At 73.3% G+C, this 57671-nt stretch carries 35 protein-coding genes and 1 pseudogene (1 of these 36 running past the window's edge); 13 read left to right on the plus strand and 23 right to left on the minus strand.

Annotated features, from left to right (window positions below):
• The 4 genes from BM085_RS46735 to BM085_RS06825 form a co-directional block, all read right to left on the minus strand.
• Positions 1-113, minus strand: a 113-nt coding sequence (locus tag BM085_RS46735; RefSeq protein ID WP_143120844.1) for a biotin carboxylase N-terminal domain-containing protein, incomplete at its 3' end; no start/stop codon positions are given.
• Positions 114-327: 214 nt separating this feature from the next.
• The gene (locus tag BM085_RS06815) at positions 328-3105 is read right to left on the minus strand and encodes a helix-turn-helix transcriptional regulator (RefSeq protein ID WP_093886170.1); all 2778 of its coding nucleotides are present in this window, start codon (positions 3103-3105) and stop codon (positions 328-330) included.
• A gap of 260 nt (positions 3106-3365) precedes the next feature.
• Entirely contained in the window at positions 3366-5105 is a 1740-nt protein-coding gene (leuA, locus tag BM085_RS06820) for a 2-isopropylmalate synthase (protein WP_093886171.1), read from the minus strand.
• 34 nt (positions 5106-5139) lie between these two features.
• Positions 5140-5478, minus strand: a complete 339-nt coding sequence (locus tag BM085_RS06825; RefSeq protein ID WP_093886172.1) for a hydroxyisourate hydrolase — start codon at positions 5476-5478, stop codon at positions 5140-5142.
• A 529-nt stretch (positions 5479-6007) separates the two neighbouring features.
• On the opposite strand from BM085_RS06825, the gene BM085_RS06830 reads away from it, so the two are divergent.
• A complete protein-coding gene (locus tag BM085_RS06830; RefSeq protein ID WP_093886173.1) occupies positions 6008-6226 on the plus strand; it encodes a hypothetical protein in 219 nt (72 codons plus the stop codon).
• Positions 6227-6627: 401 nt separating this feature from the next.
• Positions 6628-9702: an AfsR/SARP family transcriptional regulator gene (locus BM085_RS06835; protein ID WP_245789169.1), complete on the plus strand. Its 3075-nt coding sequence runs from the start codon at positions 6628-6630 to the stop codon at positions 9700-9702.
• A 180-nt stretch (positions 9703-9882) separates the two neighbouring features.
• On the opposite strand, the gene BM085_RS06840 is transcribed toward BM085_RS06835, so the two are convergent.
• Entirely contained in the window at positions 9883-11700 is a 1818-nt protein-coding gene (locus tag BM085_RS06840) for a hypothetical protein (RefSeq protein ID WP_093886174.1), read from the minus strand.
• A gap of 489 nt (positions 11701-12189) precedes the next feature.
• Between BM085_RS06840 and BM085_RS06845 the strand changes: the two genes are divergently transcribed.
• Positions 12190-15600, plus strand: a complete 3411-nt coding sequence (locus BM085_RS06845) for a M28 family peptidase (protein WP_093886175.1) — start codon at positions 12190-12192, stop codon at positions 15598-15600.
• Between the two features lie 75 nt (positions 15601-15675).
• Here BM085_RS06845 and BM085_RS06850 read toward each other — a convergent pair whose 3' ends face one another.
• The 5 genes from BM085_RS06850 to pdxH all read right to left on the minus strand — a co-directional run bounded on the left by BM085_RS06850 (position 15676) and on the right by pdxH (position 22884).
• On the minus strand, positions 15676-18489 hold the full coding sequence (locus BM085_RS06850; RefSeq protein WP_093886176.1) for an ATP-binding protein: 2814 nt from the start codon (positions 18487-18489) through the stop codon (positions 15676-15678).
• Positions 18490-18728: 239 nt separating this feature from the next.
• Entirely contained in the window at positions 18729-19361 is a 633-nt protein-coding gene (locus BM085_RS06855) for a DUF2461 domain-containing protein (RefSeq protein ID WP_093886177.1), read from the minus strand.
• Between the two features lie 81 nt (positions 19362-19442).
• The gene (locus BM085_RS06860) at positions 19443-20609 is read right to left on the minus strand and encodes a 3-deoxy-7-phosphoheptulonate synthase (protein ID WP_093886178.1); all 1167 of its coding nucleotides are present in this window, start codon (positions 20607-20609) and stop codon (positions 19443-19445) included.
• Positions 20606-22219 (minus strand): (2,3-dihydroxybenzoyl)adenylate synthase, encoded by a 1614-nt coding sequence (locus BM085_RS06865; protein ID WP_093886179.1) that lies wholly within the window; start codon positions 22217-22219, stop codon positions 20606-20608. Before BM085_RS06865 ends, BM085_RS06860 begins: the two co-directional genes overlap by 4 nt.
• A 14-nt stretch (positions 22220-22233) precedes the next feature.
• Positions 22234-22884: a pyridoxamine 5'-phosphate oxidase gene (gene pdxH / locus BM085_RS06870; RefSeq protein WP_093886465.1), complete on the minus strand. Its 651-nt coding sequence runs from the start codon at positions 22882-22884 to the stop codon at positions 22234-22236.
• A 113-nt stretch (positions 22885-22997) separates the two neighbouring features.
• Between pdxH and BM085_RS06875 the strand changes: the two genes are divergently transcribed.
• A complete protein-coding gene (locus BM085_RS06875; RefSeq protein ID WP_093886180.1) occupies positions 22998-23681 on the plus strand; it encodes a methyltransferase domain-containing protein in 684 nt (227 codons plus the stop codon).
• Positions 23682-23896: 215 nt separating this feature from the next.
• On the opposite strand, the gene BM085_RS06880 is transcribed toward BM085_RS06875, so the two are convergent.
• From BM085_RS06880 to BM085_RS06905, 6 genes are read right to left on the minus strand one after another with little or no spacing between them, the layout of a single operon-like run.
• The gene (locus BM085_RS06880; RefSeq protein WP_031170289.1) at positions 23897-24277 is read right to left on the minus strand and encodes a nuclear transport factor 2 family protein; all 381 of its coding nucleotides are present in this window, start codon (positions 24275-24277) and stop codon (positions 23897-23899) included.
• A gap of 22 nt (positions 24278-24299) precedes the next feature.
• Positions 24300-25079 (minus strand): thioesterase II family protein, encoded by a 780-nt coding sequence (locus tag BM085_RS06885; RefSeq protein ID WP_093886181.1) that lies wholly within the window; start codon positions 25077-25079, stop codon positions 24300-24302.
• A complete protein-coding gene (locus BM085_RS06890) occupies positions 25076-26203 on the minus strand; it encodes a Gfo/Idh/MocA family oxidoreductase (RefSeq protein ID WP_093886182.1) in 1128 nt (375 codons plus the stop codon). Before BM085_RS06890 ends, BM085_RS06885 begins: the two co-directional genes overlap by 4 nt.
• Entirely contained in the window at positions 26200-27558 is a 1359-nt protein-coding gene (locus BM085_RS45760) for a saccharopine dehydrogenase NADP-binding domain-containing protein (protein WP_245789170.1), read from the minus strand. The genes BM085_RS06890 and BM085_RS45760 overlap by 4 nt, the downstream gene beginning before the upstream one ends.
• Complete coding sequence (locus BM085_RS06900; protein WP_245789171.1) at positions 27555-33200, minus strand: non-ribosomal peptide synthetase; 5646 nt, start codon at positions 33198-33200, stop codon at positions 27555-27557. The genes BM085_RS45760 and BM085_RS06900 overlap by 4 nt, the downstream gene beginning before the upstream one ends.
• On the minus strand, positions 33197-40255 hold the full coding sequence (locus tag BM085_RS06905) for a non-ribosomal peptide synthetase (RefSeq protein WP_245789172.1): 7059 nt from the start codon (positions 40253-40255) through the stop codon (positions 33197-33199). Before BM085_RS06905 ends, BM085_RS06900 begins: the two co-directional genes overlap by 4 nt.
• 296 nt (positions 40256-40551) lie before the next feature.
• Here BM085_RS06905 and BM085_RS06910 point away from each other — a divergent pair, with 296 nt between their 5' ends.
• Genes BM085_RS06910 through pabB form a run of 5 tightly spaced genes read left to right on the plus strand, consistent with a single transcriptional unit; the run spans position 40552 to position 46435 of the window.
• Entirely contained in the window at positions 40552-41280 is a 729-nt protein-coding gene (locus BM085_RS06910) for a Phenylacetic acid catabolic protein (protein WP_177244989.1), read from the plus strand.
• Entirely contained in the window at positions 41259-41837 is a 579-nt protein-coding gene (locus tag BM085_RS06915) for a hypothetical protein (protein WP_093886183.1), read from the plus strand. Before BM085_RS06910 ends, BM085_RS06915 begins: the two co-directional genes overlap by 22 nt.
• Positions 41830-43398, plus strand: coding sequence for an AMP-binding protein (locus BM085_RS06920; RefSeq protein ID WP_218158638.1), 1569 nt, complete (start codon positions 41830-41832; stop codon positions 43396-43398). Before BM085_RS06915 ends, BM085_RS06920 begins: the two co-directional genes overlap by 8 nt.
• Positions 43399-43455: 57 nt before the next feature.
• Complete coding sequence (locus BM085_RS06925; RefSeq protein WP_093886184.1) at positions 43456-44313, plus strand: aminotransferase class IV; 858 nt, start codon at positions 43456-43458, stop codon at positions 44311-44313.
• A gap of 19 nt (positions 44314-44332) precedes the next feature.
• Complete coding sequence (pabB, locus tag BM085_RS06930) at positions 44333-46435, plus strand: aminodeoxychorismate synthase component I (protein WP_093886185.1); 2103 nt, start codon at positions 44333-44335, stop codon at positions 46433-46435.
• Here pabB and BM085_RS06935 read toward each other — a convergent pair.
• The 5 genes from BM085_RS06935 to BM085_RS06955 form a co-directional block, all read right to left on the minus strand.
• Positions 46389-47063: a response regulator transcription factor gene (locus BM085_RS06935; RefSeq protein ID WP_177244990.1), complete on the minus strand. Its 675-nt coding sequence runs from the start codon at positions 47061-47063 to the stop codon at positions 46389-46391. The genes pabB and BM085_RS06935 overlap by 47 nt on opposite strands.
• Positions 47064-47222: 159 nt before the next feature.
• Positions 47223-48800, minus strand: a complete 1578-nt coding sequence (locus BM085_RS06940) for an ABC transporter ATP-binding protein (protein ID WP_093886187.1) — start codon at positions 48798-48800, stop codon at positions 47223-47225.
• Positions 48801-48805: 5 nt separating this feature from the next.
• Positions 48806-49606 carry an ABC transporter permease gene (locus BM085_RS06945; RefSeq protein ID WP_093886188.1) on the minus strand — a complete coding sequence of 267 codons (801 nt, stop codon included), beginning with the start codon at positions 49604-49606 and terminating at the stop codon, positions 48806-48808.
• Positions 49603-50727, minus strand: coding sequence for an ABC transporter permease (locus BM085_RS46740; RefSeq protein ID WP_093886189.1), 1125 nt, complete (start codon positions 50725-50727; stop codon positions 49603-49605). The genes BM085_RS06945 and BM085_RS46740 overlap by 4 nt, the downstream gene beginning before the upstream one ends.
• Positions 50712-52208 (minus strand): ABC transporter substrate-binding protein, encoded by a 1497-nt coding sequence (locus BM085_RS06955; protein WP_245789173.1) that lies wholly within the window; start codon positions 52206-52208, stop codon positions 50712-50714. The genes BM085_RS46740 and BM085_RS06955 overlap by 16 nt, the downstream gene beginning before the upstream one ends.
• 299 nt (positions 52209-52507) lie before the next feature.
• On the opposite strand from BM085_RS06955, the gene BM085_RS06960 reads away from it, so the two are divergent.
• Genes BM085_RS06960 through BM085_RS06975 form a run of 4 tightly spaced genes read left to right on the plus strand, consistent with a single transcriptional unit; the run spans position 52508 to position 56781 of the window.
• Positions 52508-53479, plus strand: a complete 972-nt coding sequence (locus BM085_RS06960; protein WP_093886191.1) for a TauD/TfdA family dioxygenase — start codon at positions 52508-52510, stop codon at positions 53477-53479.
• Complete coding sequence (locus tag BM085_RS06965; protein ID WP_093886192.1) at positions 53479-54423, plus strand: ornithine cyclodeaminase; 945 nt, start codon at positions 53479-53481, stop codon at positions 54421-54423. Before BM085_RS06960 ends, BM085_RS06965 begins: the two co-directional genes overlap by 1 nt.
• The gene (locus tag BM085_RS06970) at positions 54414-55712 is read left to right on the plus strand and encodes a type III PLP-dependent enzyme domain-containing protein (RefSeq protein WP_093886193.1); all 1299 of its coding nucleotides are present in this window, start codon (positions 54414-54416) and stop codon (positions 55710-55712) included. Before BM085_RS06965 ends, BM085_RS06970 begins: the two co-directional genes overlap by 10 nt.
• Before the next feature lie 40 nt (positions 55713-55752).
• Positions 55753-56781, plus strand: a complete 1029-nt coding sequence (locus BM085_RS06975; protein ID WP_245789174.1) for a cysteine synthase family protein — start codon at positions 55753-55755, stop codon at positions 56779-56781.
• Between the two features lie 209 nt (positions 56782-56990).
• Here the strand turns inward: BM085_RS06975 and BM085_RS47340 are convergent.
• Both BM085_RS47340 and BM085_RS06985 read right to left on the minus strand, forming a co-directional pair.
• A pseudogene (locus tag BM085_RS47340) lies at positions 56991-57164 on the minus strand (IS5/IS1182 family transposase); the annotation flags it as partial.
• 65 nt (positions 57165-57229) lie between these two features.
• A protein-coding gene (locus tag BM085_RS06985) for a glycerophosphodiester phosphodiesterase (RefSeq protein ID WP_093886195.1) crosses the window boundary here: on the minus strand, positions 57230-57671 show its end. The gene runs 731 nt beyond the window's last position; the window shows 442 of its 1173 coding nt (coding positions 732-1173); its start codon lies off the right edge, out of view; the stop codon is at positions 57230-57232.

Raw genomic sequence — 57671 nt, forward strand, 5'->3', positions numbered from 1 at the left:
TGGTCGGCGTAGACGGCGACGCTGGCCAGCCCGGCGTCCTTGCATGCGCGGGCGATCCGCACGGCGATCTCACCACGATTGGCGATCAAGACCTTGCGGAAACGACGGTTCATTGCGGCCTTCGCAGCGGGGGGGACGGTCACGCGATCTCCTCACCGGATTTCCTGGTACACCACTCCAGAGCTATGAAATACACCGATTCCGCAAGGGTAATCAGGTATGTCCTTTTCTCGACACCCCTACAAAATCGGTCCCGGAAGCGCCCGCGCGGACCGTGCCGGCGGCCGGGCGCGGCAGGACCCGCGCGACTCCGCCCGCCGGCACGGTTCAGGCGGTGACCGGACTGCCGAATTCGAGGCTGGACGGCAGATCCGCGCGCCGGGTGATGTTCAGCTTGCGGTAGGTCCGGGTCAGGTGCTGCTCCACCGTGCTGATCGTGATGTAGAGCTTGCCGGCGATCTCCCGGTTGGTGTATCCGGCGGCCGCCAGGACGGCGACCCTGCGCTCGGCGTCGCTCAGGACGGCGCCCGACTCGGCCGGCGGCGTCGCGGCGGCGCCGGCCCCGTCCCGGGGAACCGCCCTGCTCACCGATCCGACGCCGCATTCCCGGGCCACGGCCTGCGCCCGGCCCGCGATCATCCCCGCGCGGCGGTACTCGCCGAGGTCCTGGTAGACCTTGACGAGATCGGACAGGGCCCTGGACAGCTCGTACCTGTCCCCCGCCGACTGCAGCAGCTCGACCGCCTGGCGGAGCAGGGTGGTGCGCTGCCGCGCGTTGCCGGTGGCGGCCGTCAGGCGCATGGCGATGCCGTGCGGCCTGGGCGTCGCGGGACCGCAGCGCCTGAGCTGTTCCTCGGCGAGCTGCCGCGCCTGCTCCGGCCGGCCCAGGCGCAGGCAGGCCTCGGCGGCGTCGGTCCGCCAGGCGACGAGTCCCGGCACGTCGAGCTCCCACCTGCCCATCAGCTCGCCGCAGCGCTGGAAGTCGCGCAGCGCCAGGGCCGGATGGTCGGTGGCCAGGCTGTAGCGGCCTCTGGCGTGCAGGTAGTGCAGGCCGTACCGGGTCCGGAACATGGCGTCGGGCACGGGCTGGTCGAGATACTCGTGCACGGCGTCGTACTTGCCCATCGCCGTCAGGGCCAGGATGAGGCTGCTCAGCGGCCCGCCGACGGCGACGCCCCAGCTGCTCAGCGGGATGATGTCCAGCGCGGCGCGCGCGTGGTGCTCGGCGCCCGGCATGTCGCCCTGGCGGACCGCGATCTCGGCCCGGATGGCGGCGAGCCTCGCCTGGCGGCTCGGGGCCTGCAGTGCGGACGCCTCCGCGCTGAACAGGTCGCACCAGGGTGCGGCCCGGTCGGGCCGCCCGGCGTAGGTGAGGGCCAGGAGCGCGCTCTCCACGGTGTCCATCGACATCTCGTCGAGGCGGCAGCCGCGCAGGATCCGCTCGACCGCGTCCATGACCTCCTCGCGCGGCCCTCTGGTGAGCACGTCGGCGAGCGCGAGCGCGGCGTCCAGCCGGCGGTTCGCCGTCACCGACACGATGGCGGCGCGGTCCTGCTCGCCGGTCGTCTTCTGGAGGTGGGCCAGGAAGGGAGGGTGGGTGGCGCGCAGCCACGGGCGGGCGATGACGAGCTCCGTCACCGTCTCGGAGTCCATGCCGCCCCCCGACTCGTTCAGATGCTCCAGCACGTCCCGCGCGTCCTCGAAGCGGCCGTGCCACAGCAGCGCCCGGGCCAGCACCACGGCGTCGCTCCCCCGGAGATGGCCTCGCTGCATCGCCTCGGCCAGTTCGGCCAGGTGTCCGGCGGGCGCGGCGGGGTTGATCCGCCATTCGGCGCGCACGAGCATCGTGGTGATCTTCATGCGGTGCTGCTCGTCCACGCACTCGCGCCACGCCAGCCGCAGGTAGGCGACCGCCGACTCCACGCGCCCTTCGCGCAGGGCGTTCCTGGCCGCGTCCTCCAGCACGGAGACCCCCCAGGGGGCGTCGACCCGGCCGGCCTGGAGAAGGTGGTCGGCGACCGTCGTGGTGGAGGCGCCGCTCTCGTGGGCCAGCTCCGCCGCGCGCCGGTGGAGATCGGCCCACTCCCCGGAGTCCACCTCGGCCAGTACGGCGGTGCGTGCCGCCTCGTGCCGGAAGCGGCCCAGGGCGAGCAGGCCGGCGACGGTCAGGAAGTGCAGCGCCCGGATCACGGACGCGGGACCGACCCCGAGCAGCTGGGCCAGGGAGTCGGGCCCGCCGAGGATGGCGAGCCCGCGGGCCACCCGGAGCATCTGCGGCTCACCGCGGCGCAGGCACGACAGCACGGCCTGGCCGTACCGGTCGCCGACGACGAGCTCGGCCGGCGTCTCCCCACCGGAGGCGTGCAGGAAGTCCTCGTAGTCGTCCACCAGCGCCCCGGCCAGCAGCGGGTTGCCGCCGCTGACGGCGTACCAGTCCTCGGAGAACCGCTCGGCGGCCTCCTTCCCCACCCGCCTGGCGACCAGGGACATCACCCCCGCCCTGGAGAGCGGGGCGAGCTGGATGCGGCGGCAGTGCGGCTGGCGCAGCAGCTCGGTCTGGAAGAACGTCTCGCTGGACCACCCGTGGTCGGAGTGGCTGAACACCGCGACGATCCGGGCGAACCGGACCCGCCGCGACAGATAGGATAGGCAGAGCAGGGACGCGCGGTCGGCGTGCTGCACGTCGTCCACGACGATCATCAGCGGATACCGCTCCGACAGCTCCAGCAGGAGCGTGCACAGAGCATGGACGATCTGGGCGTCGACATGGTCGAGAGGCTCCGCCTGGGAGCCGGACGGCGTCACGGTGCGGGCGCCCTCGTCCAGCAGGGCCATGGCCCGCTCTCGCTCCTCCGCCACCAGCGGCGAGTCCTGGATCAGCTGGCGCAGCACGCCCAGCGGCAGGTCGCGCTCGACGCGCGACCCCGTCGCCGTGACGGGCAGGGCGCCCAGTTCCAGGGCCTGCTCCGCGAAGCCGTGCAGCAGCTCGCTCTTGCCGGTGGCGACGGTGCCGCTCACCAGCGCGACCCTTCCCTTGCCCATGACGGCGTTGGCAAGAAGCCCCTCAAGGGAGGCCAACGCCTCATCTCTTTCGACCAAGCTCATGATCAGCCTCCCTCTTGGAGAAATGGGTCCGGCGGTTCAGAACCGCAACTTACGGCCGGACGGAGTACGCAGGTCCAGTGAGTCGAGCGCCTTTTCCTTCTGCTTTTTGAGCTGGATTCTCCGCATCGTCGTCGCACCTTTCGATCTCGGCTGTTCTCCGATGGGGTGACGATGAAGACGCTATGCGGGTGCGGTTTCCATCTGTTATCGGCCGGCTATCACCCTCCGGCCGGCTGCCGCCCGCGGGCGGCAGCCGGCCGTCACCTGCCCGCGGCGACCAGCGGCGCGGCGATCCCCGGCTCCGCCACGTCCCTGGCGGGCAGGTGCTTCAGGCGCGCCCTGATGACGGCCGACCGCACCGCCGCGAGGGACGCGGCCTCGACGTCCCGGTCGATGCCCACCCCCCAGGAGACCCGCCCCTCCACCCGGCACTCGGCGTAGACGGCCACGTCCGCGTCCGGGCCGCGATCCTGGCCGGCGATCCCGGTGCGATGGACGGCCCGCACGTCGAAACCCCAGCGGCCGAGCGTCGCCCGGACGGCCTGGACGGTGTCCGCCCTGTCCGCGCCGACGTCGAATCTCTCGCCGTCGACGTGAAGGGAGGTCGTCACCAGCTCGGCGCCGGAGGCGAGGGGGACGGGCAGGTCGGAGCTGGAGAGGTACTCGCGCTCGAAAAGCTGCCCGACCCGGCCGGGCGTGATCTCCCCGCCCTCCGCGTCGGCCTGCGACTGGACCACGTGCGCGAAGTCGATCTGCAGGTCACGCGGCAGGTTCAGACCGTGCCAGGCGCTCATGACGTAGGCCACGCCGCCCTTGCCGGACTGGCTGTTGATCCGGACGACGGCCTCGTACGTCCGGCCCACGTCCTCGGGGTCGAGCGGCAGGTACGGCATCTCCCACGGGAGGTCTCCGACGGCGGCGCCCCGGTGGACGGCCTCGCGCTCCAGGGCGTCGAACCCCTTCTTGATCGCGTCCTGGTGGGAGCCCGAGAAGGAGGTGTAGACGAGGTCGCCCCCGTAGGGGTGCCGCGGATGGACCGACAGCCCGTTGCAGCGTTCGACGGTGCGGCGGATCTCGTTGATGTCGGAGAAGTCGATGCCGGGATCGACCCCGTGGGTGAACATGTTGAGCCCGAGCGTGACCAGGCAGACGTTGCCCGCCCGCTCGCCGTTGCCGAACAGGCAGCCCTCGATCCGTTCGGCGCCCGCCAGGAGGGCCAGCTCGGCGGAGGCCACGGCCGTACCCCGGTCGTTGTGCGGATGGATCGAAAGGCAGACGTGCTCTCTTCTGGAGAGGTTCCGGCTCAGCCATTCGATCTGGTCGGCGAAGACGTTGGGCAGGGAGCGCTCGACGGTCGTGGGGAAGTTGAGGATGATCCCGCGGCCCGGTTCCGGCTGCCATACGTCCATGACGGCCTCGCAGACCTCCAGCGAGAAATCCAGCTCGGTGTCGCTGAAGAGCTCCGGGGAGTACTGGAAACCGAGGTCGCAGTCGCCCAGCGTCTTGTCGGCGTATTTCATCATCAGCCGGGTTCCCTGCACCGCGAGGTCCTTGCACTCGTTCCGGCTCATGCCGAACACGACCCGCCTGAACAGCGGCGACGTCGCGTTGTACAGGTGAATCGTGGCGCGCGGCGCCCCCTCCAGGCTCTCCACGGTCCGCCTGATCAGCTCGTCCCGGGCCTGCACGAGCACCGAGATCCGCACGTCGGCGGGGATCCGCTCCTGCTCGATGAGCACGCGCAGGAAGTCGAAGTCGTCCTGGCTGGCGACCGGGAACCCCACCTCGATCTCCTTGTATCCCATGCTCACCAGGAGTTCGAACATCGCCAGTTTGCGGTCGGGGGACATGGGGTTGGCCAGTGACTGGTTGCCGTCGCGGAGATCGGTCGACAGCCAGCGCGGCGCGGAGGCGATGGTGTTGTTCGGCCAAGTGCGCCCGGGGAGGGATACAGGGGTGAACGCGGCGTAACGCCCGGCCTGTCGTCTCGTGGTCTTCACCGGCGGAGTCCTTTCTATGCCTGCGCGATCGCCGTCAGTTGTTCGACCCGAAATACGTCGAATAGGAATACGGCGAAAGGATCACTTTGATCTGGTGCGCTTCCGTTTCGTCGTTCAGGCGGAAGATGACGGTTATTTCGGGATAAGCCGCACTGAGGCCGAGGCTGACGAAGTAGTAGTCGCTGTCGAACACGATGCGATACAGCCCGCGCTCGAACTTCTGGCCCCACCACTCCGTGATGCAGCCGTCGCCATCGGTCTCGGCGACCGCGACGGCGCACCAGTAGCTGTCCTCGGCCCGCTCCAGACGCGCCCGCACGCCGGCGGCCGAGCGCCCGTAGACGCTGTCCAGCGCCTGTGCACTGATACCCATGTCAGGAACACCTATCTGTCAGGCCCGTCACGGCGGACCGTCTGATCATCTCTGCCATCGCGCACCGGACCGCGGCGGCGGGCCTCCGTGGTCCGGTGGACGCCTTCATGCGTCCCGGCACCTCCGGCTCCCGTCCGACACGCGTCGACCCGGCCGCCGGACAACGGCGGACACCGGCCGGTCCGGTCCTCGGTCCAGGCTCCCCGAGCCCGCTATCGATACGCCTTCGTCCCGCTATCGCCCGTCGGCGTCCCGCTATCGCCCGCGGGCATCGCGCTATCGCCCATCGGGCCGGGCCGGAGGGGCGGATGCCGCGGAGCCGCCGGCGGCCGTCGCGACGGCCCGGCCGCACGATCGGCGACCCTCTCCGCAACCGGCTGCAAAAGGCGTCTTCACCCTCTTGAACTGCACTAATGGCATGTCAGAAGCGATCCGATAAGGACCGGATGGCGGCGGCTGCGAACTTCGAATTGCACAGACCGACCGGCCCGCGACGACAGGCCACCGCGACAGACAAGAGGGCAGAAAAATGAACGACTACATCAACAGCCGCATCTTCCGCACCGCTTTCTCCGCCATCATCGTCACCGCGGGCCTGGCGGCCACGGGCGCCGTCGCCAGTGCGGGTGTGGCGGCCACGGGCACCGCGGGGATCACGGTTGTGAGCGCGTCGGACGTCCAGCCGGTCCCCACCCCCACCCCCACCCCGACCGCCCACCCGAACGGCGACCCGTGGGGCGGCTCCTGAGCACATGAGCTCATGAAGTGAGCGTCGCGGGCCGGCATCAGCCGGCCGAACGGCCGGAGACATTATGTCTCCGGCCGTTTTCCGTTGCCGTATCAAAGGGGTTACGGTCACAAACAGTGGGCGAACTCATCAGAATCCACATAATCCCCCTGGCAGGGAATCACGCGAAGTAGTACACTCCTCGCGAAAGAGACACATTGCACACGGGGTGACTCTGGTCTCGGTAGGATGAGCAGCCGCGGACACCGCGAACATCAACGACAATTACCGACACAGACAGATCTTCCTGGTCTCCCTGGGGACGCACGCCTGACAGTGAGGTTGGATAACTGACGCTTCTCTCGCATCGGGAAGCGTAGGGACTTTCGCATGGGCCGGGGTTGCGGGTTTTCTTCAAGGAGATGCGGGTGGAGTTTCGCGTTCTGGGCCCTCTGGAGGTAGTCACCGGCGACCAACGGCTCGATCTGGGAGGCATCAGGCAGCAGACCGTGCTCGCCGCCCTCCTCCTCGACGCCAACCGAGCGGTCACCACCGGTCGGCTCATGGAGGCGATCTACGGAGACGATCCCCCGACCACCTCACGGGCTCAGGTGCAGATCTGCATCTCCGCGCTCCGACGCCTCTTCGCCGCCCACAGCAGCGCCGACGTCATCTCCACCCAGTCCCAGGGATACGCGATCCAGGCCGACAGCAGCCAGATCGACTCGCACCGCTTCGAGAAACTCATCCTGCAGGCCCGGCGCGCCCGCGAGGCCCGCGACCTCGACGAGGCCATAAAGCACTACCGCAAGGCGCTCGCGCTCTGGCGCGGGCCCGCCCTGGACGGCATCGAGAGCAGGCTCGTGCAGTCGGCGGCGAGCAGGCTCGCCGAACACCGGATCACGGCGAACGAGGACTGCGTCCAGCTCGAACTGGACCTGGGCAGGCACCACGAACTGGTCGGCGAGCTCACCGAGCTCGTGGAGGAGTATCCGCTGCGCGAGCGGCTCCGCGGCCAGCTCATGCTGGCGCTGTACCGCTCGGGCCGCCAGGCCGAGGCGCTGCAGGTCTACCGGCTCGCCCGGCAGACCATGATCGAAGAACTGGGGATCGAGCCCAACGAGCGGCTCCAGCAGCTCGAATACGCCATCCTCACCTCCGACGAGAGCCTCGACCTGCCGGCGCAGCCCGCCAAGGTCGTCGAGGAGCCGGCGCCCCGCGTCCCGAACGCGCCGAGCATGCTCCCCACCGACATCGCCGACTTCACCGGACGCACCAAGCAGATCGACGACATCCGCCAGCGGCTGACGCTCGCCGTCGACGACCGGTCCCGCTTCGCCGTACCGATCATCGCGATCGTCGGGAAGGCGGGGATCGGGAAGACCACCGTCGCGGTGCACTCCGCGCACAGCGTCGCCGAGCACTTCCCCGACGGGCAGCTCTACGCCGACCTGCACGGGGGCGTCTCACGCCCGACCAGCCCGATGCAGGTGCTCGAACGGTTCCTGCGCGTGCTCGGCGTGCCCGGCACCGCACTCCCCGACGGCCTGGAGGAGCGGGCGGAGATGTACCGCGCCCTGCTCGCCGATCGCAGGATGCTGATCGTGCTGGACGACGCGGGCAACGAGAGCCAGGTCCTGCCGCTGCTTCCGGGCAATCCCGCCTCCGCCGTGATCATCACCAGCCGGAGCCGGCTGGCCGGGCTGGCCGGTGCGATACACGTCGACGTGGACATCTTCGATTCGAGCCAGTCGATGGACCTGCTGTCCCGGATAGCGGGTGTGGAGCGGGTGCAGTCCGAGGCGGAGTCCGCCGCGGCGCTGGCCGAGCTCTGCGGACAGCTCCCCCTGGCGCTCCGCATCGCCGGTGCGCGGCTCCTGGCGCGCCCCCATTGGAGCATCGAGCAGCTCGTGGGGCGGCTGGAGGACGAGACCCGCCGGCTGGACGAGCTCAAACACGGCGACATGGGGATCAGGGCCAGCATCTCGCTGACCTATGACAGCGCCGCCGAGGACGCCCGGCGGCTCTTCCGGCGCCTGGCGATCCTGGACTCCCAGATCTTCTCCGCCTGGATCAGCGCGGCCCTCCTCGACATGCCCTTCGCCGACGCGCAGGACCTGCTGGACGACCTGGCCGACGCGCAGCTCGTCGAGACCACCGGAGTCGGGCGCGGCGTGCACACGCAGTACAGGTTCCACGACCTCATCCGGGTGTTCGCCCGGGAGCGCCTCGCCGCGGAGGAGTCCGCAGGCGAGCGCGGCGCGGCGCTGGGCCGCGTGCTCGGCGGCCTGCTCTTCCTCGCGGAGGCGGCCCGCCGGCGGGAGTACGGCCCCGACATCCTGGTCCACAGTGACGCCTCCCTCTGGTCTCTGCCCAGGGATCTGGTCGACCAGCTCATCGCGGTGCCGCTCGCCTGGTTCGAGCGTGAGCGCATGATCCTGGTCTCCGGCATCCGGCAGGCGGCGCAGGCGGGCCTCGTCGAGCTCTGCTGGAGTCTGACGATCAACGCGGTGACGTTCTTCGAGGCGCGGGTCTACCTCGACGACTGGCGGGAGACCCACGACATCGCGCTGGCGGCCACCCGGCACGCCCGGGACAAGCGCGGCCAGGCGGCGGTGCTTCACTCGATGGGCTCGCTGGCCATCACCGAGCAGCGCTTCGACGACGCGCAGCGTGAATTCGAAGCGGCGGTCAGGCTGTTCCGGGAGGTCAGCGACGATCGCGGGGTCGCCATGGCCATCCGCAACATCGGGTTCCTCGACCGGATGAACGGCCGCTTCGACGAGGCGGCGGCGCACTACGAATGGGCGCTGGAGATCTTCCGCACCATCGGGGACCAGGTCGCCGCGGCCTACGCGCTCCACAACCTGGCCCAGCTCAGGCTGGAGTTCGACGACCTCGAAGGCGCCAAGCGGCTGCTGTCGGAGGCGCTGCAGCTCAGCGGGAACGGCGGCAGCCGGAGGGTGCGGGCCCAGGTCCTGCACCGGATGGGGCACGTCCATCTCCAGTCGGACGAGCCCGCCCTCGCCGCGCGCGTCTTCGACGAGGCGCTGACCGTCGTCAGGGACATCGGCGACCCCACCGGAGAGGCGTACGCGCTGCACGGGCTGGGCATCGCGCGGCTGCGGCAGGGCATGCTCGCCGAGGCGGAGGGGGCGCTGCGCCACGCCCTGATGCTGGCCAGCACATCCAGCCAGCGGCTCGCGGAGGCGCGGGTGCTGGTCGGGCTGGGCGAGCTGACCATCGCGACGGGCAACCCGGCACAGGCCGTGCCCTACTTCCAGCAGGCCCTGGCCCTGTTCCGCCGGATACAGGTCCCGTTGCACGAGGCCCGCACCCTCGTCATGCTCGGCGACGCGCACCTGGCCGCCGGAGACAGCGCCGCGGCGCACGACGCGCTGGCCGAGGCCCACGCCCTGGCCGAGAAGCTGGATCCCCCGGCGGCCGAGCAGGTGCGCGAGCAGCTCGCCGAAAGGGCGCGGGGCCGGGCGGAGTGACGCAGGCGCCGCCTCCGCGAAACGTTCCCGGGGCGGCCGAGAGAGGTCTGCCCAGGACGTTCTTCCGAATCGCCGCAGCAGAGCGTCATTCCGAATCACCCGGATCGCACGGATCGCACGGCGCGCTCTGCACGGCCTGGCGGTTCCGTCGCGCCGCGCGTCACGGCCGCGGGCCGTCCGTCAGCGTCCCACCCGCCGCCGTTCCGCGCGGTCGAGCCGCCATCGGCCGTACCGGCTCTGCCAGCGCGCCCGCGCGTGGCGCCAGCCCGCCTGGCCCCGGGAGAGCCCGCTCTCGGAGCGCTCCACCAGCACCCGCGTCACCGCCGCCCTGATCGCCGGGTAGCGCAGCCGCAGCTCGAACCAGAGGGACTCGACCGTCCTGCCGGCCCGGACCAGGACCGAACGCCCCTGGCCCGTGAGCTCCTGCCGCCGCCGCCGGAACTCCTCCCGGCTCTCCTCGGCGAGCTGCCTGCCGGCCTCGTCGGCGCTTGAGGTGAGCAGAAGCACCGACACGATGGCGGCGCGGGTCTCGACCTCCCCGGCGTTGCCCTTCAGGGCTTTCCTGCGCTGCTCCGACCACCAGGTGACCCGCCCGATCGCGGCCCGGCGCAGCGGGTGCAGGCTTTCGGCGCGCAGCCGCCATCGCTGCGCGCGGGCGGCCTGCGGGACCAGGCACAGCTCGACGGCCGCCGCCACGCCGCGTTCCCAGGTCCCGGCGGAGACCGGTCCGACGATGTCGTACAGCCGGTCGAGCACGGCGCGCACCTCGGCCATCACGACGGGGACCTCGGCCTCGACCCCGAGCAGGCGCGCGCATCCGCCCGCCGTACCCTCCGGGCACCGCGGATGCGAGCAGCGGTGGCGGGCGGCGTGGGCGAGCGCGCCGGCCGCCACGGCGTCGGCGACGGCGTGGTGGCCGGACGATCCGCCTCTGGCCAGGTCGAGGAGGCCCTCGGCGTCGATCGCCATTCCCCGGTATCGCGGCCGCAGCCCGGCCGTGAACGCGGCGGCGAAGGCGGCGACGGCCACGGGCTCCGCCTTGTCGAGCCATCCCCGGTCGAAGCGCTCGTCGCGGACCTCGCGATCGAGCCAGGTCGCGAGCCGGTTCCGGCCGCCGTCGCGCAGCCAGGACTCGGCCGCCCCGGGCCGCGCGGTCAGGTCGATCGCCAGGGCGGTGGGGGTGGCATGGCTCCGGCCGGCGAACTCCACGGGAGCGTACCGGCGGACGGCGCCGACGTCCGGCGCGGCGCCCGCCAGCCACGACCGCACCTCCGCCGCGCCCCACCGGGCGGCGGGGTCGACGGTCAGCAGCCCGGCGAGCAGCGGCTCCCAGCCCTCCCGGCCGGCTGCTCCGAGGTCGACGGCCGCGTCACCCGGCTCGAACACCGCGGGACGCCCGGTCAGCAGTTCGTGAGCGACGACCCCCAGCGTCCACCAGGCGGCGGGGGCTCCGCGGACCCCTTCGAGGGTCTCGGGCGCCACGGGCCAGGGAGAGCCGCCGGGGAGGGCCGCCCACTGCGCGGCACGGTGGTGGCCGAGCGCCAGGACCAGCGGATCGGTCTGCCTGACCAGCAGGTCTTCGGGGCCGAAGTCGCCGACCTCGTGTCCCAGGGTGTTCTGCCAGCCGTCGAGGCAGCGGGTGACGGCGGCCACGACCTCACGTGAGCGCTCCTCGTGGAAGGGCCCCCTGTTCATGAAGTTCATGAGGTCGCGCAGGCTCCCCAGCGGGAGGAACTCCTGGACCAGCCAGGTCGCCTTCGCGTGGTCGTAGTCGATCAGCCTCGTCGTGTACGGCTCCACCGTGATGAGACCGGCCACCCGTTCCAGCAGGGCCGGGTCCGCGCTCAGCCCCGGGCGGTAGACCCTGAGCGTCACCGCCGTGGAATCGCCCCCGTGGGGGTAGGCGAGGTAGAGGTCGCACTCGTCGTTCTGGAGCAGGAGGCGCTCGGGCGCGTATCTCCCGCTGAGGGTCCACGGGACGGACGTGCGGGGGATCATGCCTCTCCCGCCGGCAGTCCGAGGAGGGAGAGCAGGCAGGGGGCGTCGCTCTTCACCTTGCGGATTCTAGCCAAAAAGCCGCCGAGCGCTCCGGGACGGAGCGTCAGCTCGGCCGCGGCGCCCCACCGGCCACCTCGCGCCGCGCTCCGTGTCCACACCGGCACCTCCGCCCTCACCAGGCAGGTGGGCCATGGCCCGTGGCGCGCCGTACCGGCCGCCACGGGCCTTCGCGTGCCTCCCGGCGGTCCGGCGACACTTCACCGACTTCCCGGATAAATCGCTTTTTACGTATGTGTACGGATATCGCTACGGATGTTCGGCAGCTGATCGTGGATCTAGCGTCACGGCACGGGTTGCTGCACATCCTTCTTCCTTTTCACCCCCCGATCCCCGTCGTGCCCGCTGCCGGGCGTACGCCCGGCAGCGCGGCCGCCGCCGCTCGCGTACACGGCGAAACGCGGCCGGGGACACCGACCGAAAGGAACACGCGTGAGACGCAGAGCCGTACTCGCGGTCGCCGTCGGCCTGGCCGTGGTGGCCGCGGTGACACCTTCCTCACCCGCGGCCGCGAAACCCTCCCCGGGGCCGGCCGACCATGCTCGCTCCCTCCATGTCCGCTCCTTCGCCGACCCGCCCCAGCTCGCCGTGGCCGCCGCCGACCAGGCCGTCGCGAGCGGTCTGGACGAGCTGCGCAAGGGGCCCGACGAGGCATACCGGCGCACCGCCGTGGTGCCGGGCTCCGAAGGCATGTACTCCGTCGTCTACGAGCGCACCTACAAGGGGCTGCCCGTGGTGGGCGGCGACGCGGTCGTGATCACCGACTCCGCGGGGAAGGTGCGCGACACCGCGGCGGCCTCCGGCGCCACCCCGAAGGTGTCGACCTCGCCGACGGTGACCGCCGCGGACGCCCGCGCGAAGGCGAAGACCCGGCTGTCCCGGACCGACGACAGCGCGGACCCGCGCCTGGTGGTCCTGGCCTGGGGAGACAAGCCGCGCCTCGCCTGGGAGGCGCTGGTCTCCGGCATCGCCGACGGCAAGCCGAGCAAGCAGCACGTGTTCGTCGACGCGCGCACCGGTGAGATCGCCGACTCCTACGACGAGGTGCGGGCGGGCACCGGGACCGGCTACTACTACGGCCAGGTCACCATCAACACGAGCGGCTCCGGCAGTTCGTACTCGATGACCGACACGACCCGCAGCGGCATCCGCTGCGGCGGGCAGAACGGCTCCGCCTACACCGGCACCGACGACGCCTGGGGGAACGGCTCCGGGACGAACCTGGAGACCGCGTGCGTGGACGCGCTCTACTCGGTGCAGAAGGAATGGGACATGCTGCGCGACTGGCTCGGTCGCAGCGGCATCAACGGCAACGGCGGCGGCTTCCCGACCAAGGTCGGGCTCAACGACGTCAACGCCTACTGGGACGGCAGCACCACCAACTTCGGCCACTCGCAGGACAACCAGCGCCAGGCCACGCCGATCGACGTGGTGGGCCACGAGTTCGGCCACGCCATCTTCCAGACCACCCCCGGCAGCGCCGGCTCCGGCAACGAGAACGGCGGCATCAACGAGGCCGTCGGCGACGCCTTCGGCGCGCTCACCGAGGCCTACGCCAACAACCCGAACGACCCGCCGGACTACGAGGTCGGCGAGGAGGTGAACCTCGTCGGCGACGGCCCGATCCGGTACATGTACAACCCGTCCCTGGTGGGCGACCCCAACTGCTGGTCCTCCTCGATCCCGAGCACCGAGGTGCACGCCGCGGCCGGTCCGTTCAACCACTGGTTCTACCTGCTGGCCGAAGGCTCCGCGCCGGGCGGCGGCAAGCCGAACAGCCCGATCTGCTCCGGCGGGCCCTCCTCGGTGACCGGCCTCGGCATCCAGAAGGCCGGGAAGATCCTCATGGGCGCGCTGATGCGCAAGACCTCGACCTGGAAGTACATCAACGCCAGGACGGCGTCGCTGGCCGCGGCGGTGGATCTGTACGGCGCGAGCAGCCCCGAGTGCGCCGCCACCAAGGCGGCCTGGAACGCGGTCAGCGTGCCGGTGCAGACCGGTGAGCCGACCTGTGCCGCGACGGGCAACGACTTCTCCGTGACGCTGAGCCCCGCCGCGGGCTCGGTACAGCCCGGCCAGCAGGTCACCTCGACCGTCGGCACGCAGACCACCTCGGGCAGCGCGCAGACGGTCGCCCTCACCGCCTCCGGCCTGCCGGCGGGCGCCACCGCGAGCTTCAACCCGGCGTCGGTGACCTCCGGCGGCACCTCCACCATGACCGTCGGCACCTCCGGGTCGACGCCGGCCGGGACGTACACCGTCACGGTCACCGGCTCCGCCACGTCCGGCACGCACACGGCGTCCTACATCCTGACGGTCGGCAGCGGGCCCGCCCCGACCGACCCGCCGGACATCAGCCTCGCGAACGTCAAGGCGCACCTGCAGCAGTTCCAGACCATCGCCACCGCCAACGGCGGCACCCGCAGGTCCACGGGCGCCGGCTACACCGCGTCGGTGTCCTACATCGAGCAGAAGCTCACCGCCGCCGGCTACACCGTGGCGCGGCAGCCCTGCACCTCGGGCTGCACCTCCGGGGCCGGGCCGAACCTGATCGCCGACTGGCCCGGCGGCGACGCCAACCAGGTCATCATGGCCGGCGCCCACCTGGACAGCGTCGCGGCCGGTCCGGGCATCAACGACAACGCCTCGGGCTCGTCGGCGCTGCTGGAGGTCGCCCTGACCCTGGCGGCGAAGAACCCGGCCATGGCCAAGCACGTGCGGTTCGGCTGGTGGACCGACGAGGAGCAGGGCCTCAACGGTTCGGAGTTCTACGTCAACTCGCTCAGCTCCACCGAGCGAAGCAAGATCAAGACCTACCACAACTACGACATGGTCGGCTCGACCAACGGCGGCTACTTCATCAACAACATCACCACCTCGGCGGCGACCTACCTCAAGGCCTTCTACGACGGCCTGAACCTCCAGCCGGAGGAGAACACCGAGGGGGCCAACCGGTCCGACGACGCGTCGTTCCGCAACGCGGGAATCGCCACCTCCGGCGTGGCGGCCGGCGCCAGCGCCGTCAAGACATCGGCCCAGGCCGCCAAGTGGGGCGGCACGGCGGGCCAGGCGTACGACCCCTGCTACCACCGCGCGTGCGACACGACCAGCAACATCAGCGACACCGTTCTGGACCGGGCCGCCGACGCCTCGGCGTACGCGATCTGGAAGCTCGCGACGGGCACCGTCACGAGCCGGGACTTCTCCATCTCCGCGAGCCCGTCGTCGGGGACGGTCCAGGCCGGCCAGGCGGTGACCTCCACGATCGCCACCGCCACCACGGCGGGCACCGCGCAGACGGTCAACCTGTCCGCGTCGGGTCTGCCCGGCGGCGCCACGGCCGGTTTCAACCCGGCCTCGGTGACCTCGGGCGGCTCGTCCACGCTGACCGTCGCCACCACGGCCACGACGCCCGCCGGCACCTACCAGGTGACGGTCACCGGCACCGGCGAGACCGCCACCCACACCTCGGTGTACACGCTGACCGTGCAGGGCACCTCGTCCGGCCGCACGTTCCGCAACGACACCGACTACACCATCGACGACCTCGACACCGTCGAGAGCCCGGTCACCTCCACCGCGACCGGGACGGCGACGTCGCCCGTCAGGCTCACCGTCACCATCGACCACACCTGCGCCGAGGACCTGGAGATCTGGCTCCGCGGCCCGAACGGACGGTGGTACCTGCTCGACAGCAGCGGCGGCTCCACCTGCACCTCGTACGGCACCCGGACCTACACGGTCCCGGTCACCCAGCAGGCGGCCGGCCAGTGGCTGCTGGAGGTGAGCGACAACTACTTCCAGGACACCGGCACTCTCGACTGGTGGAGCATCACCGTCTGAGCGGCGGACAAGCGCAGTGAGGGCGCCCCCGGGACCGAGTGGCCGGTCCCGGGGGCTCTTCGTCGTCTCCCGCGTTCAGACGGGCGGGGCGACCTCGGTCCGTGACCGGACACCGAGCTTGCGCAGCACGGTGGCGACGTGGGTCTCGACCGTGCGCGTCGACAGGAACAGGACGCCGGCGATCTCCCGGTTGGTCCGGCCGAGCGCGACGAGCCGGGCCACCTCCCTCTCCCGCTGCGACAGCGCGCCGGCGTTGCCCTTGCGGCCCCGCGGCAGCGGGAACTCCGCGCCGATGTCGCGCAGCGCGCGCCGGCAGCGTGCGGCGTCGTGGGTGGCGCCGAGCGCGCCGAACCGTTCCGCCAGCTCGGCGAGGGCCGAGGTGGCGTGACGATCACCGAGGGCGAGCCTGGCACGCGCCTCGCCCTCACCCGCCCGCGCCGCCGCGTAGGGCTGGGGCAGGGCCGCGTACGCCTCCCGGGAACGGGCGAAGAAGCCGGCGGCGGCGGCCGGCCGCCGATCGGCGGCCAGCGCGCCCCGGGCGTGGTCGAGAGCGGCGTGCGCGGCGGGCGCGGTACGGCCCGCGATCCCGCCGGCGAATTCGGCCAGCAGCTCGGCCCCCTCCCGCACCCGCCCGGCGCGGGCGAACGCGGTGACGGCCGAGGGGATCAGGTCGGCGCCCCAGACCCACACCCCCTTGCGGCGTAGCCGGGCGACCGCCTGCCCGGCCTCCGTGACCGCGCTCTCCAGCGCGCCACGGGCGAGGTGCAGCTCGACCAGGCCACCCGCGGCGGCCACCGCCACCGGGAGGAAGCGCGCGTCCGGCGCGTCCATGCCCGCGCCGCGAAGGTGCCCGGCTGCCTCCTCCCACTCACCGGTGGCCAGGGCGAGCAGCCCCAGCACCAGCCAGACGTCCACCGCGATCCAGGGCGTCTCGGTGGCCAGCTCCGCCAGGGTGGCCGCCCGGTCGCGGAGCCCGTCCCATCGGCCGGTCAGCCAGTGCCTGCGGATCGTCGAGACGTCGACGAGGTAGGCGGGGTAGTGCGCACCGGCCTCCGCGGCCAGCCGCCTGCCCTCCCTGCCGAACTTCTCCGCCGCGTCGTAGTGGCCCAGCATGGTCGCCGAGTCGTGCAGGTTGCAGTAGCCGCGGGCGGCCTCGCGCCGGACCGCCGCGGACGGGTCGGCGACCGGCAGCGTGGCGGCGACGGTGAACGCGTCCGGAGAACCGACCGTCATCTCGAACGAGGCCCGGTTGGCCAGGACCGCCGCCGCCAGCTCCGGGTTGTCGGCGGTCGCGACGAGCGCCTCGGCGCGGGCCATCCACTCCTCCTGCGTCGCCAGTGATTCGGTGCCCCACCCCGGCAGCGCGAGGCTCGCCCAGCCACGGGCGGCCAGCGTCGGCCGGTCGCGCAGCTCGGCGACGGCGGTCATGATCTCAGGACGTCCGGCGGCGCTGTCGCCCTCCTGGTTGCACAGCACCAGGCCGAGATTGAGGCGCGCCTCGCCGCGCGCCTCGCGGGCCAGGAAGTCGTCCCGCAGCAGGCGGCGCAGCAGCCGCACCACCCGCTGGTGCGGCAGCCCGGTCGCCGCCAGGCGGCTCAGTGCCAGCGCGAGGGGACCGCGGTCCGGTTCGGGCAGGTCGGGATCGGCGAGCATGCCCTCCAGCACCTCGACGGCCAGGGCGGTGTCGCCGAGTGCGGCCGCCCGGTCGGCCGCCGCCGTACCGTGGCGCAGCCATGCCTCCAGGTCCCCGGCCTGCCGGGAGTGGAAGGCGAGCTGGACCAGCGGCGGAGGCTCCATCGCCGACAGCGCGATCATCGCGCGCTCGTGCGCCGGCCGCCGGTCCGGGCCCGGGATCGCGTCGTACACGGCCTGCTGGGCCAGGGCGTGGCGGAAGCCGTACCGGCCGCCGGGATGCTCGTGGAGCACGCCGGCGCGCAGCGCCTCGCCCAGCCCGGTGGAGTCCCCGCCGACCGTCGCGATCAGCTGCTCCCCCACGGGAAGCCGCAGCACCGCCGCCGCCCGTACCGCGCTCACCGCCGCCGCGGACAGGCCGGCCATCCGCTCGGCCGTCGCCTCGCGCAGCAGCAGCGGCACCCCGACACGGTCCAGCGCGTCGGGCCCCTCCTCGTCGGGCAGGGACCGGACGACCTCCTCCACCACGAACGGGATGCCCGCCGTACGCTCGTGCAGCCGTGCGACGAACGTGGACGGCAGGTCGGTCCGGTTCAGCAGCGCGCGGGCCAGGCTGCTCACACCCGTCACGTCCAGTGGCCTCAGCGGTATCACCAGGCTCGTCGTGCCGGGCGGGTGCCGGTAGGTGTGTCCCAGCGGCAGTCCGGGCGTGTCCAGGTCCTCCCGCCGGTACGTCGCCACCACCGTCAGGCCCCGGGGCGGCTGGTCGGCCAGGAACCGCAGCAGGTCCCGCGTCCCGTCATCGGCCCAGTGCAGGTCCTCGATCACGAGCAGGGCCGGCCCGACGGCGGCCAGCAGGGCGCGCATCGCGCGAAACAGCCGGTGCCGCTCGGCCCGTGGATCGGTCAGCCGCCGCGGCGACGGCGGCAGCGCGCGCGCCAGCTCGGGGAGGTAGTCGCGGAGCGCGCCGGTGACCGGGTCGAGCGCGTCGATCGGCGGCAGCCGGCCCGCGATCTCCCGCAGCGCCTCCACCACGGGCCCGTACGGAAAGGGTTCACGGATCTGGTGGCAGTAGCCGAGAAGGACGGACCGGTCACCCGACACGAGACGGCTCAGCGCGGCGTGAACGAGCCGGGTCTTCCCTATGCCCGCCTCTCCCTCCACCAGCACCACGGCCGGCGGGCGGGCCATCGCGTCGACGAGAGCCCGCAGCTCGGCGGCGCGTCCAACGAGTGCGGGCGAGGCCAGGCTGCTCATCGGCGGCTCCGAGGGGATACGGGCTGCGGGACCCTCACGGAGGGTACCCACATATGTCCGTTCAAGGTCAACCCTTGGATATAACGGGCTTGTTGCGGCTGCGTGTCAAGATTCACACACGGCGGCGGCGGCCGGACCGTATCCGGCGCTCATCGGGGCCGCGGCGCGGGACGCCCGCCGCCGGTCCAGCCGCGGAACATGTCAAGGCCGGCTGTGAGACCCCGCGCCGGCCTCGGCCCTCACCCCTTGGCGACGTGTTCGAGCAGCCAGTCGACGAGCGGGCGCAGGCGGCGCCAGTCGTCACGGACCACGGTGAGCGCCTTGCGCCCCCGCACCTTCGACTTCGGCACCCGTCGTTCGGCGCCCAGCGATCTGTGGCGGAGCAGCTCGATGCGCGGGTGATCGGCCGGGTAACCGCGCGGCTGGGTCTTGACGCGCTCGCCCACCAGCTCGAACCCGTCCTTGACCAGCCGGTCAGTGATCTTGACGAGTACGCCGCCGGTGCGCCCGTCGTCGGCCGCCGCGCGGTAGCGGGCGGTCTCGGCGGAGTCGAACGCGTGGAAGCCCGCGCCGAGGAACAGACCGGCGGCCTCCAGTTGGAGGTAGTAGCCCACGCTCCCGCCCGCGCCGACCGTCACCCCCTGATAGGTCTTGTAGGGCGACTTGTCCTTGGCGAACCTGGTGTCGCGCTGCGGGCGGAACAGCTTGGCCTCGCCGAACTCGTCCTCGATCTCCCCGAGCAGGGCGAGCAGCGGCTCCCGGACGGAGCTTTCGTAGACCTCCTTGTGGCCATGCCAGTAGTCGCGCGAGTTGTCGGCGGCCAGCCCCTCGTAGAAGGCGAACGCCCTGCTCGGAATCCCCTCGAAACCCATGCCTCTCCTTCCCTCTGCCTGCGCGTCCCTCCCCTTCCCCTCTCCCCGTCCTTCTCACCGCACGTTCCCGGCTCCCTGTCCTCACAGCACGCTCGCGAAGCGGTCGACCACCTCGGCGGCCTGTTCGGCGTTGAGCCGGGGATCGCACGCGCTCCGGTACCGCGGCAGGGGAGGCAGCGCGGAGAAGGGACGCGGGGTCGACACGCATTCGGTCACGTCCTCGGGCGTCATCTCCAGGTGCAGTCCCGCCGGGTGCCGCCGCAGGGAGCGCAGCACCCGGACGAACGCCACGACCTCCTCCAGGATCGCCCCCACGGGCCGGGTCTTCAGGCCCATGCCGATCCGCATGGTGTTGCCGTGCATGGGATCGCACAGCCACAGCACCGGCGTCCCCCGTCTGGCGACCTCGCCCACGATCTCCGGCAGCAGCCGCCGGACCCGCGCGCCGCCCATCCGCACGATGAAGGCCAGCCGTCCGGGGACCGCCTCCGGGTTGAGCAGCCGGCTCAGCCGTACGGCGTCCGCCGGGCGGGTGGTGGGGCCGATCTTCACTCCGATCGGGTTGGCGACCGACGCGGCGAACGCCACGTGCGCCCCCTCCACCGAGCGGGTGCGGTCGCCGATCCAGACGGAGTGCGCCGAGGAGGCGAACCGCGCGCCACCGCCCTGCCTGACGAGGGGGTGCTCGTAGTCGAGCAGCAGCGCCTCATGGGAGACGTGCGCCCGTTCCATGCCCTCCCGGCCGTTCCAGGAGGCCCGTACCGTGGCGAGCACCCGTTCGGCGCACTCGTAGGCCCGCAGCAGCCGCGCCGGATCGGGGAAGCGGGCATCGGGGTCGGCGTCCGGGCTGTTGACCGCGTCGCCCCGGTAGGCCGGCATGACCGTGCCGTCGGGGACCCGTTCCCAGGCGTCGGATCGCGGCTTGCCGTACTGGCCGGCGAGCCGCCCGAGCGGCACGACCGGGGCTCCCGCGGCGGCGCCCAGCCCGCGGGCCAGCCGGTAGAGCTGGTCGAGCTTCCTGCCGACGTCGCACGGGTTGGACTCGCGGAAACGCTCGGCGCAGTCGCCTCCCTGGAGCACCAGCGCCTCGCCGGCGCCGGCGCGCGCCATCGACGCCGACAGCCGCGCGCACTCCTCCTCGGTGACCAGCGGCGGCAGCGCCCCCAGCGTCCGCCTGACCTCGTCGAGCAGGCCGGGGTCGCTCCAGTCGGGCTGCTGGGGCGCGCGCCCCGGCGTCAGCGCCGTCACGGCCGCCTGCCTCCCCGCCGGCGGGCGATGTCCGCGCGCAGGCGGGCCTTGTCGATCTTTCCCACCGGGGTGTACGGCAGGGCGGAGACGTCCTCGATCCAGTCGGGGACCTTGTAGGCGGCCACGCCGCGTTTGCGGAGGAACGCCTCGATCGTCTTCAGGCTCGGGGCGTCCCTGCGCGGGACGATGTAGGCGCAGGTCCGCTCCCCCAGCAACGGGTCGGGCATCGCGACCACCGCCACGGCGTCCACCTCGGGGTGGGCGAGGAGGTGGTCCTCCACCTCGTCGGCGGGCACCTTGTCGCCGCCCCTGTTGATCACGTCCTTGACCCGTCCGACGATGACGAGATGGCCGGTGCCGGTCAGCCGGGCGAGGTCGCCGCTGCGGAAGAACCCGTCCGGGGTGAAGGCGGCGGCGTTGTGCTCGGGCGCGCGGTAGTAGCCGCGGATGGTGTAGGGGCCGCGGACCAGGAGCTCGCCGGCCTCTCCCGGGGGGACCTCACCGCCGTCCTCGCCGACGACGCGCACCTCGTCGGCGGGTGCGAGCGGCTTGCCCTGCGTGGCCACGAGCACCTCTTCGGGGTCGTCGCGGCGGCTCTGGCTGAGCAGGCCCTCGGCCATGCCGAAGGACTGCTGGAGCCGGCCCAGCGCCGTGCCCACCCGGCCGGCCAGCTCGCCCGGGACCGCGGCGCCGCCGACCTGGACCAGGCGGAGGCTGGACAGGTCCTGCCGGGCCCACTGCGCCGCCTCCACCCACAGGTGGGCGAGTGAGGGGACGAGACCGGTGACGGTGACCCGCTCGCGTTCGATCAGCGGGAAGGCGTCGTCGGGACTCGGGGTCGGGGTGAGGACGACCGTCCCGCCCGCCCGCAGCGTGCCGAGCACGCCGGGGCAGCCCAGCGCGTAGTTGTGCGCGATCGGCAGCGCGGCCAGGTAGACCGAGGTCTCGTCCAGGCCGGCGTTCTCCGCGCTGAGCCGGATGTTGCAGGCGTAGTCGTCGTGGGTGCGCGGGATGAGCTTGGAGCGGCCGGTGGTCCCGCCCGACAGCAGGAACAGCGCGACGTCGCCGGGGTCGGGGGAGGCCAGCGGCACGGGGTCGCGTTCGAGGTCGGCCAGGGCCGTGAACTCCTGCGGGTCGCCGGACACGACGACGTGGCGGAGCGACGGCGCCGACGCCCGCACCAGCCGGGCGAGCTCGCGGTGGTCGAAGCCCTGACAGATGTCGGGGACGACGTAGGCGACGGCATCGGTGGCGGCGGCCAGGTCGCCTATCTCGCTGTGCCGGTGGGGCGGCAGGGCGAGGACCGGCGCCGCCCCGAGGCGGAACAGCGCGAAGCAGAGGAACACCAGGTCCGGGGTGTTGGGCAGCTGGACCAGCACGCGGTCGCCGGGGCCTATGCCGAGCCCGCCCAGGCCCGCCGCGAGGCGGTCGGCGCGCTCGTCGAGCTCCCGGTAGCTCCAGCGCGAGTCCCCCGACACCAGGGCGGTCCGGGAGCCGTGGGCCGCGGCCACGCGGCGCAGCAGGTCGCCGAGCGTCTCACCGCGCCAGTAGCCCTCCCTCCGGTAACGCGCGGCCACCTCTTCCGGCCACTCCACACATCCGGGCATCATCGGCTGCTCCCTCCTCAGGGTGCTATCTGCACGCTCCGCCAGCCGTCGCCGACGATCTCGCGGCGGTAGCGGAAGCGGTCCTGTATCTCGTCGGTACGGCGCTGCCAGAACTCGACCTCCTCCGGTGTCAGGCGGTAGCCGCCCCAGTGGGCGGGCCGGGGCACCTCCTGCCCGGAGAAGCGGTCGCCGGCCTGGGCGAGCTGCGCCTGGAGCACGTCCCGGTCGCCGACCACCCGGCGCTGGTCGCTCGCCCAGGAGAGCAGCTGGACGCCGCGGGGCAGGCCCGCGAAGAAGGCGTCGGACTCGACGTCGGTGAGCCGGGCGACGCCGCCTTCGGCGCGCACCTGCCGGCCCACCTCCAGCCAGCCGAAGCAGAGCGCGGCCTGCGGGTTGACAGCCAGGTCGGCGCTCTTGCGGCTGCCGTAGTTGGTGAAGAACACGAATCCGTGGTCCACGTAGGCCAGGTCGACCCACCGCGCCGACGGGCGGCCGTGGATGTCCGCCGTGGCGAGCACGGCGGCCTGGCCCGCGGCCGGGCCGGTGCCCAGCCACTCGTCGTGCCAGTGCCGGAACTGGGCCAGCGGGTCGCTCTCCAGCTTCCCGGGGTCGACTCCGTCCCTTCGGTAGGAGGCGCCCAGCCGGATGAGATCGGTGGTCGTCGACATCAGCCTCTCCATCCGTCATTACATATTTTATAGCTACATGCCGTTCGTGGCATGATTTAAACGCTAATGCCTATAATTATCTAATGCAACGTCCATCGGAGACCGGAGAGACGATGAATACTCGCGCCCGGCAGGCCGCCGGAAATCTTCTCGCCCGCCATCGGGAAATCACGCTGCGGCAGAATTTCCGGCTGCTCGGCCTCGACTGGGATCTCCTTCCCGGCGTCTACGCCCCGCACCTGTCACAGTCCTCGGCGCTGTACGCCGAGTGGATCCCCTACCCGGTGCACGGCTCCTTCTGCGAGATCGGCAGCGGCACCGGCTACGTGGCCGTCACCGCCGCCCTCCGCGGATGCGACGCGGTGACCGCGATCGACATGAGCCGGGCCGCGGCCGACAACACCCGGCTCAACGCCGAACGGCACGGCGTCGCCGACCGCGTCCGCGTGGCCTGCGGGGACATGTTCTCCCCGCTGGGCGCGGACGACCGCTTCGACCTGATCTACTGGAACTCCAACTTCGTCGAGGCCCCCTCGGACGAGGCCGCGGCCGACGACCTGGAGCGCGCGTTCTTCGATCCCGGCTACACCGCGCACGACGCCTTCCTGCGCGACGCCGGGAATCATCTGACCCCCGGCGGGCGGCTGATGCTCGGCTTCACCGACCTCGGCAACGCGGCGCTCGTCGGCGAGATCGCCGCCCGGCACGGCTGGCGGCCGGCCGTTCTCCGGGCGGCCGGCTGCGCCGCCCCGGAAGGGAAAATCGATTATCAGCTCGTCGAATTCCTCCGGGACTGAAAAGTCCCGGAGGAATTCCTCCCCTATGTCGAATCATTTGACGGCGGCGATGGAGGCGCAGGGAAACGGGCGCCGATATCGCCGCCACCACCATCACCCGGGCGGGCGTGAAAGGCACGGAAACAGCTGAGGGACCGCCCTGCGGAAATCCCGCCGGAGCGGCGGATCGGCGCGCGACCGGCGGGCGGAACCCGGGGAACGGCCGGGCAAGCGCCTCAGTCCTCCTGTTTGACCGGTGTCTGCTGGTGGAAGGCGAGCTTCCACGCGCCGTCGCGGCGGACGTAGGCGCTGCTCATGTAGAGCTGGAAGACGAAGCCGGCCTCCTTGAGGTTGACGACCGCCCGGTAGGTGATGACCGCGCTGTCGGCGGTGAGCGGCAGGACCTTGACGTCCTGCAGCTTGTAGTCGTCGAAGGGCGACTTGTTGGCGTCGATGTCGTCGGCGAGCTCCGCTCCGGTCTGCAGGCCGTCGGGCTCGACGCACAGCGTGCGGTCGGTGATCAGCCGCCGGTAGAAGTCGCCGTCTCCCACCGATATCGCCGCCCAGCCCTGCTCTTCGAGGGCGAGCAGCTCGTTCTCGATTGCCTTGGTCTCCAACGCGCTTTCCTTTCGTAACGTGTCACGGGGTCGACGGCCATGGGTCGGACAGGCGGCAGTGGCGCAACACCTCCCTGATCAGCTCGTCCTCGTGGGCGACCAGGTAGAAGTGGTCTCCGGGGAAGGCGCGCAGCCCGAAGCCGCCGGCCGTGTGGTCCGCCCACGCCGCCGCCTCGTCCAGGTCGACCTCGGGGTCGGCGTCTCCGAGGCAGACGCAGATCGGCGTCCGGACAGGCGGGCGGGGCCGCGGCTCGTAGGTCTCTATCAGCCGGTAGTCGGCGCGGAGCGCGGGCAGGACGAGCGCGCGCAGCGCGGGGTCGGCGAGGACCTCCTCGCTGGTGCCGCCGAGCCTGCGCAGGTCGGCCAGGAGGGCCTCGTCGCCGCCGAGATGCACCTCGGCGGGTCTCAGGCGGTCCGGCGCGGGCCGTCCGGAGACGACGAGGCCCGCCAGCGGCACCCTCTCCCGCTCCTCGAGCCGCCGCGCCACCTCGTGCGCCACCGCCGCGCCCATGCTGTGGCCGAACAGCGCGATCGGGACGCCGGGCAGGTCTTCCAGCGCCGCCGCGACCGGCCCGGCGAGCCCGTCCATGTCGGCGGCGAACTCCTCCTCGATGCGGTCCTGGCGGCCGGGGTACTGCACCGCGTACAGCTCGACGCCGTACGGCAGGCGCCCCGCCCAGGTCCGGAAGAAGCCGGCCGCGCCGCCCGCGTGCGGGAAGCACACCAGCCGCAGCCTCGGCGCGGGATCGGCGCGCTGGCAGCGCAGCCACCGGTCACGCATCTCGGTCCTCATGATCGTCATGTGAGCAGCTCCTCGTGCTGCGATCTCATGGCGGAGATCAGCTCGTCGGCGGAGAGCGGACGCGGCGCCGGGCCCAGCAGGCGCTCGGGGAAGCCCAGTGCCCCCGCCATCGCCTGCCACACCTTGCAGACCGCGAGATGATACTGACCATCACGGAGCGGATCAACTCCATCACTCTGCGCCGTCCAGGTGGCGCGCAGGGCCCTCTCGACCCCGGCGGGCCACATCTCGCCGAGGATCTCGCGGTAGCTGGGGGCCCGTGCCGGCCCGATGGGCGTGCTGCTGGGGAAGTCGAGGTGCTCGTCGGCGGCGCCGTCCAGCGTGGCGAGAGTCCTGGCCTGCTCGGGCAGGTGCGGGCGGGGGGACCACAGCACCGGCCCGTGGGTGTTGGCCAGCGTGAGCGTGCCTCCCTCCGTCCCCAGGGTGACGCGGTGCAGGAAGTGCGCGTGGTTGTCGGGGTCGGCCGGGTGGAGCTGGTTCTGCACCCGCAGGGTGAGCGGCACCCCGGCCAGGACTCCGCTGAGGGTGCGGAACGGCGGCTCGGCGCCGGACAGCCGGCGGATCTCCTCCGGCACCTGCGGCGGATCGGCGAAGCCCCACGGCCGCAGCCCGCCCAGGATCCTGCCGAGGATGTCGAAGAGGTGGTAGGAGACCTGGATGCCGCAGACGGCGTCCACGAAGAGGGGGCGCTGGCGGGCCAGCAGCACCCGTGCGGCGGCGGTGAACCGGCGTACCGGCGGCAGGTGGGTGTAGTGCGTGTTGACCTGGTAGAAGACCTTCTCCCGCCGGGCGGTGCGCAGCGAGGCCGCGAGCTCGTCGTGGAGCAGGGGGCCCTCCTGCAGCACGTGCACGCCGCGGGACATGAACCGGGCCGCGACCGCGCTGCCCTGGCCGCCGTTGACCTCCCCCAGGAGCACCACGCAGGCCAGGTCGACGTCGCCGGGCACCTGCTCGACCTCGGTGTACAGCGGGACTCCGGCCCGGTCGGCGCAGAGCCGCGAACGGTCGCTGCCCCTGGCCAGCACCCCGGCCAGCTCGAACGGCACGCCGGGCCTGCCCAGCGCCGCCAGGTGCACCCGGCCGAAGCCGGTGCCGCAGACGATGACGCGTGGCCGCCCGCTCACAGGACCCCCTCCTCCACCTCTACGGCCGGCGCCACGCCGTCGACGACCTCCAGCCGGGTGACCGCCGGGTCGTCCAGGAGGGCCTGGAAGACCGCGCCGGCGTCGAGCACGTCGGCCGCGTCGTGCAGCCCCGGGCGGACGAGGCCCCGCAGGACCGCGCCGGCCGCCAGCACGGCGACCGCCGCGCTCAGCTCGTAGCTGTCGGCGGCCCGCGCGACGAGCGTCCGGGTGACCGGCCGGCCCGCCGCCTCCCCTTCCATCCGGAAGACCATCTGGAAGTACGGCGTGCGCCCGAACGCCTCCAGGCGCGAGGTCCGCACCAGCTCGCCGGCCGCGGTGTCCGCGTCCAGGTCGTGCAGGCGGGCCAGTGCCGCGAGCGTCAGCTCCCCGTCGAAGACGCTCGACCACTCGACCTCGGCGAAGCCCAGCGATCTGGCGAGCCGCTCGGCCTCCGCGCTGAGGTAGGGGTAGGCGTTGACCCGGCCGGGGAAGTGCGGCAGCTCGACGCCCCGGCGGGGCCTGGAGGCGCGGGGGATCACCTGGTGTCCCCGCCAGACCGCCAGCGGCGTCGCGTACCCGTCCGACAGCGAGGCCACGTAGTCGAGCGCGGCGGCGGGGGTGAACCTGTCGACGCCGCCCACGTGAGCGGTCAGCCGGTCCACCCGGTCGAACCCCTGTCCGGCGAGATGCCTCGGCAGCAGAGCCGACAGGCCGGGCATCATCCCCGCCGAGAGCACGACGACCCGCCCGGCGTCGTCCCGCCCGGCGCGACCCCGCCCCGCGGAACCCTGACCGTCGAAACTGCGCCCTGCGGAACCGTGACCGTCGGAACCGTGACCCACGGAACCGTGACCCGCGGAACCCTGGCCCGTTGAGCCCCGGTGGACCGTGGAGCCCGCCGGGAGGCCCGCCGCCGCGAGCCTGTCGCGCACGGCCGCGTCGCCGGCGACGTCGACGTAGTGGGCGCCGGCGGCGAGCGCCGCGCGGGCCACCGTGTCGAGGATCCGGCTGGACGGCCCCGCGCAGTTGACCACCACGTGGCAGCCCTCGCAGAACGCGGCCAGCGCCGCCGCGTCGCGGAGGTCGACTGCCACGGCCTCGTCCGCCCCGGCCCTCGCCTCCATGCCCCCGACGTCCGGCACGGCCGTACCGGTGACGGCTCCGCCCGTCGCGGCCTCCGCCCCGGCCGGCCCGCCGGCCCCGGTTCCGATCAGGGCGCGGACCCGGTCGAGGTCCCTGCCGCCCAGGCGCAGCGGGCCCGCCCCGGCCTCCCTGAGGCGGCGGACGACCGACCCGCCCACGGCCCCGTAGCAGCCCAGGACGGCGATGACGGGCGCTCCGCGGCCGGGCCTCATCGCGCCGCCTGGGACGTGGCCAGGAAGGTCGCCACCTCGTCGACGTTGGGCGGCTGCAGGCAGGTGAAGTGGTCGCCGGGGACGTCGACCACCTCCAGGTCGCCCAGGCACAGCTCGCGCCAGAAGCCCGTCATGTCGTCGCGCAGCCACGGCAGGAAACGGGTGTCGCCGAGCTGACGCAGGAAGGTGATGTCCCCGGCGTACGGCTCCGGGGTGTGCGTGCCGACCGCCAGCAGGCTGTGCCGTACCACCTGGAAGAGGGAGTTCACGTGCCGCTCGACCTCGGGGTCGGACCGGGTCTCGGTGGCGGCGCGGCCGATCGCGGCCAGCCGCTCCCGCTGGGAGAGCCCGGCGAGCCGCCGGAAGTCGGCGGCGGCCGACTCCAGGGCCGGGTCGCCGGTGAGCCCGGCCACGCGGCCGGCGGGGACGCGTTCGGAATCCTCGGCGAGGAGGAGCTCGAACACCCGCGACATGGTGTCCTCGTCTCCCGGGTAGCCCGCGTCGGCGGGGTCGATCCCCATCACGCGGGCGAAGACGTACTCGACGACCAGCTCGTCCTCGATGATCCGGGGCAGGGTGTAGCTGCTGATCACGGTGAGGCTCTCCACGGCGGCGCCCGCCTCGGTGAGGTGGCGGGCGACCTCGGCGGCCAGCAGGCCCCCCATGCAGTAGCCCACGATGTGGAAGCGGGAGGAGCCGGTGTCGAGCAGCGCCCTGGCGTACCGGGCGGCGCGCCTTTCGATGAGCCCCTCGGGCTCCTCGGCGAGATACCGCTCGACCTCGGTGATCGCCAGGCCGACCAGCGGCCCGCCCTTGGCCGCCAGCAGCCGGGCCAGCGCGCGGTAGGGCGCCAGGGTGCCGCTGCCCTCGTGGACGAGCACCCGCAGCGCGCCGTCGCCCCCGTCCTCGTCCCCGCCGAGCGGGACCAGCGGGGAGGCCTCGCCGCGGGGGCCGGACTCCTCCTCGTCCTGTGCCCGCCGGACGTGGTCGGCGAGCGCGGCCACGGTGGGCCGGTGCAGGATCTGGCGGACCAGGTCGTCCCAGAACAGCTCCCGTGTCTCCGCCACCTCCTCGCGCAGCCGGGCCGCCAGCTTCGCGACGACCAGCGAGTCCCCGCCGAGCTCGAAGAAGTCCTCCTCCCTGTCGACCCGGGCCAGCCCCAGGACCTCGGCCCAAACGGCCGCGAGCCGGCGTTCGAGGTCGTCGCGGGGCTCGCCGCCCGCCGCGGCGCGACCGGACGCCGCGCGGGGCAGCCAGGACCGCAGCGTCGCGTGGTCGACCTTGCCGTTGCCGGTGAGCGGCAGGGCGTCCACGACCTGCGTGTGGCTGGGGATCATGTACTCCGGCAGCCGGTCGGCCAGATGCTCGGCGAGACCGGCCACGCCCAGCCGGGCCCGGTCGCTCTTGAACCGGGCGGCGAAGACGTTCTGGCCGAGCGGGCCGGTGACGTCGTCCGGTCCCGGCAGGCAGAGGGTGGTGTCGGCGCCGGCCCCGGTCAGGAGCCCCAGCCACTCCTCGCGGCCCAGGAACGTCTGGTCGCGTCCCTTGCGCAGGTCCTCGTAGTCCCACTTGCGCGGGTCCTTCTCCGGCATCATGAACTCCATCGAGGTCATGATCTGGTAGCTGTCCTTGGTGGTCTCGATGAAGACCAGCCAGCCGCCCGGCCTGAGCATCTCGCGGAGCCCGGCCAGCACCCGGCCCGCGTGCCGCGAGTTGTGCAGCACGTTCGCGCACAGGACGACGTCGAAGTCGTTGGGGGCGTAACCCTGCTCGCGGTAGTCCTCGTTGATGTCGAACAGCCCGTAGCGCACCCAGGGCCGCTCGCCGAACCGCTCGCGGGCCTCGTTGAGGAAGAACGGCGAGACGTCGGTGAACAGGTAGTCGACGTCGAACTCGGCCAGTGCGGGGATCATCTGGGCACTGGTCCCGCCGACGCCCGCGCCGACCTCGATGACGCGCAGGGGCCCGTCGTGCCGGGCGGCGATCCCGCGCAGCACCGCGATGGCGGCGTGGTTGACGTAGCGGCTGATGATGTTCTCCCGGTAGGCGGCCTCGGAGATCTCCAGCCGGCCTTCCGGGAACAGCAGCGGAAGCGGGTCGAGCTCGTCGCGGAGCAGCTCGGGCAGGCGCTCGGTGCTCTCCTTGAAGTAGTCGATGAGCACGGCCTTGTAGCTGTCCTCGCGCTGGAGCTCCTCCACCGCCTGCCAGGCCCGCGCCAGGTCGGCGGCCTCGATCACCCGCAGCGCGTGGAAGCCGTCGCCGTCGCCGTCGATGACGCCCTCCCGCTCCAGCACGCGCAGCCACCGCCGGACGAGCCGGTGGTGCCGGGGCGCCGCCCCGGTCGCGGCCAGGACCTGCTCGGTGGTCGTCCGCCCGGCGGTGGAGCCGAACAGGCCCCGCCGCCGCAGCGCCCACATCATGCCGATCACCGCGGCCCGGTCGAGCCTGCCGATGAACTCCATGAGCTCGGCGCGGTCGATGTGGGTGGTGTGCGGATCGGCCGCGGCGGCGGCCGCCGCGGCCAGCTCCGCGGCCGGATCCTCGCCGGAGGCGGCCCGCCGTACCGGTTCGGCGAAGGCGGCCAGCCTGCGCTCCATGCCGCTGCCGTCGAGCAGGACGTGGACCGCCGCGACCGCCGGGTGCGACTGGATCGCCGCCTCGACCTCGGCGAGCTCGATGCGATGCCCGCGGATCTTGACCTGCCGGTCCTCCCGGCCGAGGAACTCGATCGTGCCGTCGTCGTGGTAGCGGCCCAGGTCACCGGTGCGATAGAGGCGCTCGCCGGTGTCGGGACGGCGGATGAACCGCTGGGCGGTCCTGTCCTCGTCGCCGAGGTAGCCCAGCGCGAGGCCCGCGCCGCCGATGTACAGCTCGCCGGGCACCCAGTCGGGGCAGGGGCGCAGCGCCTCGTCGAGGACGTGGAAGGTCTGGTTGGCCAGCGGCGTGCCGTACGGGATGCTCCGCAGGCCGTCCCGGACCTCGCCGATCGGATGGTATATCGACCAGATCGCCGCCTCGGTGGCGCCGCCGAGACTGATCAGCTCCAGGCCCGGCAGGCGCCCCCGGACGCGGCCGGGCAGTGCGATCGGGATCCAGTCGCCGCTGAGCATCGCCAGCCGCAGGGACGGCAGGGCCGGCTCGGACTGGGAACCCAGGTAGTGGTCGAGCATCTGCAGCTGCGCGGGCACGGAGTTCCAGACCGTGACGCCGTGCCCGGCGATCAGCCGCGCCCAGTGCGCGGGGTCGCCCCGGCCCTCGGCGTCGGGCAGCACGAGGGCGCCGCCCAGGGACAGGGGTCCGAAGATGTCGTACACCGACAGGTCGAAGCCCAGGCCCGCCAGGCCGAGGACGCGGTCCTCCGCCGTCACCGCGAAGCGCCGGTTGACGTCGGCCACCGTGTTGAGGGCCGCGCGGTGGGAGATCATCACTCCCTTGGGGTCGCCGGTGGAGCCCGAGGTGTAGATCACGTACGCCAGGTCGCCGGGGTCGGCCGCCGACCGCGGAGCCGGGAGCGCGGACGGCAGGAGGAGGTCGACGTCGACGAGGTCGGCTCCCTCCGGACGGTCGCGGATCCACGACTGCGTGAGCACGTGCCGGACACCGGCGTCGGCGAGGATCCGCGCCCGCCTGGCCGGCGGCTGGCCGGTGTCGACCGGCAGGTAGGCGCCACCGGCCAGGAGCGTGCCGAGGACGGCGACGACCTGCTCCCAGCCCTTGTCCATCATGACCGCGGCCAGGGCGCCCGGCGCGAACCCCCGGGCCCGCAGCGTCTCGGCCACGCCCGCGGCCCTGGCGAGCAGCTCGCCGTAGGTGAGGGTGCGCTCCCCCGTCACGACGGCCGCCCTGTCCGGCGCGCGCAGCGCCTGGGCGACGACCGCCTCGTGCAGCAGCCCGCGGGGCAGCGGCTCGGCGGTCGCGTTCACCCGGTCGCGCCGGTCGGCCTGTACCGCGGGCAGCGCGACCGGGCAGGCGCGCTCCCACGGCTCGTCCGAGGCGGCCAGGTCGCGCAGCAGCCCCTCCAGCGCGCCGAAGGCGTCCTCGACCAGCCCCGGGGGGAACACCCCGTCGCGCACGTCCCACCTGACCTCCAGCGCGCCGCCCTCGACCACCGCCTGGCAGTCGATCCACACCTGCGGCGTCTGGCTCCTGCCGTACACCACCTCGGCCAGGCCGTTCATGCCCTCGTGACCCGACGCCTCGTCGCTGAGCCCGATCGTGCTGGTGAAGACGACCGGCATCAGCGCGGCGCCCCGGCCGCGGCGGCGGGCGATCTCCCGCATGACCTCCACACCGGAGTAGAGGCGGTGGTCGAGGTCCTCCCAGAGCCGGTCCTGCAGCGCGCGGGCCCGCCCGTGGAAGGCCGCGCCCGCCTCGCCGTCGACGGCCAGCAGGCTGACCGTCGTGAAGTCGCCGACCAGCCCTCCCACCTGGGGGTGGAGCGGCTGCCGGTTGAGCAGGGTCAGGTTCAGCGAGAACCGGGGGCGCCGGCTCCACCTGGCCACCACCTCGGCGAAGGCGGCCAGGACCGCCGTGGAGGGGGTGACGCCGTGGGCGCCCGACCTGGCCCGGAACCGTTCCCACTGCCCGGCGTCGAGGGTGACCTGGTGGCGGGTGAAGCGGCTGCCGGCCTCCGCCGCCGCGTTGTCGCGGACCGGAAGCTCCGGCGGCCCCGGCAGCTCGTCGACCCGTCCCTCCCAGTAGTCGCGGTCGCGCTCGTAGGCGGCGCCCTCGCGCAGCCGGCGGGCCGCGAGCAGGTAGTCGCGGAAGCCGATCTCCAAGGGCGGGAGGGGGTGGCCGGGGTCGAGGTAGAGCCGCTTGAGCTCGGTCAGCAGCAGCTGGATGCTCAGGTAGTCGGCGATCAGGAAGTCGATGGAGACGTGCAGCAGCGCCCGCCCGTCGGTGCGCGTGACGCGCAGCTCGAACAGCGGCCAGGCGTCGGCCTCATAGACCCGGTGGTCCATCGCGGCGCGGACCTCGTCGAGATGGTCGCTCACCCGCCCGGCGGACTCGCCGCGCAGGTCCGTCACCTCGATCCGGTAGTCCGGCACGTCGGCCAGCACCTGCTGGTAGCCGTCGACGTGGACGACCGCCCGCAACATGTCGTGGCGGCGGACCAGCGCCCGCCAGGCGGCCTCCAGCCGGGGCGGGTCCAGCTCGGGGAAGGCCAGCTCGGCGTAGACCTGGCAGGCCGTGCCCCCGTAGTCGAAGGCCTCCCTGCGCCCGAGGACGTAGGCGGCCTGGACGTCGGTCAGCGGGAACGGCTCGTAGCGGTCCTCCGGCTGAGGGGTCACCTCCGGGCCGGGCCGGCTCAGCCGGTCGAGCACGGCCTCCTTGTGCGCGGACAGCAGGGCCCGCCGCTCGTCGGTCAGCACGCCCTGCGGCGCCCGGAAACGGAGCCGCCCGTCCTCCTCCCAGAGCCGGACGCCCTGGCGTTCGAGCTCGGCGACGAGCCGCCCGGCGGCCAAGCGCTCCTCCTCCCCGGCCCTGCCCGATTCTTCCCCGGCCTTGCCCGATCCGGCGGTCACGCCTTCCCCTCCTCCGGCCCTCTCCGGGACGGCCGCACCCGCGGCCCTCTCCGGCCGCACGTCCGCGGCGCTGTCCGTCTCCTCGGTCCGCCCGGTCCACTCGGTCCGCTCGGTCATACGACACCTTCCTCGAAGGCCGCTGTCTCGGTCTCGGTCCGCCGCTGCTCGATCAGGGCCGCGTGCTCGGCGACGGTGGGGCCCGCGAAGATCTCCCGCAGGGCCAGGTCCGCGCCGAACCCGATCCGGATCTCCTCGGCGAGGCGGGCCGCCAGGATGCTGTCGCCGCCGAGGGCCACGAAGCTCTGCTGCCTGCCGACCCGGTCCAGACCCAGCAGCTCGCACCAGATCCGGCCCAGCGCCTCCTCGACGGGGCCGGAGGGCGGCGCGTCCTCGTCGGTCCCCTGCCCGTCCCGTTCGGCGAGCTTCGCGAGCGCGCCGCGGTCCACCTTTCCGTTGGCGCTGAGGGGGAACCGGTCGAGCATCGTGATCGTGGGCGGCACGGCGTAGGGCGGCAGCCGTTCGGCGAGCCAGTCCCGCAGCTCCCGCGGGCCGGTGCCGGCGGCGGCCACCACCAGCGCGGCCAGCCGGCGGGTGGGGTGCCCGACCGTGGTCACCACCGCGTGGTCCACGTCCGGGTGGGCGTGCAGAGCCGACTCGATCTCGCCCAGCTCGATCCGGTGGCCGCGCACCTTGACCTGGTGGTCGGCCCGGCCCAGGAACTCCAGCGTGCCGTCGGGCCAGTAGCGGCCCAGATCGCCGGTCCGGTACCAGCGCCCGCCGTCACGCTCGACGAACTTGGCCGCCGTGACCTCCGGATCGCCCCGATAACCCAGCGCCACCCCGGCCCCGCCGATCCACAGCTCACCCGGCACCCAGTCGGGACAGTCACGCCCCCGCCCGTCCACCACGCGGTAGCACTGGTTGCGCAGCGGGAACCCGTAGGGGATCGACCGCCAGCGCGGGTCCACCTCGGCGACCTCGAACGCGTTGGACCAGATGGCCGCCTCCGTCGCCCCGCCCAGGGCGACCAGGCGGCAGCCCGGTGCCGCCGCGGCCAGGCGGCCGGGCAGGTCCAGCCCGACCCAGTCGCCCGAGACCATCGCCAGCCGCAGGCCCGGCGGGAGCCCCTCGGGCACCGCGACCAGCAGCATGTCCAGCAGCGCCGGGACGGTGTTCCACACCGTCACCCCGTGCGCCGCCATCAGCTCCGCCCACCGGCGCGCCTCCCGCCGGGCCTCCTCCTCCACCAGCACCAGGGCGCCGCCGGCCGACAGCAGCCCGAACACGTCCCACACCGACAGGTCGAAGTCCAGCGCCGACAGCGCCAGCACCCGGTCACCGGGCCCCACCCCGAACCGCTCGTTCACATCCACCACCGTGTTGAGCGCCGCCCGATGCGACACCTCAACCCCCTTCGGCTCCCCCGTCGACCCCGACGTGAAGATCACATACGCCGGCGCATCCGGATCCACCCCGACCGGCCCCGCCAGGGGGACGCCGCCGGCCTCCATCACCGGCACGCGCTCCACGCCGTCCGGGAAACTGTCCGGGGAGCCGTTCGAGCCGCCGACCGGGGAACCAGCCGGGAAGCCGTTCGAGCCGCTGACCGGGGAGACGTCCGGGGAGACGCCGGGCTCGCCCGTCAGCACCAGCCGTACGCCCGCGCGCCGGTAGATCCGGTCCCGGCGGACCGGGGGCTGGTCCACCCCCACGGGGACGTAGGTCGCCCCGGCGGCCAGCACCCCCAGTACCGCCACGAGCTGGTCCGCGCCTCGCGGCACCGTCACCGCGACCGCGTCGCCCGGCTCGACGCCCCGCGACCGCAGCGCCCCCGCCACCCGCAGGGCCCGGCCGGCGAGCTCGCCGTAGGACAGCTCGACGCCGTCGCCGGCCAGCGCGACCCGGCCGGGCTCCCGCTCGGCCAGGGCGAAGAACCCCGAATGCAGGTTTCCCTCGGGCACCGGTCCCGCGGTGCCGTTCGCCTCGGAGCGGACCACGAGCTGGCCGGCCGGGACCGGGCAGGGCGCCGCGGCGTCCCAGTCGTCCCCGGCCAGCCACTCCAGCATCTCGGCGAAGGCGCCGAACATCGCGTCCAGCATGCCCGCGGGGAACAGCTCCTCCACGGCGTCCCAGTTGAACAGCAGCCCGCCCTCGGCCTCGATCACCTGGTGGTCCAGCCATACCTGGGGCGTCTGGGAGACGCCCCAGACCGGCTCGGCGAAGAGCCGCGCGCCGGCGTTCCACGGGTCGTCGCCCGTCACGCCGAGCGTGCTGGTGAACACCACCGGCATGGAGACCTCGGCGGAGCCGGTGCTCCTGGCCAGCTCCCGCATGACCCAGATGGCCGAGGCGTCGCTGTGTTCGAGGTCACGGACCACCTGCTGCTGCAGGCGGCGGGCGCCGTCGAGCCAGCTCTCCCCGGCGACGGGCTCGTAGGCGACGAGCAGCAGGGAGGTGAAGTCGCCCAGGACCTTGTCGATGTCGGGGTGGACCTCCCTGCGGTCGAAGAGGGTGAGGTTGATCGTCAGGTCCTGCCGCGCGCTCCACGCCCCCAGCACTTCGGCGAAGGCCGTGGCGAGCACGGTCGAGGGGGTGAGCGCGTGCCGCCTCGCGGACTCCTTGACCGCCTGCCACTTCTCGGGCGACAGGCGGGCCTGGCGCCGTACGAAGCGGGGGCGGCCGATCTGCGAGGGGTCGGCGGCGAGCGGCAGCTGGGGCGCGGGGGGCAGCTCGGTCACCCGTCCGGACCAGTACTTCCGCGCCTTTTCGAGCGCGGCGGGATCCGGTTGGACACCGAGCACGTAGTCGCGGAAGGACATGCCGACCGGGGGCAGCTCGGCGCCGGGGTCGGTGTAGAGGGTCTCCAGCTCCCGCAGCACGTTCATCGTGCTCAGCGCGTCGAGGATGATGTTGTCGAAGCTGATCCCGATGCGGGTGCGGTCATCGCCGTAGCGCACGGCCCGCACGTCGAACAGGGGCCAGCGCGTCGCGTCGATCAGCTGGTGGGACATGGCGTCCCGCAGGTTCGCCAGGGCACGGTCAGCCGTGCCGTCGTCGGCGCCGGGGACGTCGGTGACCGGGATGGAGAACCTGGGCACCTCGGGCAGGATGCGCTGGCGGCCGTCGGGGAGGAACTCGGCCCGCAGCATCTCGTGGCGCCCGATGAGCAGGTTCCACGCCTCTTCGAGCCGGGCGAGGTCCATCCCGGTGACGTCGTATTCGGTGTAGAAGTGGCAGCCCACGCCGCCGAGGGCGAAGTCGTCGGTCCGCCCGATCCAGTAGGCGCGCTGCACGTCGGTCGGGGGGAACGGGTCGTGCCGGTGCTCGGTGTCGGGGGTCAGCGTCCGCTGCGCGAGGGCGGCGCCGCCGAGTTCGAGGGTGGCCGCGAAGTCGGCGAGCACCGGTGTCTCGAACAGCCGCGACAGCTCCGCCCCGCCGATGCCCGCGGCGCGCAGCCTGGTCATCAGCCGCGTCGCGAGCAGGCTGTCGCCGCCGAGGGTGAAGAAGTTCTGGTCCCGGCCCACGGCGGGCAGTCCGAGCAGCTCGCTCCAGATCTCCGCCACGGCCGTCTCGACCGGGCCGACCGGCGGCACGGACCGTTCGGTGCGGCCGGCGAGCCGGCCTTCGAGGATGTTCCGCACGGCGCCGCGGTCGACTTTGCCGTTGGCACTGAGCGGCAGGTCCGGCAGCGCCGCGAACCACTCGGGAACCATGTACGGCGGCAGCCGTTCGGCGAGCCATTCCCGCAGGCCCTGGGGGGCGGTGCCGCCGGGCGCCGTCACCAGCGCGGCCAGCCGGCGGGCCTTGCCTCCCACCGTGGTCACCACCGCGTGGCCCACGTCCGGGTGGGCGTGCAGGGCCGACTCGATCTCGCCCAGCTCGATCCGGTGGCCGCGCACCTTGACCTGATGGTCGGCCCGGCCCAGAAACTCCAGCGTGCCGTCGGGCCAGTAGCGGCCCAGATCGCCGGTCCGGTACCAGCGCCCGCCGTCACGCTCGACGAACTTGGCCGCCGTGACCTCCGGGTCACCCCGGTAGCCCAGCGCCACCCCGGCCCCGCCGATCCACAGCTCACCCGGCACCCAGTCGGGACAGTCACGCCCCCGCCCGTCCACCACGCGGAACCGCTGGTTGGTGAGTGGCCTGCCGTAGGGGACCGAGGTCCAGTGCGCCGGGACCGGCACCGGCACGTCGGTGAAGTTGGACCAGATGGCCGCCTCCGTCGCCCCGCCCAGGGCGATCAGACGGCAGCCGGCCGCCTGGTCGGCCAGGCGGCCGGGCAGGTCCAGCCCGACCCAGTCGCCCGAGACCATCGCCAGCCGCAGGCCGTCCAGCGCTCCCGGCGCGGTCTCACCGGCGACCAGCAGCATGTCCAGCAGCGCCGGGACGGTGTTCCACACCGTCACCCCGTGCCCGGCCACCGCCTCCACCCAGCGGGCGGCGTCCCTGCGCTCGTCCTCGGTGATCAGCACCAGGGCGCCGCCGGCCGACAGCAGCCCGAACACGTCCCACACCGACAGGTCGAAGTCCAGCGCCGACAGCGCCAGCACCCGGTCACCGGGCCCCACCCCGAACCGCTCGTTCACATCCACCACCGTGTTGAGCGCCGCCCGATGCGACACCTCAACCCCCTTCGGCTCCCCCGTCGACCCCGACGTGAAGATCACATACGCCGGCGCGCCCGGATCCACCCCGACCGGCCCCGCCAGGGGGACGCCGCCGCGGAGGGCGGCCACGTCCTCGACGGACGTCACCGCCCGTGACAGCGCGGCGATCCGGTCCCTGCGGGCCGGCGGCTGGTCCACCCCCACCGGCACGTAGACCCCGCCTGCCGCCAGCACCCCGAGCACGGCGACGACCTGGTCCGCCCCCTTCGGCAGGGAGACGGTCACCGCGTCGCCCGGCTCGACGCCCCGCGACCGCAGCGCCCCCGCCACCCGCAGGGCCCGGCCGGCGAGCTCGCCGTAGGACAGCTCGACGCCGTCGCCGGCCAGCGCGACCCGGCCGGGCTCCCGCTCGGCCAGGGCGAAGAACCCCGAATGCAGCAGTCCCGGCGGGACCGGCCCGCCGGTGTCGTTGACCTGCCCGCGGACCGCGCGCTGGCCGTGGGGCAGGAGATCGGGGACGGGGCCGTCCCACTCCCCCTCCGCCAGCCGGGCGAGCAGTCCGGCGAAGGCGGCGGCCATCGCGTCCAGCACTCCCGCGGGGAACAGCTCCTCCACGGCGTCCCAGTTGAACAGCAGCCCGCCGTCCACCTCGACCACCTGGTGGTCCAGCCACACCTGGGGCGTCTGGGAGAGCATCCAGCCGAGGTCGCCGAGGCTCTTCTGGACCTCGGCGCCCACGAGGTCGCCCATGCCGACGGCGCTGGTGAACACGACGGGGGCGCTCACCTGGCCGGCGCTCCGGCCGCGGTTGAGGTCGCGCAGCACCTCCACCCCCGAGTACGCCGAGTGCGCGACGTCGGCCTGGAAGCGGCTCTGCAGCGTCCTGGCCCGGTCGGCGAAGGACATCTCCTCCGACAGGTCGACCTGGAGCAGGAGCAGGTTGGTGAAGTCGGCGACCATCAGCGGCACGTCGGGGTGGAGCGTCTGCCGGTCGAACAGGGGGAGGTTCAGCAGGAAGCGGGGCCGGCCGCTCCAGGCGCCCAGCACCTCGGCGAGCGCCGTCGCCAGCACCATCGGCAGCGTCAGGCCGTGCTCCCGGGCGCGGTCGGCCAGCCGCCGGCGCCGCTCGGGCGGCATCCAGTGGTCGCGGCGGACCACGCGGACCCGCCCGATCCGCTCGGGCTCGACGGCCAGCGGGAGCTGCGGGCCTCCCGGCAGGTCGGCGACGCGCTCCTGCCAGTACTCCCGGTCCGCGCGGCGGGCCTCCCGCCGCCGGACCTCCTGTTCGGCGAGGTAGGTGGGGAATCCGTAGGTGAGTTCGGGCAGCGGGTCGTCGGGCCGGGAGTAGAGGGCGGCGAGATCCTCAAGGATGATCTGGATGCTGCGCACGTCGGCGACAAGGAGGTCGAAGCCGGTGTGCAGCCGGTAGGCGCCGCCGGGCAGCAGGGAGAGCCGGAGGTCGAACACCTCGCCGCGCTCCACCTCCAGACGCCGGTGGGAGAGCTCGTCCCGTAAGGCGGCGAGCCGTTCGGCGGCCGTCTCGGCGGGCTGCCCGCGGAGGTCGTGGACGGTCAGGCCCGGCCAGGGGGTGCGGTCGAGGATCTGCTGGGTGCCGTCGTCGAGGAAGCGGGTCCGCAGCAGCGCGTGCCGCCGGAACAGCGCGTGGACGGCGTCCTCCAGCCTCGGCACGTCCACGTCGGCGCCGTCGAACTCGACGTAGAAGTGGCAGCCGACGCCGCCGAGCACCTGGCGGTCCTGGCGGCCGATCCAGTAGGCGTACTGCACGGGGGTGAGACCGAACGGCGCGCTCTGGTCCACCTCCGGCGCCGTCTCCCGCGCCGGCCTCTCCCGTCGCGGGCGGGCCGACAGCAGCTCCCACCAGGCGGCGAGCGTGGGCCGGTCGAAGAGGTCGGCGAACTTGACCTCCACCCCCTGGCGCTGCCACTCGCCGGCCAGCTGCATCGTGCGGATGGAGTCGAGCCCGCAGCGGACCAGGTCGTCCTCGTCGCCCAGGTCCGCGGGCTCCATGCCGAGCATGGCGGCGGCGGCCCGGCGGACGGCGTCGAGCGTCAGCGGCCCGGCGTCGGCGGGCCGCCCCCCGGGGGTCTCGCCCGGCCCGGCGTCGGCCGCGGCGGGCCGTCCTCCGGGGCCCCCGCTCCGCCCGGGGGCCTGCCCCGCCCACTCCCCCGTGGCGGGCCGGGGCGCCGGGGAGAGCGAGTCGACGTGCAGCACCTCGATCTCGCCGTGGCGGTAGCGGTTGAGCAGGGCCGAGCGGCCGGGACCGTCCCCGGTGTCCGGGCCGAGCTGCCCGGGGGCGACGAGCGCGACGGTCTCGGCCACCACCTCGTGCTCCCCGGCCACGGCGGCGCGCATCCGGCCGACCAGCTCGGTCAGCCACGCCTGCGGGAGGTCACGATCGATCTCGGCCGCCAGGAGCAGCCCGCCGCCGGAGATCGGCTGCAGCACGCGGCACGGGCGGCCCGTGGCCCCGGCCAGTGTGCGCTCCAGATCCTCTGGGCGGTGAATGCGATCCTGCACGGTCAGGTCGTGTCGCCGCGTCGCCATGTCCCACATAGCGAATCACCCTGACACGGGCCTGGAAGAATAGGCAATCAATGAAATCAATCGACGGCGCCACCGAGATGGACGAGGTAGCCGATCAGTTATCAAGTATGCCTTGCCTAACTTCAGGAAGGTGTTAGCGTGTGCTGCGGGAATGTGCGGAACATATCCATCCGGGCGCTTGCGGCTACCCGCAGGAAATAATTTCCCACCTATTTCGAGGTGCCCGATCGGGCACTTGACCCCCGCTGCGGACCGTCCTAGCTTCGGCAGGGCCGGCTCTGGAGAGGAGACGACAAGTGTCCGACACGCTCGGGGTTCTCATGAATCAGGTGGTTTCCGGCCCAGCGGAGGCTCGCGCTCTCGGAGACGAGTACATCACCGCGGTCGGCAAGATCGTGAATAGTCATGTCCGCAACGAGGCGGCGGGCGCCGCGATATTCGACGAGCCGTCGATCGCGCTCGCCCCGACGCCCCGGGAGAAGTGGCTGGCCTGCAGAATGGCGATGGAGGAATACGGCCATCATCTGAAATTCAACAAACTCGCCGCCGATCTCGGCGTGGAGGATCCCTACGCCCGATCACCTCTTTCCGTATTCGAATACGAGGTGGGCAGCTGGACCGAATACGTCATGACGAAGGCGATCGTCGATCTCGCCGAGGTCGTCCTGATGGAGGATCTCAGCCACTGCTCCTACCTGCCCCTGCGTAAGCTCTGCCGGTCGCTGATGCCCGAGGAGCGCTTCCACGTCGGGTTCGGCACCACGACCGCGCGGCAGCTCGCGGCCGACCCCGCCAAGCGTGACGACGTACGGCGGGCGGCCCACGAGCTGATCACGACGACGCTCCCCTTCTTCGGCCGCAGCGATTCCAGGAACAACGAGGTCTTCCGCCGATGGGGCATCAAGCGGATGACGAACGACGAGTGCCGCGCGGAGTTCGTCCGGCGGACCCGTGCCCTCCTTGAGGACGAGCTGGGCCTCGACCATCCGGAGGTGGACGTGCGATGGCACGGCACTTCGAGCTGAGCGAGCCGCCCGCCGGCCTGGCCGGCGAGCTGGGCCGGGGCGGCGACCGCGTCGAGCGGCTGCTCCACGGTTTCTGCGAGGCCACCCGGCCGAGCGCGGCGCCCGGCTTCACCAGCCCCGCCCCCGCGCGGCCCGCCACCCGCTTCACGGTCGTCCTCGACCGGGGCACCGCCGCCGCGACCATGGATCTCGTCGATCCCGGCTGGCTCGCCGACCTCGACCGGCGGCGGGCGGCGGCACGGTCGCGGTTGCTCGAAGCGGGCCGCGAGGACCAGCTCGAACTGGCCGAGCACGTGGCCATGCTGGTCGCCACCCCCCGGCTCGACCCGGCCGACCCGCAGGACGCCGAGGCCCGCGCGGTCTCCGGCGCCCTGCTGTGGCTCATCGGGACGGTCGTGGCGGGCGCCCTCGCCGGAGGGGACGGCGGAGAGGACGAGGACGGCACGCTCGCCGAGCTCGCCGACCTGCTGGAGAGCGGCTGGTGGCCGATCGGCCGCGTGAACGGCCGGTTCCTGATCACCCCCTACACCGCCGCCCGAGGTGAACCACGTGACTGAGATCCGGACCGGCCGCCGGGCCGGCCTCGCGACCGGCATCCGGATCGGCCGGAGCGAGGCCGGCCCGCCGGCCGGGACACTGATCGGCCAGAGCAACGTCGCGGCCGAGCTCGCCGAGCTCGCGCAGCGGAACGGCTGGGCCGCGTCACCCGCCTTCCACGCCGGTGATCGCGTCTGGAGCCACGGAGAGGTGCACGACCTGGCGGCACGGACCACCTCGGCCCTGGTCGACCTGGGCGTGCGGCCGGGCGACCGGGTGATGGTGGCGCACGGCGACGGCATCGCGTGGGTGGCGGCCTTCCTCGGCGCGGCACGGCTCGGCGCGACGGTCGTGCCGGTCAACCCGGAGCTGACCGCCGCGGACCACGCCTTCATGGCCGAGGACTGCCAGGCCTCCCTCGTGGTCGCCGAGGACGGGACGGCGGATCGATTCGACGGCGTGCCCTGCCTCACCGGTGATCGCCTCCTCGGCCTCGCCGCGGGCGCGGCCCCCGGCCCGGTCGCGCGGGTCACCGGCGCCACCGCCCTGTACGCCCAGTACACCTCCGGCACGACCGGGGCGCCCAAGGCCGCGCTGCACCGCCACGCCGACCTCGCCCTCTACCACCGCGCGGCCGGGCAGGGGGTCGTGGGCATCCGCCACGACGACGTGACGCTGTCGGTGTCGAAGCTGTTCTTCGCCTACGGCCTGGGCAACGCGCTGGTCTTCCCGCTGTTCTCCGGGTCGTCGGCGGTCCTGCTCGGCGACCGGCCCGGCGCCGCGCGGATCGAGGAGACGGTCGGGCGGCACGGCGTCACCGTGCTGTACGCGGTCCCCTCCGCCTACGCCAACGTCGCCGCCGAATGCGACGGCGCCTCCTTCGCCTCGGTGCGGCTCGCCGTCTCCGCGGGCGAGGCGCTCAACGAGACGCTCGCGGCACGGGCGCGGGACCTGCTCGCGGCCCCCGTCCTCGACCAGCTCGGCTCGACCGAGGCCGGGCACGCGTTCTGCTCCAACACCTTCGACTCCGACGAGCCGGGAACGATCGGCCGTCCCCTGACCGGTTACGAATTGCAGATACGCGACGACGACGGCGGTCCCGTCGCCGACGGCGAGGGAGAGCTCTGGGTCCGCGGCGGGTCCGTCATGGCCGGCTACCTCAACCGGCCGGAGCAGACCGCCCGGACCCTGGTGGACGGCTGGCTGCGGACCGGGGACCGCGCCGAGCGCCTCCCCGGCGGGGCCTACGTCCATCGCGGCCGGCGCGACGACCTCGAGATGGTCGGCGGCATCACCATGTCGCCCGTCGAGGTGGAGCGGGTCCTGGCCGAGCATCCGGCCGTCGCCGAGGTGGTGGTCGCCGTCGTCGCCGACGAGCGCGGCGCCAGCAAGCTGCGGGCCTTCGTGGTGCCGGCCGTGCCGGACCCCGATCCGGCGCGGGTGGAGGAGGAGCTGATCGCGCTGGCCCGCCGGCGGCTGGCGCCGTTCAAGGTGCCGCGCAGCGTGGAGCTGTGCCGGGCGCTGCCGCGGACGCACACGGGGAAGCTGCGCCGCTTCGCCGTCCGGAACGGAGATTGGTGATCGCTTGACTCCCTCCCCAGGGCTTCCTCCCCGAGGTCTCCACACTGGAGGTATCCGATGACGACGGCCCGCCCCGACCTCGCCCCGCCGACCGGGCGCCGCCTGTCCTGGTCGCGGGAGGCGTCCTTCCTGCCCGGTCCCGGCGGGTCCGCCGAGCGCCCGGCGGTGGTCGACTCCTGGCTGGTCGCGCGGGGCCGGGTCCGCGGCCTGGCCCTGCACGAGCAGCGCTTCCAGCTCGCCTGTTCCCGGCTCGTCCCCGGCCTGCCCCGGAGCACCGTACGGCGCTTCCTCACCGACGTCCGCCGCGAGCTGCCGGACGAGGGACGCTGGTTCCCCCGGATCGAGGCCTACGGGGGGCCGTCGCCGCGGCTGGCCCTGTGGATGCGCCCGGCGCCCGGCACCGGCGACACGGTCAGCCTCTGGATCCCCCAGCGGCCCGATCCGCGCACCCGGCCCGGCGTGAAGGGGCCCGACCTGCCGGCGCTGGCCGGCCTGCGCGCCGGGGCGCGGGCGGCCGGCGCCGACGACGCGCTGCTGTACGCCGGGGACGGCACGGCGCTGGAGGCGGCCCACTCCTCGATCGTGTGGTGGCGGCGGGACACCCTCTGCGTCCCCGCCCCCGACCTGGCCGTGCTGCCCTCGGTCACCCGCGTCCTGCTGGAACAGCTCGCCTGGGCGTGGCGGTTCCGGGTCCGGGCCGAACGCTGCTCGCCTGACGAGCTCCAGCGGGTGGAGACGTGGACGCTCAACGCCCTGCACGGGATCCGGCCGGTACGCGCGTGGGTGGACTCACACGGCCGGGCCGTCGAGGCGCGCGTCTCGGGGCGGGCCGGAGAGTGGCGGCGGGCGCTCCACGCCCGCGCGCTCCTCTCCCACGCCCTGCCCGCCGGCGGGAAGTCCGCCGCCGCCCTCTGACCTACCCCAGGGAACCGCCGTGCGCACGCTGATCATCGACAACTACGACTCCTACACCTACAACCTGTTCCAGCTCATCGCGGAGACCTACGGGGTCGAGCCGGTCGTCCTGGCCAACGACGACGACAGCTGGCACCGGATGGACCTGGACCGGTTCGACGCGCTGATCATCTCCCCCGGCCCCGGGCGACCGCAGGTGGAGCGGGACATCGGGGCGTCCCTCGACGTGATCCGCGAGTCCGGGCTGCCGGTGCTGGGGGTGTGCCTGGGCCATCAGGCGCTCGGCTGGCTGTCGGGCGCCGACGTGGTGCCGGCCCCCGCCCCGATCCACGGGTACGTCGAGGAGATCCGGCACTGCGGGCGCGACCTGTTCCGCGACCTGCCGCAGGGCTTCAACGCCGTGCGCTACCACTCCCTGTGCGTGGCCACCCCCGCCCCGGACGACCTGGAGATCACGGCGTGGACCGGCGACTCCGTCGTCATGGGGCTGCGGCACCGGACGATGCCGTGGTGGGGCGTGCAGTTCCACCCCGAGTCGATCTCGACGGAGTACGGCCCGGCGCTGCTGCGCAACTTCCGCGAGCTGGCCCTGTCGGCGGGAGGGAGGGGTGGCGGCGGGACCTGCCCGGAGCACGTTCCCCGCTGGTCGCTGGAGGTGGAGCGCGTCCCCGGCGCCGCCGACGCCGAGACGGTGTTCACCGAGCTCTTCGGCGCGCAGCCGTACGCGTTCTGGCTGGACAGCAGCCGTACCGGCCGGGGGCTGGCGCGTTTCTCCTTCCTCGGCGACGCGGGCGGCCCCCACGGGGAGGTGCTGTCCTGCAGCGCCGGCTCGGGAAGCGTGCAGGTCCACGACGCCTCGGGCATCGGCACGGCGATCTACAGCTCGATCTTCGACGTGCTGGACGACCGCGTGCGCTCGCGTGCCGTACCGGCCGACCCCGCGATGCCGTTCGATCTGAACAGCGGCTACGTGGGGCACTTCGGCTACGAGCTGAAGCGCGACTGCGGCGCGGCCTCGCCCCATGTCTCCCCGCTCCCCGACGCGGTCTGGATGTCGGCCACGCGCTTCGTCGCGGTCGACCACGAGACGGAGGAGACGTGGGTGGTGGCGCTCACCGACGGCCGGCCCCGCAGCAGGACCCTGGCCGGGCGCTGGGTGTCCGAGGCCGCCGAGGTGTGCCGGCGACCGGGCGGCGCTCCCGTGGCGGAGGACGGGCCGCCGGCCGGGGAGGAGTTCGATCCGGAGCCGTGGCTGGTGCGGTCGCGCGAGGGCTACCTCGCCGACATCGAGGAGTGCCTGCGGCTGCTGCGGGCCGGGGAGAGCTACGAGATCTGCCTGACCAACGCGGCGGAGATCCCGTTCGACGGCTCGGCGCACGCGCTCTACCTGCGCCAGCGCCGCCTCAACCCCGCCCCGTACGCGGCCTACCTGCGGCTGGGCGACCACGAGGTGCTGTGCTCGTCCCCCGAGCGTTTCCTCAAGGTCGGCAGGGACGGGATCGCGGAGTCCAAACCGATCAAGGGCACCGCGCCGCGCCATCCCGAGCCGCGCAGCGACGACGCGCTCAGGGACGAGCTGGCGTCGTCGGACAAGACCCGCGCGGAGAACCTGATGATAGTCGACCTGCTCCGCAACGATCTCGGCAGGATCTGCGACATCGGCACGGTCGACGTTCCGCGGTTCATGGCCGTGGAGTCCTACACCACGGTCCACCAGCTGGTCTCCACGGTGCGCGGCCGGCTGCACGAGGACATGAGCGCCGTGCTGGCCGCGCGTGCCTGCTTCCCGGGCGGGTCGATGACCGGCGCGCCCAAGCTGCGCACGATGGAGATCATCGACAGGCTGGAGGGCAGGGCGCGGGGTGTCTACTCCGGGACGATCGGCTTCTTCGGGCTCAACGGCACCGCCGACCTCAACATCGTCATACGGACCGCGATCGCCCATTCCGGCAGGCTCACGGTCGGGGCGGGCGGCGCGATCGTGCTGGACTCCGATCCCGCCGAGGAGTACGAGGAGATGCTGCTGAAGGCCAGGGCTCCGCTGCGGGGCCTGGGCGGCCTCGCGGGGGCGCCCGTCAGCCGTGGAACGCCGGCCGCGGTTCGGGCAGCAGACCCCGGTTGAGCGCCACGGCGGTCGCGAGCGTCCTGTTGGAGCAGTTGAGCTTGGCGAGGATGTTGGCGACGTGACGCTTGGCGCCGTGCTCGGAGATGCCGAGGCGGCGGGCGATCTGCTTGTTGCTGAGCCCTTCGGCCATCAGCGAGAGGGTCTCCCGCTCCCGTGCGGTCAGCGGCGAGGAGGCGCGGTCGGCCTCGGGGCAGGGCCGCTCGGGCGGCTTCGCCGCCTCGCCGCTCTCCGCGCGCCTGACGCGGGCCAGGAGTTTGCGCGCCAGCGGGCCGGGCATCGGCATGAGGCCGCTGTCGAGGTCGGCCAGGGCGCTCTTCAGGGAGTCGCGGGTCAGGTCGTTCTCGAGCAGGAACCCGTCGGCCGGCAGCGTCACGGCCTCGACGAGGGCCCCGTCGCTCGCCGCGCGCAGCAGCAGCAGGATCCGCACGTCGTGCTCCACCGCGGTCCGCGCCAGCTTCTCGGCCAGGTGCTGCTCGCCCGGGGTGGGCAGCACCAGGACGTCCGGCCGCCGGGAGCGGAGCAGCTCCATGCCGCGGTCGAAGTCGTCGGTCGCGCAGGTCTCGTCGACCGTGGTGAGATCGTCGAGCATCGTGCACAGTCCGCAGCGGATCACTTCGTTCCCCATGGCGACCAGCACGACCCTGCCGGGGGGGTCATGTTGGTCCGAGAGGTGGTGCTGTGCGGTCATCCTCGTCCCGTCGTCGCAGTCGGCCCCCCGCCCTGAGGGCGCTTACCCGCGACGAAAGGGAGTATTCCCCTGTATCACCGGCGTTGTGGGACGTGATCACCCTCTCTGGAGTACGGCTCCCGCCCGACCCGCCCAGCTGATCCGCCCCCGGTCGATCGAGCAGGCGGTGTCGCAGTGGCGGGCGACCAGGTCGAGGTCGTGGCTGACCAGGACGACCGCCAGGCCCCGCTCCTCACGCAGCCGCATCAGCAGCTCCATCAGGGCCTGGGCGGTGGGCGCGTCCAGCGCCGAGGTGACCTCGTCGCAGACGAGCACGGCGGGATCGGCCGCGAGCGCGCGGGCGAGGGCGACCCGCTGGCGCTGCCCGCCGGACAGCTCGTGCGGCAGGCGGGTGACGGTCTCGGCGGGCAGGGCCACGTCGGCCAGGAGCCGCTCGACCCGGGAGGGGACGTCGGCGGGGTCGACGCGCCGGTGCAGGCGCATCGGCCGGGCGAGGACCGCGCCGACGGTGCGGACGGGGTTGAGGGCCCCGAGGGGATCCTGCGGCACGAGCTGGATCAGCCTGCGCTGCTCCCCGGTACGGCGGGCGAGCCGGAGCGGCAGCGGCTGCCCGTCCAGCTCGACGACGCCTTCGGCGTGCGGGTGCAGGCCGGTGATGGCCCTGGCGAGCGTGGTCTTCCCCGCCCCGGACGGCCCGATCACCGCGTGCGCGGCCCCCGCGCCCAGCTCCAGCTCGACGTCGTGCAGGATGGTCCGGCCGCGCCTGCCCGTGCGGGCGCGCAGCCGCCGCATGATGAGCGCCGGCGTCCTGCGGGCCGCCGCCCGGACCGGCCGCCCGGCCCTCGACGCCGCGCCCCCGGCGGGGGTCGGGGCGGGTGCCGGCGGCGGGACGGCGGCCGCGACCGGCGGGGGCGGCGCCATGATCGTGGGCGGAGCCGGCGCCGGGAGCGGAACCGCGGACGCGGACGGGACCGCGACCGGAGGCGGGGACGGAACCGGGGCCCGGGAGGGGATCCGGAGTTCGATCACCCGGTCGGCGATCCGCCCGACCAGGTCGCCGTCGTGGGAGGCCAGGATCACGGCCATGTCGTGGCGGTCGGCGAGCTCCCGGACGAGCAGGCCGATCTCCGCGCCCAGCGACGGGTCCAGGCCCGCGGTCGGCTCGTCGAGGAGCAGCAGGTCCGGACGGCGGGCGAGGGCGCGGGCCAGGGCCAGGCGGCGCTGCTGGCCGCCGGAGAGCTGGTGGGGGCGGCGGGCGAGCATCTCGTCGTCGGCGGGCAGGCACACGTCCGTGAGCAGCCGCCGGAGCTCTCCGGGACCGGGCCGGGCCGCGAGCTCCGCCAGCAGGTGGCGCACGCGCATGCGGGGGTTGAGCCGCGAGGCCGGGTCCTGGTCCACCAGGGCGATGTGGTGGCGGCGCAGCCGGCGCAGCCGTACCGGGTCAAGGCCCAGGACCTCGTGCTCCAGCACGCGCACCCGCCCCGCGCGGCAGGTCAGGCCGTCCGGCAGCACGCCCAGCATGCTGCGGAGCGCGGTGGACTTGCCGGCCCCCGAGGGCCCGACCAGGGCCACGACGGCGCCCCGCTCACCGCTCACCGCGGGCACGTCCACCACGACGCCGCCCGCCGGGCCGGTCAGGACCAGCTCGTCGATCCGCGCCACCGCCGGCGTCATGGAGCTCACAGCCTTGCCACCACCTGTCGTCCGCTTCTGGGTGCGAGCACCTCGGCGGCCGTCTGCACGCTCAGCGCCAGCACTCCGATGGCCAGGCTGGGGACGACGACCGCCCAGGGGTTGAGCAGGATGCCGGGCGCGTTCTCGCGGACCATCAGGGCCCAGTCGGCGGCCGGCGGCTGCGGCCCGAGCTCCAGGAAGGCCGCGGTGGTGACCACGTAGACGGCCGCCACGAAACGCAGGCCGAGCAGGATCAGCAGCGTGGCGCGGAGGTTGGGCAGCACCTCGCGCCAGACGAGCTGGGGCAGCCGCTCTCCCCCCGCGACGGCCGCCTCGACGTACCCCGACCCGGCTATGGGCGCCGCCGCCGCGCACACCACGCGGATCGCGTACGGCAGCCCGACCGCGACCGCCGCGGTGACCAGCGCGACCCGGCCGCCCCCCTGCCAGGAGAGCACCACCAGCAGCACGGCCAGCACCGCGGGCAGCAGGATCATGACGTCGGCGACCCGTTCGACGATCCGGCCGAGGGCGGGGCGCAGCGCGGCCGCCGTACCCAGCAGCGCGGCGGCGACGGTGACCAGGCAGGCCACCACGAGCGAGGTGAGCAGCAGCTCACGGCCGCCGGCCAGCACCCGGCTGAGGACGTTGCGGCCCAGCTCGTCGGCGCCCAGCGGGACGCCGGGGCCGGGGAGCGCGTAGGGGGCGGCGACCGGGGCGTCGATCGGCGACGGCGCGAGCAGCGGGCCCGCCAGCGCGATCACCGCGATCAGGCCGGCCGGCAGGAGACGGAGCGCGGTCCTCATGGGCGCCGCACCGAGGCCCAGCCCCGCACCAGGTCCGCGGCCAGCAGCACGGCGAGGATGGCCACGCTGGTCACCATCACCACTCCCGCCACCAGGGGGGTGTCCCGGTCGCGGACCGCTCCGGCGAGGACGCTGCCGACGCCCGGATAGTTGAAGATCGTCTCGACGACGACGGCTCCGCCGAGCAGCATCCCGACCGACGTCGCCGCGCCGGCGGCGATGGTGGGCAGGCTGCCGGGCAGCACGTGCCGCAGCAGCACACGCCGGGGCGGGAGCCCGTCCAGGACGGCCGCCTCGACGTGCGGCGCCGTGCACTCGTCGGCCAGCGCGGCACGCGCGACGCGGGCGTTCCACCCGATCTGCGGCACGGCGAGCGAGAGCACCGGCAGCACGAGCATGGCCGCCGAGGCGGGTCCGCCGCCGGCGGCGGTCACGGTGACGGCCGGCAGCAGATCGGCCCAGAGCGCGAAGAGCAGGACCAGGACGCTCGCGACCACGAACTCCGGCAGCGCCGCCACGACCGTCGACGTCCCCGAGATCGCGCGGTCGAGCGCCGAGGAGGGGCGCAGCGCCGCGACGACGGCCAGCGCGAGGGCGGCCACCATGGTCACGGCGAAGGCGAGGCCGCCGAGCAGCAGCGTGCCGGGGAAGTGGCGGCCGATGACCTCGGCGACCTGCTCGCCCCGGGACGTCACGCCCAGGTCGCCGGTCGGCAGGCCGGCCATCCAGCGCAGCAGGCGGTTCCAGAGGGGCTGGTCCAGCCCGAGCTCCACCCTGCGGGCGGCGACGGCGGCGGCCGACGCGCCCCGGTCCAGGCTGGAGCGGGCGGCGTCGCCGGGCAGGAACTCCATCGCCGCGAACACCGCGACGAGCAGGACGGCCAGCAGCACGGCCCGCTGGGCCAGCGCGGCCGCTCCCCGCAGGAGGAGGGAGAGCGGCCGGGACGCGGAGAACCCGGACGGGGAAGGCCCGGACGCGGAAGGCCCGGACGCGGAAGGCCCGGACGCGGAAGGCCCGGACGCGGAAGGCCCGGACGCGGAGGGCCCGGACGCGGAGGACTGCCCCGCCCGCCACGCGGGCGGGGCGGCGGGGCCGCGGGCCGCGGTCAGGCGCTCAGCCATGACCGCTCAAGCTGGACTCTGCCGTAGCCGGGCAGCTTGGGCAGGCCGCCGACCCCGGCGGCTGCCAGGTCGATGCCGTCGGCCATGCCCCACAGCAGGTAGCCCGAGCTCTCGTACTCGACGCGCTGCAGCTCGCGCAGCGCGGTCGCGCGCCCGGTGCCGCGCGTGGCTCCGACGGCCTTGCGGTAGGCCCGGTCGAACTCCTCGTCCTTCCAGGCGGCCTCGTTGTGCGCGGTCCCGGACTGCATGGTCTTGCCGGCGAAGAAGACCACCGAGTCGTTGGTGCCCCAGTAGGTGGTGTAGAGCGGGGCCTTGAGCCAGGTCCTGTCCCAGAAGACGGCCGACTCCTGCTTGACGACCTTGACGTTCACGCCGGCGTCGCGCATCTGGGTGGCGAACAGGGTGGCGGACTCGGCCAGGCCGGGGACGTCCTCGGTGGTGAACAGCTCGTAGGTGCCGCGCCTGTCGAAACCGGCCTCGTCGAGCAGCCGTCCGGCCCGCGCGAGGTCGCGGGCGCGCTGGGTGAGGCCCGTGGCGTAGGCCGGGTCCGCGGTGCCGAGGACGTCGTTGGCGACCGTGCCGTAGCCCGACAGCACCTGCCTGACCATGGCCTCCCGGTCGACCGCCAGGCGCAGCGCCAGCCGTACCCGCTCGTCGGCGAACGGGCCGTCCGCGGTGCGCATCACGATCGGCATGGCCATGTCGTGCGGGCGGCGGATCACCTGGACGCCGTCCCTGCCCTCGGCCGTGCGGGCGGCGACCGGCCCCACGTTGGAGGCCAGGTCGATCTGGCCGGTGAGCAGGGCGCTGGTCATGGCCTGGGGGGACTCGAACATGCGCACCTCGATGGCGTCGAGCGGCGGCTCGCCACCGTACCAGGCGTCGTTGCGGACCAGCCTGGCGTTGCCGTCGCGGAAGGACTCCAGGCGGAACGGCCCGGTGCCCGGCGCCCTCGTCACGTCCGTGGTGTCCTCCTTCAGCGTGAAGGTGGTCAGCCGGGCCAGCAACGGGACCTCGCTGTTGGGGTAGTCGCTGGTCAGGATCACCGCGTTCCGGCCGTCGGCCTTGATCCCGCCGGCGTCGATGCCCGGCAGCCGCGTCGCGCCGGCCGGTGTGGCGCGCAGCCGCCGCAGCGACCAGGCGACGTCGGCGCCGGTCACCGGTGTCCCGTCGTGGAAGGTCGCGCCCTCGGCGAGGGTGAAGCGCCAGCGGCGCAGGTCGTCGGACTCCCAGCGGGCGGCCAGCCGGGGGACCACGTTGGGCCGGTGGCCGGGGACCGTCAGCGGGTCGTGGGCCAGCGCGAGGATGAGGTAGTCGCTGTCGTTGACCTGGACTCCGTGCGGGTCCCGGTTGACCGCGGACGCCTTGCCGACCGCTCCCACCCGCAGGGTGCCCCCGCGCCTGGGCGGGCCGGTCGCGGGCCCGTCGCCCGCCGCGGCCCGCCGCGGTCCGGAACCGCAGGCGGCCAGGAGCAGACCCACTCCCAATCCCCCTCCGGTCGCCAGGATCCGTCTCCTTGTCAGCTCCACCTCCGGCTCCCCTCTTACGACGTCATTAAGGTTTGCCTACCCTAATTTTTGCGCCGCCTCAAGGCCGGAAATGTCCGCTTTTGAAGATATTCGCAGATCACAGGCTTATGACAGAAGAATAATATTTATGTAACTTAGGATAGCCTTGCCTTATCAACTTGGATTGGGCTAGCGTCCCCAGTGCGTCGATCGACACCCATGAACTCCGGAACCGGAACGTCATCTCTCGACGGACCAAGGCGGTAATCCAAGTGGGCCTCAACGTGACCCCTGTCCGGGAAATCAGCCCTGACACCCTCCTGGACCGAGCAAATGCCCTTATATCGACTTATAAAACGGCTTCGAACCCTGAGCTGATCCAGCAGCTCCCGCAGGCGGCCGCCGAGCTGGGCGACCTCTGCCCTCCGCCCGACCCGGCCACCGGCCTGCACGTCCTACGCGGGCTGAACGCCGACGACACCGCTCTCGGCGCGACCCCGCCGAGCTGGTCGGACGTCTCCCCCACCCGCACGGCCGAATGGGACGTCGTCCTGCTGCTGCTGGCCGGCGCCATGGGCCGGCCGTTCGGCTGGGAGGGGCAGCAGGACGGGCGCCTGGTGCACGACATCGTGCCGAGCCGCGGCCACGAGCACGAGCAGACCGGCGCGAGCAGCACCGTCACGCTCTCCGCGCACAACGAGGACGCCTTCCATCACCGGCGCGCCCACCTGATGCTGCTCGGCTGCCTGCGCAACCCCGACCGGGTCGCGACCAGCGCGGCGTCCGTGCGCCACGCCAGCCTCGAGGACGCCGACGTCGAGGCGCTGTCGGCCCCCGTCCTGCCGATCCTCCCCGACGACGCCTACGACGAGGCGCGCGACTCCCCCCTCGAACCCCCCAGGGTCCCGACCCTGTGGCACGGCGAGGACGGCCTGTGCCTGCGCTTCGACCCCGCCTACACGCCGCTGGAGCAGGCGGGCGCGGACTACCGGGCCGCCTACGGACGGCTCTGCCGCGAGCTGGACCGGGTCAAGGTCGGCGTGCGGCTCGAACCCGGCGACGTGCTCGTCATCGACAACGACGCGGTCGTGCACGGCCGTGAGCCGTTCCGCGCCCGCTACGACGGCACCGACCGCTGGCTCAAGCGGGTCAGCGTCCGCCTCCCCGGCCGCGACCGCCCCTCCGCCGAGGCCGCCGAGCACGGGTACGGCCAGCAGCCGATCGACCCTTACGAGGAGGGGTGATGCGGGTCCTGACCCGGAGCGACCTGGCCAAGATCGAGCTCGGCCCGGCCGAGGTGATCGCGGTGGTCGAGGAGGCCTACCGGGCCCTGGCCGCCGGGCTGTCGGCCAACCCGAGCAAGCTGACGCTGCAGCCCCCCGACGGGCACTCGGTCTCCTACGCCATGCTCGGCCGGGACGGCACCCGCGGAGTGGTCGCCTTCAAGACCTCCTACAGGTTCCACACCCGGCGGGAGTGCTACTACACCTCGCTGGCGCTCTACGACGACGCGTCCGGGCTGCCCCTCGCCCTGATGGACTGCGGCGGGATCGGCGCGATGCGCACCCCCGCGGCGTCGGCGCTGCTGGCGCGCGAGTGCGCCGCCCCCGGCAGCCGCACCGCCCTGGTGATCGGCACCGGCGTGCAGGGGCGGCAGGCCCTGCCGTACCTGACGGCCACGATGCCGGAGCTGGAGCGCCTCATGGTCTTCGGCACCCACGCCGACGGGCTGCGCGCCGTACGGGACTCGGTGCCCGGACGCGAGGTGGAGGAGGTCGCGGACCTGCGGTCCGCGGTGGAGCAGGCGGACGTGGTGCTGGGCGTCGCGGGCCCCTCCACCACCGCGGCGGTGCGGGCGGACTGGCTCCGGCCGGACGCGCTGTGCGTGCTGGTCGGGTACGGCCTGGCCCCCTGCACCCTGCACCGGGCCGACCGGGTGCTGGCCACCAGCGCCGCGCAGATGGCCGTGACCGGCACCGACCTGGCCGACGAGCACGGCGTGCTGCGGCCGGTGGACGCCGAGCTGCCCGACGTGCTCGCCGGTCGGGCCGAGGCGCGCTCCGGCGGCGGGCAGCGGATCTTCGCCTACAACAGCGGCCTGGTCGTCACCGACATCGCGCTCGGCCACCACTTCGCGCGGGCCGCCGAGGAGCGCGGCATGGGGCAGGTGATCGACCTGTGGCGCTGAGCCCGCGGCTGCCCGCCAAGCTGTCGGAACCGGCACGCGCCCTGCTCAAAGGGGAGGCCGGGCTGCTCCAGGAGCTCGCGTACGGCCTGCGCGGCCCGTACCACGTGCTCTTCCCCGACGCCTTCGCGGCCAACCTGACCTCCTTCCTGGACGTGCTGGACGAGACCGGCGTGACAGGGCGGGTCCACTACGCCAAGAAGGCCAACAAGGCGGCCTGCTGGGTCGAGACGTGCGCGGATCTCGGCGTGGGAGTGGACGTGGCCAGCGCGCAGGAGCTGCGGGACGCGCTGGGCCACGGGGTGCGCGGCACCCGGATCGTGGTGACGGGCCCGGCCAAGGCGGACGACCTGCTCCGCCTCGCCGTACGGCAGGGCTGCCTGATCACGGTGGACGCGCTCGACGAGCTGGAGCGGGTCGCCGAGCTGGACGGCGCGCGGATCATGTTGCGCGTCACGCCGCCTGACCAGCCGCACAGCCGGTTCGGCATGACGGAGCAGGAGCTGGAGCGGGCGCTCGCCCGGTGCGGGCCGCTGCGCCTGGAGGGGTTCGGCTGCCACCTGTCCGGTTACGCGGTGCAGCCGCGCGCCGAGATGGCCGCCCTGCTGCTGCGCTGGTGCGAGCGGGCCCGCGCTCGGGGCATCGCCGCCGGCGGCGTCGGCATCGGCGGCGGGTTCGCGGTGGACTACCTCGCGGCCGGGGACTGGCGGGAGTTCACCGACGACCCCTCGCACTTCCACGCCGGCAGGCGCTTCGACGGGTTCTACCCCTACCACTCGCCGGTGGCCGGGGCGGCGGCGCTCCGCGCAGTGCTGGCGGCCACCCCCTCCGGCGGGAGCGCGGACGTGGCCGCCCTGCTGCGCGACGCGGGAGTCACACTGATCCTCGAACCGGGCCGCGCCCTGCTCGACCAGGCGGGGTTCACGGTCTTCCGGATCCAGGGCGTCAAGGACAGGGACTACGGGATCGTCACCGTGGACGGCACCAGCCTGAGCCTGTCCGAGCAGTGGTTCGGCAGCGAGTTCCTGCCTGAGCCGATCCCCGTCCCGGCGCGGGAGGGGCCGGCGTTCGAGACCTGCGTGGGCGGGGCGAGCTGCCTGGAGTCCGACATGCTCACCTGGCGCAGGATCGTCCTGCCCGGCCGGCCGCGCCGGGGTGACCTGCTTGTCTATCCCAACACCGCCGGATACCAGATGGACTCCAACGAGTCACCGTTCCACGGGCTGCCGCTGCCGCCCAAGGTCGTGGTGAACGCCGGCGGAAGCTGGCGGCTGGACCGCCCGCCGAACTGACCGGACCAGCCGGACCAGAGGAGTGATCACACTGCGGATCGTGCGGAAAGTCACCGAGCTGATCGGGCGGACGCCACTGCTGTCCCTGTGCCAGGACCGGTCCGGCAGCCGGCTGCTGCTGAAGCTGGAACAGTTCAACCCGCTCGGCACCGCCAAGACCCGGATGGCCCTGGAGATGGTGCGCGACGCCGAGCGCCGGGGCGCGTTGCGTCCCGGCGGCCACATCATCGAGTCCACCTCGGGCAACACCGGCCTGGGGCTCGCGCTGGTGGCCGCCGAGCGCGGCTACCGCTTCACCGCCGTGGTGGACGGGCACGCCTGCCCCGACAAGCTGCGGGCGATGCGGGCGATGGGCGCGGAGCTGGTGTACGTCGACGGCGACGGCGAGCTGGCCACCGCGGCGCGCGAGGAGCTCGCGGCCCGGCTGGCCAAGGACACCGACGGCGCGGTCTTCACCGAGCAGCACAACAACCCCGGCAACGCCGAGGGATACCGGCCGCTGGCCCGGGAGCTGGCGGAGGCGCTGCCGGAGGGCGTCGACTACCTGGTCGGCGCGGTGGGCACCGGGGGGTCGCTCTGCGGGACGGGCCGGGAGCTGCGCCGTACCATGCCCCGCATGCGGATCGTCGGGGTCGAGCCGGTGGGCTCCATCGCCTTCGGCGGCCCCGGCGGCCCCTACCACCAGTCGGGCACCGGCACCCCGCCGGGCGCGCCGGTCGGGGCGCTGGTCGACTTCGACCTGATCGACGAGGGACGCAAGGTCTCCGACCGCCGGGCCTTCGGCGCCGCCCGGGCGCTGGCCCGCCGTACCGGCCTGCTGGTCGGCGGATCGGCCGGCGGGGTGGTCTACGAGGCGCTGCGCCTGATGACCGCCGTGCCGCCGCGCTCCACGGTCGTGGCCGTGCTCAACGACACGGGGGAGAAATACCTCGACACCGTCTTCGACGACGTGTGGATGGCGGGGCACGACCTGCTCGACCCCGCCGTGGAACGCGAGGTGGACACCCTGCTGACCGGCCTGTCACGGGCCCCTGACCAGGACGCGGGCCGCCGCCGGACCTTTTGGTAGGCGACCAGGGCCGGCGGGCCGACCGCGCCTGCGGCCCGCTCTGCGAGCGGCTGCTGCGGCAGGTGCGCCAGCAAAGCGATCGCATCGTCCACCACCGCGCCTCCAGCACGGCCAGGTCCAGCGCCCGCCGCTGCCGGCCTTTCAGCACTCCGGTCGCGGCGACCACCGCGCCGACCGCGGTGAAGATCCGCCGCGGCCGGCACCTGCGGCGGCATGCTGGGGCGTCCGTTCGGGGAGGGGGACAGGTCGGCGAACGCCGCAGCCGGGAACAACTCCTCGCGGTCCTCGGCCAGGAACGCGAACACGCTGCCCGCGGGGATCAACTCCCGGCGGGTGGCCCACACCTCCGGCCCGACCGGCTCCCCAGTCCATCGACCTTGTATAACACCCAGTCTGACCCCGCCACCATTTATGGCGAAGCCAGACCCCCAACATCTTCAGTGATCTTCTAGTCGCGGCCTTCCTCAGCCACTCCGTTCTCCATGGGAGACGGCTGCACCAGGCCGGGCCTGCGCGGACGGTCACGCTCGCTCCTCGCCAGCACGGCGGCGTCCGGGTAGTCGGTCACGAACGCGTCCACCCCGAGGTCGAGGTGCGCCCGGTACTCAGCCAGCGCGTCACCGTGATCGGTCGGTACCGCTCCGCGCCGCAGCCCGAGCGGCAGGTACTGGTTCTCGCTGCGGAAGGTGTACACCCCGATCTTCAACCCGGCCTTGTGCGCGTCGGCGACCAGCGTGGTCGGCGCACCCGCGGAGCCGCCCGGGTTCAGCGGGATGGCCGACGACTTGTCCGGCCCGATCCACTTGGCATACTCCGCGATCTTCGCAAGTCCCTCAGGCTTCATCATGTCGGCATACGTCGTGGGATCCCCGACCGCCTTCAGATCGTAC

The organism is Streptosporangium canum (assembly GCF_900113865.1).
Lineage (GTDB): Bacteria > Actinomycetota > Actinomycetes > Streptosporangiales > Streptosporangiaceae > Streptosporangium > Streptosporangium canum.

Coding starts and splice junctions, on each gene's coding strand:
- BM085_RS06815 (WP_093886170.1), bottom strand. CDS start 3,105: ATGAGCTTGGTCGAAAGAGATGAGGCGTTGGCCTCCCTTGAGGGGCTT.
- BM085_RS06825 (WP_093886172.1), bottom strand. CDS start 5,478: ATGGGTATCAGTGCACAGGCGCTGGACAGCGTCTACGGGCGCTCGGCC.
- BM085_RS06830 (WP_093886173.1), top strand. CDS start 6,008: ATGAACGACTACATCAACAGCCGCATCTTCCGCACCGCTTTCTCCGCC.
- BM085_RS06835 (WP_245789169.1), top strand. CDS start 6,628: ATGCGGGTGGAGTTTCGCGTTCTGGGCCCTCTGGAGGTAGTCACCGGC.
- BM085_RS06840 (WP_093886174.1), bottom strand. CDS start 11,700: ATGATCCCCCGCACGTCCGTCCCGTGGACCCTCAGCGGGAGATACGCG.
- BM085_RS06850 (WP_093886176.1), bottom strand. CDS start 18,489: ATGAGCAGCCTGGCCTCGCCCGCACTCGTTGGACGCGCCGCCGAGCTG.
- BM085_RS06855 (WP_093886177.1), bottom strand. CDS start 19,361: ATGGGTTTCGAGGGGATTCCGAGCAGGGCGTTCGCCTTCTACGAGGGG.
- BM085_RS06865 (WP_093886179.1), bottom strand. CDS start 22,219: ATGATGCCCGGATGTGTGGAGTGGCCGGAAGAGGTGGCCGCGCGTTAC.
- pdxH (WP_093886465.1), bottom strand. CDS start 22,884: ATGTCGACGACCACCGATCTCATCCGGCTGGGCGCCTCCTACCGAAGG.
- BM085_RS06875 (WP_093886180.1), top strand. CDS start 22,998: ATGAATACTCGCGCCCGGCAGGCCGCCGGAAATCTTCTCGCCCGCCAT.
- BM085_RS06885 (WP_093886181.1), bottom strand. CDS start 25,079: ATGACGATCATGAGGACCGAGATGCGTGACCGGTGGCTGCGCTGCCAG.
- BM085_RS45760 (WP_245789170.1), bottom strand. CDS start 27,558: ATGAGGCCCGGCCGCGGAGCGCCCGTCATCGCCGTCCTGGGCTGCTAC.
- BM085_RS06900 (WP_245789171.1), bottom strand. CDS start 33,200: ATGACCGAGCGGACCGAGTGGACCGGGCGGACCGAGGAGACGGACAGC.
- BM085_RS06905 (WP_245789172.1), bottom strand. CDS start 40,255: ATGGCGACGCGGCGACACGACCTGACCGTGCAGGATCGCATTCACCGC.
- BM085_RS06915 (WP_093886183.1), top strand. CDS start 41,259: ATGGCACGGCACTTCGAGCTGAGCGAGCCGCCCGCCGGCCTGGCCGGC.
- BM085_RS06925 (WP_093886184.1), top strand. CDS start 43,456: ATGACGACGGCCCGCCCCGACCTCGCCCCGCCGACCGGGCGCCGCCTG.
- BM085_RS06935 (WP_177244990.1), bottom strand. CDS start 47,063: ATGGGGAACGAAGTGATCCGCTGCGGACTGTGCACGATGCTCGACGAT.
- BM085_RS06940 (WP_093886187.1), bottom strand. CDS start 48,800: ATGACGCCGGCGGTGGCGCGGATCGACGAGCTGGTCCTGACCGGCCCG.
- BM085_RS06945 (WP_093886188.1), bottom strand. CDS start 49,606: ATGAGGACCGCGCTCCGTCTCCTGCCGGCCGGCCTGATCGCGGTGATC.
- BM085_RS46740 (WP_093886189.1), bottom strand. CDS start 50,727: ATGGCTGAGCGCCTGACCGCGGCCCGCGGCCCCGCCGCCCCGCCCGCG.
- BM085_RS06965 (WP_093886192.1), top strand. CDS start 53,479: ATGCGGGTCCTGACCCGGAGCGACCTGGCCAAGATCGAGCTCGGCCCG.